This window comes from Streptomyces longisporus (genome assembly GCF_039532765.1).
GTDB lineage: Bacteria > Actinomycetota > Actinomycetes > Streptomycetales > Streptomycetaceae > Streptomyces > Streptomyces longisporus.
Genome location: NZ_BAAASG010000002.1, coordinates 913265 through 968536, shown reverse-complemented (window position 1 = coordinate 968536; position 55272 = coordinate 913265). Strand labels below are relative to the sequence as shown.

General features: G+C 70.2%; 57 protein-coding genes and 1 pseudogene (2 of these 58 only partly in view). 34 read left to right on the top strand and 24 right to left on the bottom strand.

The window, feature by feature from the left end:
• Positions 1-219: the 3' portion of a fatty acid desaturase family protein gene (locus tag ABD355_RS05885; RefSeq protein ID WP_344398975.1), read on the top strand. 837 nt of this gene lie to the left of the window's left edge; 219 of the gene's 1056 nt are visible here — the last part of the coding sequence; the start codon falls outside the window, past its left edge; it ends in the stop codon at positions 217-219.
• Positions 220-350: 131 nt separating this feature from the next.
• Positions 351-533 (top strand): hypothetical protein, encoded by a 183-nt coding sequence (locus ABD355_RS05880; RefSeq protein ID WP_030931554.1) that lies wholly within the window; start codon positions 351-353, stop codon positions 531-533.
• A 4-nt stretch (positions 534-537) separates the two neighbouring features.
• On the opposite strand, the gene ABD355_RS05875 is transcribed toward ABD355_RS05880, so the two are convergent.
• From ABD355_RS05875 to ABD355_RS05865, 3 genes are all read right to left on the bottom strand, one after another.
• Entirely contained in the window at positions 538-1929 is a 1392-nt protein-coding gene (locus ABD355_RS05875) for a tannase/feruloyl esterase family alpha/beta hydrolase (RefSeq protein WP_344398974.1), read from the bottom strand.
• 404 nt (positions 1930-2333) lie between these two features.
• On the bottom strand, positions 2334-3188 hold the full coding sequence (locus tag ABD355_RS05870) for a hypothetical protein (RefSeq protein WP_344398973.1): 855 nt from the start codon (positions 3186-3188) through the stop codon (positions 2334-2336).
• A 136-nt stretch (positions 3189-3324) separates the two neighbouring features.
• A complete protein-coding gene (locus ABD355_RS05865) occupies positions 3325-3621 on the bottom strand; it encodes a hypothetical protein (RefSeq protein ID WP_266952036.1) in 297 nt (98 codons plus the stop codon).
• Between the two features lie 99 nt (positions 3622-3720).
• On the opposite strand from ABD355_RS05865, the gene ABD355_RS05860 reads away from it, so the two are divergent.
• Positions 3721-4617: an oxygenase MpaB family protein gene (locus tag ABD355_RS05860; RefSeq protein ID WP_344399051.1), complete on the top strand. Its 897-nt coding sequence runs from the start codon at positions 3721-3723 to the stop codon at positions 4615-4617.
• Here ABD355_RS05860 and ABD355_RS05855 read toward each other — a convergent pair.
• Positions 4603-5127, bottom strand: a complete 525-nt coding sequence (locus ABD355_RS05855; protein WP_344399050.1) for a PadR family transcriptional regulator — start codon at positions 5125-5127, stop codon at positions 4603-4605. The genes ABD355_RS05860 and ABD355_RS05855 overlap by 15 nt on opposite strands.
• 123 nt (positions 5128-5250) lie before the next feature.
• Here ABD355_RS05855 and ABD355_RS05850 point away from each other — a divergent pair, with 123 nt between their 5' ends.
• A complete protein-coding gene (locus ABD355_RS05850; RefSeq protein WP_344398972.1) occupies positions 5251-6003 on the top strand; it encodes an alpha/beta fold hydrolase in 753 nt (250 codons plus the stop codon).
• A 3-nt stretch (positions 6004-6006) separates the two neighbouring features.
• On the opposite strand, the gene ABD355_RS05845 is transcribed toward ABD355_RS05850, so the two are convergent.
• Positions 6007-6606, bottom strand: coding sequence for a class I SAM-dependent methyltransferase (locus tag ABD355_RS05845; protein ID WP_344398971.1), 600 nt, complete (start codon positions 6604-6606; stop codon positions 6007-6009).
• A 153-nt stretch (positions 6607-6759) separates the two neighbouring features.
• Between ABD355_RS05845 and ABD355_RS05840 the strand changes: the two genes are divergently transcribed.
• From ABD355_RS05840 to ABD355_RS05820, 5 genes are all read left to right on the top strand, one after another.
• On the top strand, positions 6760-7536 hold the full coding sequence (locus ABD355_RS05840) for an MHYT domain-containing protein (protein WP_344398970.1): 777 nt from the start codon (positions 6760-6762) through the stop codon (positions 7534-7536).
• A 44-nt stretch (positions 7537-7580) separates the two neighbouring features.
• Positions 7581-10103 (top strand): sensor histidine kinase, encoded by a 2523-nt coding sequence (locus ABD355_RS05835; RefSeq protein ID WP_344398969.1) that lies wholly within the window; start codon positions 7581-7583, stop codon positions 10101-10103.
• A complete protein-coding gene (locus tag ABD355_RS05830) occupies positions 10100-10537 on the top strand; it encodes a roadblock/LC7 domain-containing protein (protein ID WP_344398968.1) in 438 nt (145 codons plus the stop codon). Before ABD355_RS05835 ends, ABD355_RS05830 begins: the two co-directional genes overlap by 4 nt.
• A 22-nt stretch (positions 10538-10559) precedes the next feature.
• Positions 10560-10973, top strand: coding sequence for a DUF742 domain-containing protein (locus ABD355_RS05825; RefSeq protein WP_344398967.1), 414 nt, complete (start codon positions 10560-10562; stop codon positions 10971-10973).
• A gap of 63 nt (positions 10974-11036) precedes the next feature.
• Entirely contained in the window at positions 11037-11642 is a 606-nt protein-coding gene (locus tag ABD355_RS05820; RefSeq protein WP_115914234.1) for an ATP/GTP-binding protein, read from the top strand.
• Positions 11643-11667: 25 nt separating this feature from the next.
• On the opposite strand, the gene ABD355_RS05815 is transcribed toward ABD355_RS05820, so the two are convergent.
• Complete coding sequence (locus tag ABD355_RS05815) at positions 11668-12096, bottom strand: PPOX class F420-dependent oxidoreductase (protein WP_123963453.1); 429 nt, start codon at positions 12094-12096, stop codon at positions 11668-11670.
• A 93-nt stretch (positions 12097-12189) separates the two neighbouring features.
• On the opposite strand from ABD355_RS05815, the gene ABD355_RS05810 reads away from it, so the two are divergent.
• Together ABD355_RS05810 and ABD355_RS05805 are read left to right on the top strand one after the other, a co-directional pair.
• The gene (locus tag ABD355_RS05810) at positions 12190-12603 is read left to right on the top strand and encodes a roadblock/LC7 domain-containing protein (RefSeq protein WP_344398966.1); all 414 of its coding nucleotides are present in this window, start codon (positions 12190-12192) and stop codon (positions 12601-12603) included.
• A 125-nt stretch (positions 12604-12728) separates the two neighbouring features.
• Positions 12729-13589, top strand: a pseudogene (locus tag ABD355_RS05805) (DUF6397 family protein); the annotation flags it as partial.
• Positions 13590-13848: 259 nt separating this feature from the next.
• Here the strand turns inward: ABD355_RS05805 and ABD355_RS05800 are convergent.
• A complete protein-coding gene (locus ABD355_RS05800; RefSeq protein WP_344398965.1) occupies positions 13849-14715 on the bottom strand; it encodes an acyl-CoA thioesterase in 867 nt (288 codons plus the stop codon).
• A 31-nt stretch (positions 14716-14746) separates the two neighbouring features.
• Positions 14747-17260, bottom strand: a complete 2514-nt coding sequence (locus ABD355_RS05795; RefSeq protein WP_344398964.1) for a DEAD/DEAH box helicase — start codon at positions 17258-17260, stop codon at positions 14747-14749.
• A 145-nt stretch (positions 17261-17405) separates the two neighbouring features.
• Between ABD355_RS05795 and ABD355_RS05790 the strand changes: the two genes are divergently transcribed.
• A complete protein-coding gene (locus ABD355_RS05790) occupies positions 17406-18200 on the top strand; it encodes a metal-dependent hydrolase (RefSeq protein WP_344398963.1) in 795 nt (264 codons plus the stop codon).
• A gap of 62 nt (positions 18201-18262) precedes the next feature.
• On the opposite strand, the gene ABD355_RS05785 is transcribed toward ABD355_RS05790, so the two are convergent.
• The 5 genes from ABD355_RS05785 to ABD355_RS05765 form a co-directional block, all read right to left on the bottom strand.
• The gene (locus tag ABD355_RS05785) at positions 18263-18742 is read right to left on the bottom strand and encodes a carboxymuconolactone decarboxylase family protein (protein ID WP_344398962.1); all 480 of its coding nucleotides are present in this window, start codon (positions 18740-18742) and stop codon (positions 18263-18265) included.
• A 97-nt stretch (positions 18743-18839) separates the two neighbouring features.
• Complete coding sequence (locus tag ABD355_RS05780) at positions 18840-19094, bottom strand: type B 50S ribosomal protein L31 (RefSeq protein WP_344398961.1); 255 nt, start codon at positions 19092-19094, stop codon at positions 18840-18842.
• Between the two features lie 29 nt (positions 19095-19123).
• Positions 19124-19594: a DUF5709 domain-containing protein gene (locus ABD355_RS05775; RefSeq protein ID WP_344398960.1), complete on the bottom strand. Its 471-nt coding sequence runs from the start codon at positions 19592-19594 to the stop codon at positions 19124-19126.
• A gap of 243 nt (positions 19595-19837) precedes the next feature.
• Positions 19838-20482: a hypothetical protein gene (locus ABD355_RS05770; protein ID WP_344398959.1), complete on the bottom strand. Its 645-nt coding sequence runs from the start codon at positions 20480-20482 to the stop codon at positions 19838-19840.
• Complete coding sequence (locus ABD355_RS05765) at positions 20469-21068, bottom strand: sigma-70 family RNA polymerase sigma factor (RefSeq protein WP_344398958.1); 600 nt, start codon at positions 21066-21068, stop codon at positions 20469-20471. The genes ABD355_RS05770 and ABD355_RS05765 overlap by 14 nt, the downstream gene beginning before the upstream one ends.
• A 104-nt stretch (positions 21069-21172) precedes the next feature.
• Here ABD355_RS05765 and ABD355_RS05760 point away from each other — a divergent pair, with 104 nt between their 5' ends.
• The gene (locus ABD355_RS05760; protein WP_344398957.1) at positions 21173-21682 is read left to right on the top strand and encodes a COG4315 family predicted lipoprotein; all 510 of its coding nucleotides are present in this window, start codon (positions 21173-21175) and stop codon (positions 21680-21682) included.
• Positions 21683-21730: 48 nt separating this feature from the next.
• Here the strand turns inward: ABD355_RS05760 and ABD355_RS05755 are convergent, their stop codons facing one another.
• Both ABD355_RS05755 and ABD355_RS05750 read right to left on the bottom strand, forming a co-directional pair.
• The gene (locus ABD355_RS05755; RefSeq protein WP_344398956.1) at positions 21731-23512 is read right to left on the bottom strand and encodes an ABC transporter ATP-binding protein; all 1782 of its coding nucleotides are present in this window, start codon (positions 23510-23512) and stop codon (positions 21731-21733) included.
• A complete protein-coding gene (locus ABD355_RS05750) occupies positions 23509-25314 on the bottom strand; it encodes an ABC transporter ATP-binding protein (RefSeq protein WP_344398955.1) in 1806 nt (601 codons plus the stop codon). Before ABD355_RS05750 ends, ABD355_RS05755 begins: the two co-directional genes overlap by 4 nt.
• Positions 25315-25448: 134 nt before the next feature.
• On the opposite strand from ABD355_RS05750, the gene ABD355_RS05745 reads away from it, so the two are divergent.
• The 3 genes from ABD355_RS05745 to ABD355_RS05735 all read left to right on the top strand — a co-directional run bounded on the left by ABD355_RS05745 (position 25449) and on the right by ABD355_RS05735 (position 29348).
• Positions 25449-26195: a L,D-transpeptidase family protein gene (locus ABD355_RS05745; RefSeq protein WP_344398954.1), complete on the top strand. Its 747-nt coding sequence runs from the start codon at positions 25449-25451 to the stop codon at positions 26193-26195.
• A gap of 48 nt (positions 26196-26243) precedes the next feature.
• Positions 26244-27839 (top strand): peptide-N4-asparagine amidase, encoded by a 1596-nt coding sequence (locus ABD355_RS05740; protein ID WP_344398953.1) that lies wholly within the window; start codon positions 26244-26246, stop codon positions 27837-27839.
• Between the two features lie 168 nt (positions 27840-28007).
• Positions 28008-29348, top strand: coding sequence for a cation:dicarboxylate symporter family transporter (locus ABD355_RS05735; RefSeq protein ID WP_344398952.1), 1341 nt, complete (start codon positions 28008-28010; stop codon positions 29346-29348).
• A 137-nt stretch (positions 29349-29485) separates the two neighbouring features.
• Here the strand turns inward: ABD355_RS05735 and ABD355_RS05730 are convergent, their stop codons facing one another.
• Positions 29486-29938 (bottom strand): MarR family winged helix-turn-helix transcriptional regulator, encoded by a 453-nt coding sequence (locus ABD355_RS05730; RefSeq protein WP_344398951.1) that lies wholly within the window; start codon positions 29936-29938, stop codon positions 29486-29488.
• Positions 29939-30031: 93 nt separating this feature from the next.
• Here ABD355_RS05730 and ABD355_RS05725 point away from each other — a divergent pair, with 93 nt between their 5' ends.
• Entirely contained in the window at positions 30032-31843 is a 1812-nt protein-coding gene (locus tag ABD355_RS05725) for an ABC transporter ATP-binding protein (protein ID WP_344398950.1), read from the top strand.
• 43 nt (positions 31844-31886) lie between these two features.
• Positions 31887-32849 (top strand): endolytic transglycosylase MltG, encoded by a 963-nt coding sequence (mltG, locus tag ABD355_RS05720; protein ID WP_344398949.1) that lies wholly within the window; start codon positions 31887-31889, stop codon positions 32847-32849.
• Positions 32850-32864: 15 nt separating this feature from the next.
• Here the strand turns inward: mltG and ABD355_RS05715 are convergent, their stop codons facing one another.
• The 5 genes from ABD355_RS05715 to ABD355_RS44580 form a co-directional block, all read right to left on the bottom strand.
• Positions 32865-33950 carry an NAD(P)-binding domain-containing protein gene (locus ABD355_RS05715; protein WP_344398948.1) on the bottom strand — a complete coding sequence of 362 codons (1086 nt, stop codon included), beginning with the start codon at positions 33948-33950 and terminating at the stop codon, positions 32865-32867.
• A 73-nt stretch (positions 33951-34023) separates the two neighbouring features.
• A complete protein-coding gene (locus tag ABD355_RS05710) occupies positions 34024-35046 on the bottom strand; it encodes an ABC transporter substrate-binding protein (RefSeq protein ID WP_344398947.1) in 1023 nt (340 codons plus the stop codon).
• A 41-nt stretch (positions 35047-35087) separates the two neighbouring features.
• Positions 35088-35828 (bottom strand): ABC transporter ATP-binding protein, encoded by a 741-nt coding sequence (locus ABD355_RS05705; RefSeq protein ID WP_344398946.1) that lies wholly within the window; start codon positions 35826-35828, stop codon positions 35088-35090.
• Complete coding sequence (locus tag ABD355_RS05700; RefSeq protein WP_344398945.1) at positions 35801-36703, bottom strand: ABC transporter permease; 903 nt, start codon at positions 36701-36703, stop codon at positions 35801-35803. Before ABD355_RS05700 ends, ABD355_RS05705 begins: the two co-directional genes overlap by 28 nt.
• Before the next feature lie 130 nt (positions 36704-36833).
• The gene (locus ABD355_RS44580) at positions 36834-36902 is read right to left on the bottom strand and encodes a putative leader peptide (protein ID WP_351286961.1); all 69 of its coding nucleotides are present in this window, start codon (positions 36900-36902) and stop codon (positions 36834-36836) included.
• 136 nt (positions 36903-37038) lie between these two features.
• Between ABD355_RS44580 and ABD355_RS05695 the strand changes: the two genes are divergently transcribed.
• The 3 genes from ABD355_RS05695 to ABD355_RS05685 all read left to right on the top strand — a co-directional run bounded on the left by ABD355_RS05695 (position 37039) and on the right by ABD355_RS05685 (position 39354).
• A complete protein-coding gene (locus tag ABD355_RS05695) occupies positions 37039-37461 on the top strand; it encodes a secondary thiamine-phosphate synthase enzyme YjbQ (protein ID WP_344398944.1) in 423 nt (140 codons plus the stop codon).
• Between the two features lie 479 nt (positions 37462-37940).
• A complete protein-coding gene (locus tag ABD355_RS05690; protein ID WP_344398943.1) occupies positions 37941-38417 on the top strand; it encodes a hypothetical protein in 477 nt (158 codons plus the stop codon).
• Positions 38418-38691: 274 nt separating this feature from the next.
• Complete coding sequence (locus ABD355_RS05685) at positions 38692-39354, top strand: hypothetical protein (protein WP_344398942.1); 663 nt, start codon at positions 38692-38694, stop codon at positions 39352-39354.
• 61 nt (positions 39355-39415) lie between these two features.
• Here the strand turns inward: ABD355_RS05685 and ABD355_RS05680 are convergent, their stop codons facing one another.
• The gene (locus tag ABD355_RS05680) at positions 39416-41449 is read right to left on the bottom strand and encodes a hypothetical protein (protein ID WP_344398941.1); all 2034 of its coding nucleotides are present in this window, start codon (positions 41447-41449) and stop codon (positions 39416-39418) included.
• A 371-nt stretch (positions 41450-41820) separates the two neighbouring features.
• On the opposite strand from ABD355_RS05680, the gene ABD355_RS44575 reads away from it, so the two are divergent.
• A complete protein-coding gene (locus ABD355_RS44575) occupies positions 41821-41967 on the top strand; it encodes a hypothetical protein (protein ID WP_425585705.1) in 147 nt (48 codons plus the stop codon).
• Positions 41968-42512: 545 nt separating this feature from the next.
• Here ABD355_RS44575 and ABD355_RS05670 read toward each other — a convergent pair.
• Positions 42513-43004 (bottom strand): MarR family winged helix-turn-helix transcriptional regulator, encoded by a 492-nt coding sequence (locus ABD355_RS05670; protein WP_344398940.1) that lies wholly within the window; start codon positions 43002-43004, stop codon positions 42513-42515.
• Positions 43005-43121: 117 nt separating this feature from the next.
• On the opposite strand from ABD355_RS05670, the gene ABD355_RS05665 reads away from it, so the two are divergent.
• Positions 43122-44498 (top strand): pyridoxal phosphate-dependent decarboxylase family protein, encoded by a 1377-nt coding sequence (locus ABD355_RS05665; protein WP_344398939.1) that lies wholly within the window; start codon positions 43122-43124, stop codon positions 44496-44498.
• Here ABD355_RS05665 and ABD355_RS05660 read toward each other — a convergent pair.
• The gene (locus ABD355_RS05660; protein WP_344398938.1) at positions 44495-45178 is read right to left on the bottom strand and encodes an NADPH-dependent F420 reductase; all 684 of its coding nucleotides are present in this window, start codon (positions 45176-45178) and stop codon (positions 44495-44497) included. The genes ABD355_RS05665 and ABD355_RS05660 overlap by 4 nt on opposite strands.
• A 74-nt stretch (positions 45179-45252) precedes the next feature.
• Here ABD355_RS05660 and ABD355_RS05655 point away from each other — a divergent pair, with 74 nt between their 5' ends.
• The 11 genes from ABD355_RS05655 to ABD355_RS05605 form a co-directional block, all read left to right on the top strand.
• Positions 45253-45642 (top strand): winged helix-turn-helix transcriptional regulator, encoded by a 390-nt coding sequence (locus ABD355_RS05655; protein ID WP_344398937.1) that lies wholly within the window; start codon positions 45253-45255, stop codon positions 45640-45642.
• A gap of 19 nt (positions 45643-45661) precedes the next feature.
• On the top strand, positions 45662-46324 hold the full coding sequence (locus ABD355_RS05650) for a maleylpyruvate isomerase N-terminal domain-containing protein (protein ID WP_344398936.1): 663 nt from the start codon (positions 45662-45664) through the stop codon (positions 46322-46324).
• 28 nt (positions 46325-46352) lie between these two features.
• Positions 46353-46886 (top strand): MFS transporter, encoded by a 534-nt coding sequence (locus ABD355_RS05645; protein ID WP_344398935.1) that lies wholly within the window; start codon positions 46353-46355, stop codon positions 46884-46886.
• Positions 46850-47755 (top strand): SDR family oxidoreductase, encoded by a 906-nt coding sequence (locus ABD355_RS05640; RefSeq protein WP_344398934.1) that lies wholly within the window; start codon positions 46850-46852, stop codon positions 47753-47755. The genes ABD355_RS05645 and ABD355_RS05640 overlap by 37 nt, the downstream gene beginning before the upstream one ends.
• A 76-nt stretch (positions 47756-47831) precedes the next feature.
• Positions 47832-48188: a hypothetical protein gene (locus ABD355_RS05635; protein WP_344398933.1), complete on the top strand. Its 357-nt coding sequence runs from the start codon at positions 47832-47834 to the stop codon at positions 48186-48188.
• A gap of 108 nt (positions 48189-48296) precedes the next feature.
• Complete coding sequence (locus ABD355_RS05630) at positions 48297-48737, top strand: DUF6098 family protein (protein WP_344398932.1); 441 nt, start codon at positions 48297-48299, stop codon at positions 48735-48737.
• A gap of 368 nt (positions 48738-49105) precedes the next feature.
• Positions 49106-50911, top strand: coding sequence for an endo alpha-1,4 polygalactosaminidase (locus ABD355_RS05625; protein WP_344398931.1), 1806 nt, complete (start codon positions 49106-49108; stop codon positions 50909-50911).
• Between the two features lie 128 nt (positions 50912-51039).
• On the top strand, positions 51040-52302 hold the full coding sequence (locus ABD355_RS05620; RefSeq protein WP_344398930.1) for an MFS transporter: 1263 nt from the start codon (positions 51040-51042) through the stop codon (positions 52300-52302).
• A gap of 283 nt (positions 52303-52585) precedes the next feature.
• Entirely contained in the window at positions 52586-54292 is a 1707-nt protein-coding gene (locus tag ABD355_RS05615; RefSeq protein ID WP_344398929.1) for an FAD-dependent oxidoreductase, read from the top strand.
• Positions 54293-54454: 162 nt separating this feature from the next.
• Complete coding sequence (locus ABD355_RS05610; protein WP_344398928.1) at positions 54455-54973, top strand: hypothetical protein; 519 nt, start codon at positions 54455-54457, stop codon at positions 54971-54973.
• A gap of 239 nt (positions 54974-55212) precedes the next feature.
• Positions 55213-55272 carry the start of a class F sortase gene (locus ABD355_RS05605; protein WP_344398927.1) on the top strand. 624 nt of this gene lie beyond the right edge of the window, so the window shows 60 of its 684 coding nt (coding positions 1-60); its start codon is at positions 55213-55215; its stop codon lies beyond the right edge, outside the window.

Sequence of the window (55272 nt, the reverse complement as noted above, 5' to 3'; positions counted from 1 at the left end):
GGCATCCTGACCGACTGGTTCCTCGGCGGCCTCAACTACCAGATCGAGCACCATCTCTTCCCCAGCATGCCCCGCCCTCATCTCCGGCTCACCCAGCCCCTGGTGCGCGCCCACTGCCGGGAGTTGGGTGTTCCCTATGCGGAGACCGGACTCGTCGACTCCTACCGGCAGGCCCTGAGTCACCTCCATGCAGTGGGGGAGCCTCTCAGGACGGAATGACGGACAGTGTTCTCAGGGACGAGTCGGGGTCGCCCTCGGGGACGTCTCAGGGTCGTGGTCCGGAACCGCGGGAGGCACGGGCCCGTTTTCAGGACAGAGAGCGGCATCAGGCCGCGAAGGAGGCGACGTACATGTCGAACAACGCGAAGATCGCCATAGGAGGTGTGGCGCTCGGGCTCTTCCTGTGGATCTGGCTGCCCTTCTGGGCGGTGGTCCTGATCGTCCTCGGAATCCCGACCGCCGCATACCTCACGCTGGACCCCTCGCAGCGGCGCCGGCTGCGCCGCATCACCCGCAAGGAGCTCGGCCGCTGAAGCATTACCGCACGGGATCGGCCCGGTCGGCCAGCGCGCAGGAGTCGACCACATCGCCGCCCGCGGGCCGTGCGACGGTGTGGTCCGCGGGCGGCTGTGCGCCCGTCTCCACCCAGGAGACCAGCGCGTCGAACGCCGAGCGGTAGCAGGGCAGGATCGGCCGCAGCCGGTCCGGATAGGTGTCGTACAACCCGTCGACGTGCGTGCCGCCCTGGATCGTGTAGTAGCGGTGCAGCGCGCCCCGTCCGCGTGCGGCCACCATGCGCGCGTACACGTCCGAGTCGGCGGCCTTGGGCAGCAGGGCGTCCAGGTCGCCGTGCAGCGTGATCAGAGGCCGGCCGATGCGCCCCGTGAGCGCCACGCGGGCCACGGCTCGATGGACGGACGCGGGCCGCGACGCATAGTCGTACACCGCGTCGGCGGGGCAGGGCGAAAGGATCTGCTCAGCGGTGCTGCCGGCGGACGGGCCGGGGCAGCCGGGGTCGTACGCCGGGTCGAACTCGGCGCGGTAGATCTTCTGCGTGACGCCCCAGTACGCCTTCTCGTGATACGGCCACAGAAACTCCGAGCCACGCGCGAAGCCCACCGCGTACAGGTCCTCGTCCCGCGCCGAGCCCAGCATCCGTGCCACCGCCGTCGGCAGCGAGGTGAGCAGGCTGGGGCCGTCCGCGGTCCACAGCGCGCCCTCCCAGTCCACGCCGCCGTCGTACAGCTCCGGGTGGTTCTCCAACTGCCAGCGGGTGAGATAGCCGCCGTTGGAGATGCCGGTCATGTACGTGCGGCGCGGTGCTTGCCCGTATCGCTGGGCCACCGCCCGCTTGGCGGCCCGGGTGAGCTGAGTGGTCCGTGCATTCCACTCGGCGACCGCGTCACCGGGCCGGGACCCGTCGCGGTAGAAGTCGGCACCGCTGTTGCCCTTGTCGGTCGCCGCGTACGCGTACCCCTGGGCGATCACCTGGTCCGAGATCGCCTTGTCCGTCGCGTACTGCCTGCGTGTACCGGGAGCGCCGGTGACCACCAGGCCGCCGTTCCAGCGGTCGGGCAAGCGGATCACGAACTGCGCGTCGTGCCGTCGGCCGTGGGTGGTGTTGAAGTGCGAGGAGTCCGGGAAATAGCCGTCGATCTGCACCCCGGGAACCCCGGACGGGGTACGAGTCGCCCTCGCCGTCAGCCCCGCCTGGTCAGCCATGTCGGTGTACGGCGTACCGGCGAGCCCGGTCGTGGTCAGGTCGGGCAGACAGGTGCTCTGCTGGAAGGCGGCGCCCGGCACATGCACCCGCTCCTGGTGGGCACAGTGATCCCCGCGCACGGCCGTGGCATGGGCGTGAGCCGGCCAGGTGAGGGCGGCTGCCGCCAGGGCGGCAGCCGCGAGCGGAACACCGCGGGACGGACGCATGACAGACCTCCGGGGCAGGACGGCAGGGAACGACGCCCGCAGGAGGCGGGCGCCGACGGCTGCCATCGTGCGGTCCGGCCTCCGCCGCATCCATGGGCTGGGACCACATGGAACCCGCCCGACACATGGCGGCTCAGAACAGGGGACGTGGGTGAAGTGCCGTGCGAGGGAAGGAGATCGATGCAATGCGGCCCGGCGCCCGCTTCACCGCGCGCGCCGACGATCGCGCCCGTGCCGTCGCGGAGTCTGCCCCGACTGCGTCTCGTCCGGCCGACGCTGCGGAACTCGTCCGCACGCCCCAAGGCCTTGGTTGCCCTGCCGTACGAGGCACACACGCCAACGCGCCCGGCAGGACCCGCGCGGCCCCAACTGGAACAGCGTGCGGGACGCCGGTCCGCGCTGACTCAGATGGGCCGCACGGCCATCTTGTCGAGCGCCTCCAGCAGGCCCGGCAGCTCCGGTCCGCGGCCGACCGGCAGCACCTCGCCGGGCTCCGCGTCGAGCAGCACGAACGCGATGTCGTCGGTTCGGGCGACGAGCGACCAGCCCGGACCGTCGGCACGCAGGGTCCGCGCGTCACCCGGGGCGAAGGAGGACCGGACGCGGCCGAGGGGCGGCGGAGTGTCCACGTAGGCGCGCGCCTCGGCGAGCACCCGCCGGACCCCGGTGTGCCCCGGCTGACCGTCCGCCTGCTCGCCCGCCGCGGCCGGAGCATCCTCCTTCTCCGCGTCCTCGGAGGCCCCGTCCGTAGTCGGGAAGGCGGAGTCGTCGATCTGCTCCCGCCACACCGCCCACTGCAGCGCGATCTCGTCGGCGCCCAGGCGCCGCTGAGCCGGCCCCCACCTGCTGGTGTCCGGCGGCGTCAACGGCGGGCCGTCCGCCACCTCGGGGTCGGGATCGTGCGGCTCGGGCACACCGGGAGCCGCCACCGCGACCGCCAGGGGCCAGCCCGGCAGCGCGGCGACGACCGAGCGCTCGTCCGGCGACAGGTCGTACTCCATCCCGCAGTCCCAGGACGCGATCGCGACGGCGACCAGCGACACGTCGTCGACCACGACCGTCCACCGGGCGCCGTCACCGTCCTGGCCGAGCACCAGGCCGTATCCGTCGGCGAGCGGCGCGAGGCCCAGCGCCGCGCAGGCTTCCGGATAGTCGTCGCCCAGCACGCTCGGGAACTTCGCCGGCGTCAGAAGTACCGCCGTGAGCACATAAAGCGCATCGTCCGCGGCGGCGACGGCGTCCTCGTCCGTCCCGGCCATCCCAGCCTCCCCATCGATTCATCCGATCGCGCGCACCCTAGTGCGAGCGGAAGCAGCTTGTCACGACTCACAAGCGCACCCGGAGCTGCAGTTTTCCGGCTGGACGGGGCGAATCGACCGCACCTGACCCGTTGCGTCAGGCCGCCGGGAGGCCCAGAAGCGCGCGGGCCACCGTCCCCGGCGACTCGTCGCGCTCCCGCGCGAGCGCAATGACGGCCCGGCACGCCAGCTCGTTGACCCCGAAGGACAGCGCCTCCGGGGACACCCAGCCCGCCGCCTCCTCGATCCGGTCCTGGTCGTCCTCCGCGCACGCCGAGACATAGGCGGCCGCGGCTTCGAAAAGATTGTGTGTACGTTTGTCCCGGCCGTTGTCGATGTCCGCGCGAACGGCGTTGAGGAATCTCGCACAGGACTTGCGCACCCTGCCCAACATGCTGACCACCTTCCCCCTGCGTGGTTGCCCTGGCCGATCGTTCGTCTCCTGTTGTTCAACGTAGAGTTGGACTTCCTGCGGCAGAAGGGGGACGCGACGGTGAAGCGCTTCCAGCGGCTCGAACAGATCCGGCGGATGGACCCCCACAAGGACGCCTCCGAGATCTACCGGCTCAGCGCGGCCTACGAGTTCCCCTGGGACTTCACCCGTTCCCTCGAACTGGCCCTGTACCGCACCTACGCCGTACCCAGCATCGGGCGGCTGCTCGCCGAGACGTCGGAACTCACCCGGCGGACCCAGAAGCGCTACGACGACACCACCCTCCTCCTCGACGCCGTCGTGGAGCACGGCTTCGGCAGCCCCCAGGCCGACACCGCGATCCGCCGGATCAACCAGATGCACCGCAGCTACGACATCGCCAACGACGACATGCGCTACGTACTGTGCACCTTCGTCGTGATGCCCAAGCGCTGGATCGACGCGTACGGATGGCGCCGGCTGTCGCGCCATGAGACCGTCGCCTCCGCTGTCCACTACCGCACCCTGGGCCGGTACATGGGCATCAGGGACATTCCCGAGTCCTACGAGGAGTTCGAGGCCTGCCTCGACGCCTACGAAGAGGCCCACTTCGACTGGAACGAGGACGCGCGCCGCGTCTCCGACGCCACCCTCGCGCTGATGGCCTCCTGGTACCCGCGCCCGCTCGCCCCCCTTCTGCGCACTTCGACCCTCGCCCTGCTCGACGACCACCTCCTGAGCGCCTTCCGCTACCCGCCCCCGAGCGCTGCCGCCCGCGCACTGGTGCGCCGCGCGGTACGGGCGCGCGGACGCGTCGTGCGTCTCCTTCCGCCCCGGCGCGCGCCGCACTACGCGCGGCAGAACTGGGAGGTCAAGAGCTATCCGGACGGCTACGAGCTGAACGAACTGGGCACCCGTCCGGTTCCCGGTCTACGAGGATGTCCCGTGCGGCGTGCGAACGGATCAGCCGTCGAGTGACCCGATCGTCTCGCGCAGCCAGGTGAGTTCGGCCCGGGACGTGGCCCGCGCGATGGTCAGCAGCCCGCGGCGGAAGGGATCGTCCAGTTCCTCCGCGCGCAGCGGCCGGTCACCCTCGTAGAAGAAGCTCGCCGGTTCCTCCAGGAAGGCGAGCCTGCGCCGGAGCACGGCCGCCTGCGCCACCGGGTCGTCGAGGTGGCGCAGGAAGGCGAGCACGGTGAACCACCGGTTCTCGTCGGTGATGTCGCGCCGGTCGGGTTCGGCGAGCCGCCGGCGCAACTCTCCTCTGCCGTCCTCGGTGAGGGTCAGGACGTGACGCGGGGCGGCCACGGCGCCGGGTTGCGTGGCGCGCGCCAGCAGACCCGCCTTCTCCATGCGCTTGATCGCCGGGTACAGCGTGCTCTCGGCGACGGGTTTCACATGGCCCGTCAGCGCGGCGATGCGTTTGCGCAGCTCGTAGCCGTGCAGCGGGGCGTCGTAGAGGAATCCCAGGATGGCCAGCTCCAGCATTCCCGCATTCTCGCCCATGCGCGCTGTACATCGCCAGTTTCATATATCGACTTCGCTATACCTCGGTAACGAGGTATCTTCCTGGCGAGTCGAGAGTGACCGTGGCGCATGAGGGAGGACGCGATGAAGCAGGCCGAGTTCGACGGCAAGGGAAGCTGCATCCGCTGGACGGAGACGCCCGGCGAGGAACCCGCGCGCGTGTATGTGCACGGACTGGGTTCGATGTCAGCCGTCTACCACGCGCACATCGCGGCCCGCCCCGAGCTCGCCGGCCGGCGCAGCCTGTTCGTCGATCTGCCCGGGCACGGCATCAGCGACCGCCCGGAACACTTCGGCTACACCCTCCAGGAGCACGCCGACGCCCTGGCGGCCGTCCTGGACGCGAGCGGCCTCACCGAAGCCGAACTGGTGGCGCACAGCATGGGCGGTGCCGTCGCCATCGTGCTCGCCCACCGGCGGCCCGACCTGGTCGCCCGGCTGGTCCTCACGGAGGCCAACCTCGACGCCTTTCCGCCACCCGCCGCGGCCAGCAGCGGCATCGCCGCCCACGAGGAGGACGCGTTCGTCTGCGGCGCCCACGCACGCGTGCTGGAAGAGGTCGGCCCCCTGTGGGCCGCGACCATGCGGCTGGCAGATCCGCGGGCCCTGCACCGCTCGGCCGTCGGCCTGCGGCGCGGCTCCGAACCCGTCATGCGCAGCATCCTCGAACAGCTGCCGATCGAGCGCGTCTATCTGCAGGGCGAGCTGAGCGGTGAACTCGCGGGCAGGCACTCCCTGGAGGCGGCGGGGGTGCGGGTGGTGACGGTGGCCGGTGCGGGCCACAACGTCATGTTCGACAACCCCGACGCCTTCGCAGCGGCCGTGGCGGGCCGCTGAGACTCAGTCTTCCCGCACGGACAGCGCCAGAAAGCGGGCGTCCTCGTCGACGTACGAGGTCATACGCCAGCCCGAACCGGCCAGCAGCGGACGGAGGTTCGGCTCCGCGCGCAGGTCGTCCGGAGTGATCCGGCGGCCTTGGCGTGCCGCCAGCGCCGCCCGGCCGATGGGGTGGAACAGCGCCAGAGTGCCGCCGGGGCGGACCACGCGGGCCAACTCCCGCAGATTCTCGGACGGTTGGGGCAGATGCGCGATCAGCCCGGCGGCGAACACGGCGTCCAGCGTCTCGGACCGCAGCGGCAGTGCGGCGACGTCGGCGAGCAGCAGCTGCCCGTCGTGGCCTCTTCCGGCCCGTACAGCGGCCTGGAGCATGGCGGGGGTCAGATCGGCCCCGACGACCACTCCGGAGGGCCCCACGGCGGCGCGCAGCGGCGTGAGGGCCCGCCCGGTGCCGCAGCCCGCGTCGAGCACCCGGTCACCCTCGCGCAGCCCCAGTTCGGCGACCGCGGCGGCGTAGGCGGGACCGTCGTCGGGGAACCGGCTGTCCCAGTCGGCGGCGCGGGCGCCGAAGAATTCCTGGACATGTGTGTGGTCGTCGCTCATGTTCCGCATGATTCCTCACCGAAACGGATGGGCGCTGCTGTGCACACGTTCGAGCGGGGCGCGATCGTTCAGATACCTCTCTGTGTCATATTCCAACAGCTTTCGAAATGCGCGCCCTTGGTGCGCCTCTGTCAGGACTAGCGTCCCGGGGCCATGGGACACCTGGACCACGCCACCTTCGGCTGGCTTACCCCCGTGCTGTCGTATGTGATGGCCTGTATAGGCGCCGCGCTGGGACTGCGCTGCACGGTCCGTGCGCTGGGCGCCACCGGGCGCTCGCGCCGCAACTGGCTGATCACCGCGGCCTCCGCCATCGGCACCGGCATCTGGACGATGCACTTCGTGGCCATGCTCGGCTTCGGCGTCAGCGGCACCGACATCCGCTACGACGTGCCGCTCACCATCGTGAGCCTGCTCGTCGCCATGATCGTGGTCTGGGCCGGCGTCTTCGCCGTCGGCTACAGCCGTGACCGCACCCGCGCACTCTTCCTCGGCGGACTCACCACCGGGGTCGGCGTCGCGAGCATGCACTATCTGGGCATGGCGGCGGTGCGGCTGCACGGCCACGTCAGCTATGACCCGGCGCTCGTCGCACTCTCCGTCCTGATCGCCGTCGTCGCGGCGACGGCGGCCCTGTGGGCGGGGCTCAACATCAAGTCGCCCATCGCCGTCACCGTCGCCTCCCTGATCATGGGCGCCGCGGTGACCAGCATGCACTACACCGCGATGTTCGCGGTACGCGTCCATGTCACCCCGTCCGGCCACACGCTGCCCGGGGCCACGGCGATGCAGTTCATCTTCCCCCTCGCCGTCGGCCTCGGCTCCTACCTGTTCCTGACCTCGGCCTTTGTCGCGCTGTCGCCGACGACCGGGGAGCGCGAGGCATCCGCCTCGGCCCAGCGGCCGGTCGAGAGCGCCGTCGCCCGCTAGCGACGGCCCGGCCCGCCCCCGTACCACTCCCGAGCGAGGAGGCCATGCGTACACCCCGTAGGACCCCCAGCCCCAGCCCACAGGCGCCGCCCCCGCCTCCCGTGCGCGGCCGTCGTGCCCACGCCGGCCCGCCCGCCGACGAGGTCCCGGACGAGCCCGCGGGCGCGGCGCCGACTGATGCACCCGCGCCTGGGAGCCGCTGGCGGATACGGCCGCGCACCGTCCGCGCCAAGATCGTGTGCCTGCTGATGGTTCCGGTCGTCTCGCTGCTGGCCCTGTGGGCGTACGCCACCGTCAGCACCGCCCAGGACGTCGCCCGGCTACGGCAGTTGCAGCGCGTCGACTCCCAGATCCGCACCCCGGTCGCCACGGCCGTCGCCGCACTGCAGGCCGAGCGCTCGGCAGCGGTGCGCTCTGCGACCGCACCCTCGGCCGGACGGGGCGACGACTACCAGAAGCTCGCGGACCGCACCGACCAGGCCGTGGCAGGGCTGCGGCTAGGGGGCCACAACACCGTCGCCGACAGCGAGGAACTGCCCTCCGGCGTGGCCCAGCGGCTCAGGTCCTTCGTCGCCGGCGCCGAACAGTTGCGGTCCTTGCGCACCGCGGTGCTCGACCGCCGCGCGAACTGGGCCGTGGCGTACGGGCAGTACACCAAGACCATCAACAGCGCCTTCGCGGTGGGCGGCGCGCTCACCGGCATCCAGGACGCCGATCTGGGCTCCGACGCGCGCGTGCTGCTCGAGTTCTCCCGGGCCGGCGAGGCGTTGGCCCAGGAGGACTCGGTGCTCTCGGGTGCCCGCCTGACCCGTGGACTCAGCGGCGAGCGGCTACGGCTGTTCACCGGCGCCGTCGACACCCGCCGCACGCTCACCGAGGCCGCCGTCGCCGACCTGAGCGGCCCCGAGCGCACCGCGTGGCGCACCCTGGCCGAGGGCAATGACTACGCCGCCCTGGGCCGCACGGAGGACCGGATCCTCACCGCCGCCCCGGGCGGGCGCGCGATCGCCGCCGCACCCGAGGCCGACTGGAACACGGCACACGCGCGCGTGCAGGACGGCATGCGGACCATCGAGCAGGACGCCGGGAGCAGTGTCGCGCACCGCGCCGACCCGTTCACCCGCGGCCTGCTCACCCCGGCCGGCGCCGCCGTGCTCCTCGGTCTCGCCGCGGTGGCCGCCTCGCTCGTCATCTCGGTCCGCATCGGACGCGGCCTCGTCGTCGAGCTGGTCAGCCTGCGCAACAGCGCCCTGGAGATCGCCCGCCGCAACCTCCCCGAGGCCATGCGGAAGCTGCGGGCCGGCGAGGAGATCGACATCCAGGCCGAGGCCCCACCGGGACCGCCCGCCGAGGACGAGACCGGACAGGTGGCCGAGGCCCTCGGCACGGTCCACCGCGCCGCCCTGCGCGCCGCCGTCGAGCGCGCCGAACTCGCCAGCGGCATCTCCGGCGTCTTCGTCAACCTCGCCCGCCGCAGCCAGGTCCTCGTCCATCGCCAACTGAGCCTCCTCGACAGCATGGAGCGCCGCTCCGACGACCCGAACGAGCTCAGCGATCTCTTCCGCCTCGACCACCTCACCACCCGCATGCGGCGCCACGCCGAGAGCCTGATCATCCTCTCCGGAGCGGCACCGGGCCGGGCCTGGCGCATGCCGGTCTCGCTGACCAACGTGGTGCGCGCGGCCGTGTCCGAGGTCGAGGACTACGCGCGCGTGGAGGTGCGACAGCTTCCCGAGGCGGCCGTCGTCGGCTCGGCCGTCGCCGACCTCACCCACCTCCTGGCCGAGGTCGTAGAGAACGCGGCCCAGTTCTCGCCGCCCCACACGCGCGTGCGCATCATCGGCGAACCTGTCGGCAACGGCTACGTCATCGAGGTCGAGGACCGCGGCCTGGGCATGGGCCCGGAGACCCTCACCGAGGCCAACCGCCGGATCGAACAGTCCGAGGCCCTCGACCTCTTCGACAGCGACCGGCTCGGCCTCTTCGTGGTCAGCAGGCTCGCGGCCCGCCACGGCATCAAGGTGCACCTGCGTACCTCCCCCTACGGCGGCACCACCGCGGTCGTCCTGCTGCCCACCGCCCTGCTGCACGGCGGCGCGGCGGAACGTTCCCCCGGCAAGGCCGCGGAGTCGCAGCGGCCGACGGAACGCGAGTACGCGCGCGTGCCCGGCGGCGCCCCGCACCAGGACTCCGTCCCGGCGACGACCGAGCGGCCCGCGCTGGTGGCGCACGCACCGGCCGCGGTGGACACGACGTCCGACACCCCACCTCCCGGAGTCACCACCTTGCGCCTGCACCGTCCCCCGGAGGACACCGAAGAGTCCGACGACCTGCCCCGCCGTGTACGCCAGGCCAGTCTCGCCCCCCAACTGCGTGAACAGCGCCCCGAGGAGCCGGCCCACCCGCAGGCCTCCGCCCGCGAGGACCGGCGCACCCCCGAGATCGTGCGGGACCGCATGGCTGCCTACCGCGACGGCTGGAAGCGCGGCGGCGGCAGGCAACCAGGCCGCGGCATGGGGCCCGACCCCACACCGCGCAGCGACAGCAGCGAAGGAGACCGCGCATGATCCAGGACCCGAGCACCGGGGCCGACCGGCGATCCGGGGAACTCGACTGGCTGCTGGACGACTTGGTGCTGCGTGTGAGCGAAGTACGGCACGCCGTGGTGCTCTCCAACGACGGACTCGCCGTGGGCGCCTCGTCCGACCTGCGCCGCGAGGACGCGGAACACCTCGCCGCCGTGGCCTCCGGCTTCCACAGCCTGGCCAAGGGCGCGGGTCGGCACTTCGGCGCCGGCGGGGTGCGCCAGACCATGGTGGAGATGGACGACGGCTTCCTGTTCGTGGCCGCCGCGGGCGACGGCTCCTGCCTCGCCGTACTCACCGCCGTCAGCGCCGACATCGGCCTGGTCGCCTACGAGATGGCACGACTGGTCAAACGCGTCGGCGAGCACCTGTACACGCCGACCCGTGTCGCTGCGCGGCCGCCGGCCGCCCGATGAGACGCGAGGGTGGCGCGCGCACATGAACGCGGACAGCACCGGCACCCCTCCCGAGCCGGGCAGCCAGTGGTACGACGGCGAGGCCGGGCCCCTCGTCCGCCCGTACGCCATGACGGGCGGACGCACCAGGCCCGGCCCCACCGGGGTCCGCTTCGACCTGATCGCCCTGGTCACCCTGGACTCGGGCGCACCCGGCGTCGAGGACGACACCGGGCTCGGACCGGAACACCGGGCCCTGATCGACCTGTGCCGCACCGAGACCCAGTCGGTCGCCGAACTCGCCGCGGGCGCCGACCTGCCCGTGGGCGTGGTCCGGGTCCTCCTGGGCGACCTGTTGGAACTCGGCTGCGTCACCGTCAGCCGTCCCGTACCGCCCGCGCAGCTTCCTGACGAACGGATTCTGCGCGAGGTGATCGCAGGGCTACGGGCCTTGTAGATGTCAGTTCACCACCACCCGGTCCCGTACGGGGCAACCCGGTACTCCCGAGAGAAGTGATCGATGGTCTCCGAGCACTCCGACGCGCAGGACGGCGAGACGGCCGCACTGGCGTTGAAGATCCTGGTCGCCGGCGGATTCGGCGTGGGCAAGACCACCCTGGTGGGCGCGGTCAGCGAGATCAGGCCGCTGCGCACCGAGGAACTGCTCAGCGAGGCAGGCCAGCTGGTGGACGACACCGACGGCGTGGACCAGAAGGTCACCACCACCGTCGCCATGGACTTCGGGCGCATCACCATCAGGTCCGGTCTGTCCCTGTACCTCTTCGGCACACCGGGCCAGGACCGCTTCTGGTTCCTGTGGGACGAACTGTCCCAAGGAGCCCTGGGTGCCGTGGTCCTCGCCGACACCCGGCGCCTGGAGGACTGCTTCCCGGCGGTGGACTACTTCGAGCACCGGCACATCCCGTTCGTGGTCGCCGTCAACTGCTTCACGGGCGCCCGCACCTACGGTGCCCAGGACGTCTCACGCGCCCTCGACCTCGACCGGGGAACACCGGTGGTGCTGTGCGACGCCCGTGACCGCGACTCCGGGAAGGAAGTGCTGATCCGGCTCGTCGAGTACGCCGGGCGGATGCACACCGCCCGGCTCCTCGACTCGGTCGGCTGACGGACACTCAGGGCAGGCGCCCCGCTCAGCTGGCGACGGCCTTCTCCGCCAGCACCTTGTCGATCGTGACCCGGACGAGGAGTTCCCCCGGCACCCCGTTGCGGGCCCCGAACTCCTCGGCTCGCTCCTCGCCCATGTAGCGCGCCCCGATGCGGGCGGCCCATTGCCTGAGCTCGTCGAGGTCCTCCGAAATCCGGGCACGGCCCTGCAGGACGACGAAGTCGAAGGGCGGCCGGTCGTCGTCCACGCACAGCGCGACCCGGCCGTCACGCACGACATTGCGCCCCTTCACGCTCGTGCTCGCGGTGTTGAACACCACGTCGTCGCCGTCGAGCACGAACCAGATCGGGGTCACATGCGGACTGCCGTCGGCCCGGACGGTCGCCAGCTTTCCGGTGCGGGTGCCGTGCGAGACGAAGTCCCGCCATTCCTTGTCGGTCATCTTCTGCGCCATGCCCCTATCCTCCTTGCCCGCGCCGGGGTCGTGGTGAAGGCTGGCGTGGAGATCCTCCGGCCAGGGGGAGTCATCACGCGGGGAGACCGGATCATGGTGCAGAACCAGGGACTTGGCTGGCTGTTGGACGACCTGACCGAGCGCGTCGAACATGTACGGCACGCACTGGTCCTGTCCAACGACGGCCTGGTGACGGGAGCGAGTACGGGATTGCGGCGCGAGGACGCCGAGCATCTTGCCGCCGTCTCGTCCGGACTCCACAGCCTGGCCAAGGGCTCGGGGCGCCACTTCGGCGCGGGCAGAGTGCGCCAGACGATGGTCGAGTTCGACGACGCGGTGCTGTTCGTGACCGCCGCGGGCGCCAGCAGCTGTCTGTGCGTGCTCAGCGGCGCGGAGGCCGACATCGGTCAGATCGCCTATGAGATGACCCTGCTGGTCAACCGAGTGGGCGAACACCTCGGCGTGGAGGCCAGGCAGCCCGAGCGGACTCCGACCACAGAGGCCTGACCTGCACGTCTTCCCTCACCCGTGGAGTTATCCACAGGCTCGCCACGAGATCCGCCGAAGCGGCTACGGTTTTTCCGAGGCCGCGCGAACGGCGCGGGCCACAGACTCCACGGGGGAGATGGGCCATGTCAGGCAACACCGTCGTACAACCGCACAGCACCTCCTGTACGCCGAGCCGCGCGGCACGCGAACTGGGGCTCAAGCGAGGCGAGTTCGAGCTCGCCGTGGACCTCGGATGCCTCCGCACCGTGCCCGACGAAGGGGGCGGAGGCCGACGGGTCACCCGCACAGAGATCGACCGGCTGCACGCCGAGGAGGGCTTCCCCGAGACCCTGAGGCAACGCGTCGAAACCGTGGGCACGAAGGAAGGAGCGGTCCTTCTGCAGGTGACGCCCGGGAAGTTCACGCGGCTGGCCCGGCTCGGCGTGGTCAAGCCCGTCAAGTTCTATCTCAACCGGTACCGGGCCGTGGTCTGGCTCTATCTGACCGAGGAGCTACGGCAGTTCGCGGCCGACGAGAACAACGCGCCGCTGTTGCAGGGCCGAACGCCCTCCGGCGCACGGGAGCAGCTCATCGAGGGGCTTGATCTGCGACCCCGCAACTGGCGCTCGCGACACCTCGGATTCCTGCTGCGGCGGGCCGACAACCATCCCTGGGCGTGCGCCGCGGCCGTGGCCTCCCTCCTCGACGCCGTCCAGATCGCGGAAATCGTCCAGGACCCCTACGAGCGGGTTCACTTGAACCGGTTCCGGCCCAGGCCGCAGGCGCACGGCGCACCGGGTTCGCCCGCCGCGCAGCTGGCCGAGAGCCTCACCATGGCGGAGGACCCGGACGAGATCGACTGGCTGCGGGCCGATCTCGCGCAGGCCGTCAGCCATGCGCGCGCACTCCAGCCCGCACCGCGCCCGACCGCCCGCCCGAGGCCGGCGGAAGCACGGGACCGGGAACGGCCCACACCGTCGACGGCTGCGGAAAACAACCCGCCGCTGTCCTCCACGGCCGGGGCACACGACTCGCCGGTGCCGTGGACGGCTGTGGCTCAGGTTCCACCCGCGCCGTGGACGGCTGCGGAACACAACCCGCCCGTGCCGTCTACGGCTGTGGCACCCCCGCCCGTGCCCTCGACGGCCGCGGCGCAGGACCGGCCCATGTCCTGCAAGGCCGTGGACAAAGTCCCGACCGTCCCCGAGGAATCGGGGCGCTCACACGGTCTGCTGGGCTGGCTGCGCCGCAGAACTGGGTGAGCTACAGCGCCCGGAACAGACCCTCTTGGACCACCGACACCAGCAGCCGGCCCTCGGTGTCGTAGATCCGCCCGCGTGCCAGGCCGCGGCCGCCCGTTGCGATGGGCGACTCCTGGTCGTAGAGGAACCACTCGTCCGCGCGAAACGGACGGTGGAACCACATGGCGTGATCCAGCGAGGCGATGTCGAAGCTCCGCGGGCCCCACAGGGGTTCGACCGGGATGCGGACGGCGTCCAGGAGTGTCATGTCGCTGGCGTAGGTCAGTGCGCAGGTGTGCACGACCGGGTCGTCGCCCAGCGGCCCGACCGCGCGCATCCACACCGCGCTGCGCGGCTCGGCGTCCTTGGCCTCCGCCACGGTCCAGCGCAGCCGGTCCACATAGCGGATGTCGAACGGCTGACGGCGCGCCATCCGCTCGTAGCGCTCGGGCAGCGCACCCAGATGCTCCCGGATCTCCTCGGTGACCGTCGGCAAGGACTCCGGGTCCGGGACCTTGCGGGCCGGCGGCAGCTGGTGCTCGAAGGACCCTTCCTCAGGTTTGTGAAAGGAGGCGGTGAGATTGAAGATCGTGCGGCCCTGCTGCACCGCGGTGACCCGGCGGGTGGTGAACGACCTGCCGTCCCGCACCCGTTCGACCTGGTACACGATCGGCACACCCGGCCGGCCCGGCCGCAGGAAGTACGCGTGCAGCGAGTGCACCGGACGCTCGCCGTCCGTGGTGCGGGCGGCGGCGACCAGAGCCTGTCCCGCCACCTGGCCGCCGAAGACGCGCTGCAGGGACTCCTGCGGGCTCAGGCCACGGAAGATGTTGACCTCGATCTGCTCCAGGTCGAGCAGGTCGACCAGTCTCTCGGCCGGGTTCGTCATGCGTGGGATTCTCCTTGGCTCACGACCTGGCTCACAGCTGGCCGACGTCGGTGACGCGGACGACCGCACGGCCCTCGGCGTCGGAGGCGGCGAGGTCGACCTCCGCGCTGATGCCCCAGTCGTGATCGCCGTTCGGGTCGGCGAAGATCTGGCGAACGCGCCACAGACCGTGCTCCGGCTCCTCCTCGATGAGCAGCAGCTTGGGGCCGCGGGCGTCCGGGCCGGTGCCCAGGTCCTCGTACTCGTCCCAGTACTTGTCCATCGCCTCGCCCCATGCCTCGGCGTCCCAGCCGGAGTCGGCATCCAGCTCGCCCAGCTCCTCGACCTGGTCGAGAGCGGCGAGCTCCACACGGCGGAACATGGCGTTGCGGACGAGGACCCGGAAGGCGCGGGCGTTGGAGGTGACCGGCTTGACCTCGTCGGCCTTCTCCTGGGCCTCCTCGGCCGTCATCTCCTCCGGGTTGGCGAGCTGTTCCCACTCGTCCAGCAGGCTGGAGTCGACCTGGCGGACCATCTCGCCGAGCCACTCGATGAGGTCCTGCAGGTCCTCGGACTTGAGATCGTCGGGGATGTTGTGGTCGAGGGCCTTGTAGGCGCTGGCCAGGTAGCGCAGCACGATGCCCTCGGTGCGGGCCAGCTCGTAGAAGGACACCAACTCCGTGAAGGACATGGCCCGTTCGTACATGTCCCGGATCACGGACTTCGGCGACAGCGGATGGTCGCCCACCCAGGGGTGGCTCTTGCGGTAGGTGTTGTAGGCGTGGAAGAGCAGCTCCTCCAGGGGCTTGGGATAGCTGATGTCCTGGAGGCGCTCCATGCGCTCCTCGTACTCGACGCCGTCCGCCTTCATCGCGGCCACGGCCTCGCCCTTGGCCTTGTTCTGCTGGGCGACGAGAATCTGCCGTGGATCGTCCAGCGTCGACTCGACGACGGACACCATGTCCAGGGCGTAGGACGGCGATTCTGGTTCGAGGAGTTCGAACGCGGCGAGCGCGAAGGTGGACAGCGGCTGGTTGAGCGCGAAGTCCTGCTGCAGGTCCACGGTGAGGCGGACGATGCGGCCGGTGGCGTCCGGCTGGTCGAGCTTCTCGACGATGCCGCCGTCCAGCAGCGAGCGGTAGATGGCGATCGCCCGCCGGATGTGCCGCAGCTGCTGCTTGCGCGGCTCGTGGTTGTCCTCCAGCAGATGCCGCATCGCCTCGAAGGCGTTTCCCGGACGGGCGATCACCGACAGCAGCATCGTGTGTGTGACCCGGAAGCGGGAGGTCAGCGGCTCCGGATCGGAGGCGATGAGCTTCTCGAAGGTGTTCTCCGTCCACCCGACGAAGCCCTCCGGAGCCTTCTTGCGGACGACTTTACGGCGCTTCTTCGGGTCGTCGCCCGCCTTGGCGAGCGCCTTCTCGTTCTCCACGACATGCTCGGGGGCCTGCGCGACGACAAAGCCCGCCGTGTCGAAGCCGGCCCGCCCGGCACGGCCGGCGATCTGGTGGAACTCACGGGCACGCAGCGTGCGCACACGGTTTCCGTCGTACTTGGTCAGCGCCGTGAACAGCACCGTGCGGATGGGCACGTTGACGCCCACGCCGAGCGTGTCCGTACCGCAGATCACCTTCAGCAGACCGGCCTGTGCGAGCTTCTCCACCAGGCGTCGGTACTTGGGCAGCATGCCGGCGTGGTGGACGCCGATGCCGTGCCGCACGTACCGGGAGAGGTTGCGGCCGAACTTGGTGGTGAAGCGGAAGTTGCCGATCAGCTCGGCGATCTGGTCCTTCTCCTCCCGCGTGCACATGTTGATGCTCATCAGGGCCTGCGCCCGCTCCACGGCCTGCGCCTGTGTGAAGTGCACGATGTAGACCGGGGCCTGCCGGGTCTCCAGCAGCTCGGTCAGCGTCTCCGTGAGCGGGGTGAGGCGGTATTCGTAGGACAGCGGGACCGGGCGGGTCGCCGAGCGGACCACGGAGGTGGGGCGGCCGGTTCGCCGGGTGAGGTCCTTCTCGAACATCGAGACGTCGCCGAGCGTGGCCGACATCAGGACGAACTGCGCCTGGGGCAGCTCCAGGATCGGGATCTGCCAGGCCCAGCCGCGGTCCCCCTCCGCATAGAAGTGGAACTCGTCCATGACGACCTGGCCGACGTCCGCGTCCTTGCCGTCGCGCAGTGCGATCGAGGCGAGGACCTCGGCGGTGCAGCAGATGACGGGCGCGTCCGAGTTGACGGAGGCGTCGCCGGTGAGCATGCCGACGTTCTCGGTGCCGAAGATCTTGCACAGTTCGAAGAACTTCTCCGAGACGAGCGCCTTGATCGGAGCGGTGTAGAACGTGACCTCGTCCCGGGCCAGGGCGGCGAAGTGCGCCCCCGCGGCGATCATGCTCTTGCCGGAGCCGGTGGGCGTCGAAACGATCACGTTCGCACCGGAGACCACCTCGATCAGCGCCTCCTCCTGATGGGGATAGAGGGTGAGACCTCGCTCCTGGGCCCACGACTCGAAGGCTTCGTAGAGGGCGTCGGGGTCGGCGGTCGGCGGCAGCTGATCGATGAGGGTCACGCACCCATCTTGCCTGGCGTCCTCCCGCAGAGGGGAATCGGTTGCCGGCAGGAAGATCACGACCAGTACGCTGTGTCACCGACGGAGCGTCAGCGCACCCGGTCAACTGGACAGCGACACAAGAGGAATGGGGCGGGCAACGGCCATGATGGGACCAGCACACTCACTGTCGGGCGCCGCCGCCTGGCTCGGCGTCGGTGCGGCGGCCGCGGCGGCCGGGCACCCGATGCCCTGGCCGGTCATCCTGGTCGGCGCTCTGATCTGCGCCGGAGCCGCTCTCGCCCCGGACCTGGACCACAAGGCGGCCACCATCTCCAGGGCGTTCGGCCCCATCTCTCACGGACTGTGCGAGATCGTCGACAAGCTGTCCTACGCCGTCTACAAGGCGACGAAGAAACACGGCGACCCTCGCCGCTCCGGCGGGCACCGCACACTCACCCACACCTGGTTGTGGGCGGTCCTGATCGGTGCGGGTACGTCGGTCGCCGCCATCACCGGTGGCCGCTGGGCGGTGCTGGCCATTCTCTTCGTCCACATCGTGCTGGCCATCGAGGGCCTGTTGTGGCGGGCGACCCGGGGCTCCAGCGCCGACGTGCTGGTGTGGCTGCTGGCCGCGACCAGCGCCTGGATCCTCGCCGGCATCCTGGACAAGCCGGGCAACGGCTCGGACTGGCTGTTCACCCAGCCAGGCCAGCAGTATCTGTGGCTGGGGCTGCCGATCGTGCTGGGCGCGCTCGTCCACGACATCGGGGACGCCCTGACGGTCTCCGGCTGCCCGATCCTGTGGCCCATACCGGTGGGACGCAAGCGCTGGTACCCGATCGGCCCGCCGAAGGTCATGCGTTTCCGGGCCGGCAGCTGGGTCGAGCTCAAGGTGCTGATGCCGGTGTTCATGCTGCTGGGCGGAGTGGGCTGCGCGGCGGCGCTGAACTTCATCTGAGGAAACCGGCCCGCAGGAGTGGGGCGCGCCTGCCGTCGCCCCACTTCTGCAGGCGCTGGGAGTCAGTCCCTCCACTGCTGCGCGGGGGAGACCCCCGGCAGGGGCCTGCCGATCACGGCCAGCGGGATGAAGAAGCAGACCTGGCCGATCGCGATCGTCAGCGTCGTGAGCGCCGTCTCGTCATAGTGCTTCGCCGCCTCGGCATACAGGTCGTCCGAGACGCGCTCACCGTGCGGATTCGGCGTGAGAACCGCCTCCACCAGTGCCAGCGCAACCCGCTCGGCGTCGCTGAAGTAGGGGGCGTCCGTCCAGGTCGCCACACCCGTGATCCGCTCCTCGGACTCGCCGGCCTTGCGCAGGTTGCCGCTGTGCATCACGGTCAGATACGTGTTGCCGACCAGCTGGCCGGCGCGAAGCTGCACCAGGCTGATGGTGCTCTGCGGTACCGAGCCGTTGCCGGTGGCCTTGAACAGCGCCCCGGCGACCGGACCGAACTCGGGGACGAGCTTGACGGGGTTGGACAGACGCGGCTGCGTGGTCATGACGTTTCCTTCCGGAATCTTCGAGATGCTTCCGTCGCACTGACGGATCCCGAAGGGCGGATGTGACCGCCCGGCGTCATGAATGTCCGCGTGGACCTCAGGCGTCCTGCCCGCCGCCGTAGCGCCGCTCGAACTGGGCGATGCGTCCCTCCGTGTCCACGGTCCGTGCCTTGCCGGTGTAGAACGGGTGGCTCTCGGAGGAGATCTCCACGTCCACCACCGGATAGGTCTCGCCGTCGTCCCACTCGATGGTCTGGTCGCTGGTCGCGGTGGACCGGGTCAGGAAGGCGTAGCCTGCGGCGCGGTCGCGGAAGACGACCTCGTGGTAGGCGGGGTGCTTGTCCTGCTGCATACGGTGCTCCTTGGCTGGTCGGCGGCTGGTCAGCCGGACAAGGCGTTCTCGTCGACGATGTGCATGGCCGCCTCCTCGGCGGAGGCCGCCGCGCCGTCGATGCCGACGTCCCGGGCGACCAGGGCGCTCTCCTCGTCCTCGTGCGCGCCCTCGTCCGGTGCCACGAGACGGCCGGAGCGGACGGCGCCGACCTCGTTGTCCAGGAGTTCGCCGTCGGTGCCCTCGCAGTCACCGATGCCGTCGGTGTCGGGCATCACGAGGTCCGGAAGTTCCTCGGCGAGCCGCTGGTCCAGGGTCTCCCCGTGCTGCCGCTCCGCCGCCGTGACATCGGGGCGCTCCACCGCCCATGGTCGCTCCGGAGGGGACCAGCCCCGGTCGAGGGGGTCATCGACACCGTCGTCGACCAGGGTGTCCTCCACGTCGAGCAGACCGGAGTCCTCCTGGATCTCGGATCCGTCGGGCTGGTAGACGTCGTCTCCCCATCCGTCGGCGCTGTTCACGGGTACCTCCAGGTGGTGGGGACGGGCCCGTTGCTCACCGCGTGGGGCGTCGGTGCGCCATGACGCGGAGCACAGGCTGCACCCGGGAGGAACCATCGGTCCCAGGGCGCTCCCCGAGCCGGTGCCATATCCAGCCTTCCACCCCTTTTCGGGACTGCGCAACGGCACGGCACCAGGAGGTACACGGCGCAGGCGGAAGCGGCCCGCGGGGCATGTCCGTGTGCCGCCGGGCCGGGGCCGACGTCAGCCGCGCAGTACCGCCGACGACCAGACGTGGCCGTCGTCCGTCACCAGATCGACACGGTCGATGGCGGGGGCCGACCCGTAGGCGATCCAGGTGGCCCGGCCGGAGGACGGCGTCCACCACTGGCCGGCGTTGCGGGTGGAACCGTCCTTGAGGTGGAGCCGGCAGGTGTAGTGGGTGCCGGGCGGGCCTGCCGTGATCTGCATGACCAGGACGTGCTCGCTCCCGGCCCGGCTCGGTTCGACGGTGCCCACCCGCGCCCCCGAGCCGGTGAGCAGCAGGCCTCCGTGGTCGCTCGCGGCGACCTGGGCCGGGGCCGAGTCGTGGTGCAGGAGCGCGGTGCCTGCCGTGCCCAGGCACAGTCCGGCCGCGGCGGCCGCGGCGAGCAGCAGCGGGGTGCGGCGGCGCCGGAGGGCGGGGGATGGGCGGCGCAGTGTCAGGCGATCGAGGACCCGGGCATCGAAGCCCGGCGGGGCCGCGACCGCAGGAGCCGCGGGCAGCACCGCATCGACGGCCGCCGACAGGTCGTCGTAGGCGGTGCGGCAGGTGGCGCAGACGGTGAGGTGGCGCAGCAGCTGCGCCGGTGTGCCGGGGAGGGTGCCGAGGGCCAGGGCGGTCAGTTCGTCCTCGTCAGGGTGCTCCATCGCGGCTTCCCTCCTTCAGCACGTCGCGCAGCCTGCGCAGGCCGGTGCGGATACGGGTCTTGGCGGTGCCCAGGGGGACGTGCTCGTGCCGGCCCACCTCGGCGGCGGTGCAGCCGCCGAGCACGGCGAGCGCGACCGCCCGGGCCTGCTCGAGGGGCAGGGTCCGCAGCCGGTCGAGGGCCCTTTCGCTCTCCAGGGCGATCAGGGCCAGCCGTTCCGTGTCGGCGAAGTCGTCCTCGGCGCGCAGGGTCACATCGAGGAGCCGTTCCAGGGTCTCGGCGAGGACGGGAGTGGAGCGCCGCGCCCGCACGGCGTCGATCGCGGCGTTGCGGGTGATCGTCAGCAGCCAGGTGAGCGCCGAAGCCCGCCGGGGGTCGTAGTTCCCCGCGGCCCGCCAGGCCCGTACGAACACCTCCTGGCTGACGTCCTCGGCGAGGACCGGATCACGGGTCACCGACAGCGCCAGCCCGTAGACCGCGTCCTGGAAGCGGCGCACGAAGGCGACCGCCGCCTGCTCGTCGCCCAGCGCGAGTCCGGCGACGAGCGAGGCGTCGTCGACCCGGTCGGCACGCGGGAACAGCTCCACGTTCAAATGTACGCACGGAAGCACCGAAAGGATTGACCGCAATCCGCCCCAATCCGTCCACATCGCTCGCCCGTACAACCTCTGTCAGAAGGGACGGAGAGACCATGAGGCGAAGCAGGATCACCGTGGCGGGGATTGCACTCGCGGGTTTGGCGCTCGCCGGCTGCGGCGGAGGGGGCGCCGGCGTCCACAGCGCCCATCCGGCAGCGGCCACCATGGACACCTCGGCCATCAAGGCGAGCCACTCACCGGTCGGTGACATCCTCGTCGACGGCCGCGGGCGCACCCTTTACCTGTTCACCGAGGACGGCAAGAACACCAACTCGATGAACTGTGACGCCACCTGCATGAAGCTGTGGCCGCACATGGAAGGCAAGCCGCACGCGGGCGCAGGCGTCGAACCGAACCTCATCGGCCACACGAAGGGGTCGGGAAAGGTCCAGGTCACGTACGCCGGACACCCGTTGTACTACTACGCCAAGGACAAGAAGCCCGGCGACCTGAAGGGCCAGGGCATCGGCAAGGTCTGGTACGTCCTGAACGCCAAGGGCGCGGCGATCAAGAAGGCGGTTCCGGCGTCGAACAGCAGCGGTGGTGGTGGATATGGGTACTGACCCGGTCGAAGGCCGCCGAAGGACAGCCTCCGACCGGGCCGGGAACGCTCACCCGTGCCAGGACCGCCACAGCGCCGCGTACGCCCCCTGCGCCGCGACCAGCTCGTCGTGGCTGCCGAGTTCGCTGATGCGGCCGTTCTCGACGACGGCGATCACATCGGCGTCGTGTGCGGTGTGCAGCCGGTGGGCGATGGCGACCACCGTGCGGCCGTCGAGGACGCGGGAGAGGGAGCGTTCGAGGTGGCGTGCCGCACGGGGGTCGAGGAGGGAGGTCGCCTCGTCCAGGACCAGCGTGTGCGGGTCCGCCAGCACCAGGCGGGCCAGTGCGATCTGCTGGGCCTGGGCCGGGGTGAGCGCCAGCCCGCCCGAGCCGACCTCCGTGTCCAGACCGCCGTCCAGCGCACGCGCCCACCCCTCGGCGTCCACCGCGCCCAGCGCCGCCCACAGCTCGGCGTCCGCGGCATCCGTCCGAGCCAGCAGCAGGTTGTCGCGCAGGGAACCCACGAAGACGTGGTGCTCCTGGTTGACGAGGGCCACATGGGAGCGGACGCGTTCGGCCGGCATCCGGGACAGTTCGGCGCCGCCTAGGGTGATGCGGCCGTCCCGCGGCGCGTAGATGCCGGCGAGCAGCCTGCCCAGCGTGGACTTGCCCGCGCCCGAGGGGCCGACCAGCGCCAGCCGGGTGCCGGGCGCGACCTGGAGGGACACCTTGCGCAGCACGTCCACGCCTTCGCGGTAGCCGAAGTGCACCTGGTCCGCGTGCACGTCGCGCCCGTCGGGGGCCAGCGAGTCCTCACCGGCGTCGGGCTCGATGTCCCGCACGCCGACCAGCCGGGCCAGCGAGACCTGGGCCACCTGCAGCTCGTCGTACCAGCGCAGGATCAGGTTCACGGGGTCGACGAGCATCTGCGCGATCAGCGCGCCCGTCGTCAGCTGGCCCACCCCGATCCAGCCCTGCAGTACGAAGACGCCGCCGATCATCAGCACCGAGGCGAGCACGGTCACATGGGTGAGGTTGATGACGGGGAAGAGCACGGACCGCAGCCAGAGCGTGTAGTTCTCCCAAGCGGTCCATTCCTTCACTCGGCGCTCGGACAGTTCGATCCGGCGCCCGCCGAGGCGGTGGGCCTCCACGGTGCGCCCGGCGTCGACCGTCTCCGCCAGAGCGGCGGCCACGGCGGCGTACCCGGCGGCCTCCGAGCGGTAGCCGGAGGGCGCCCGCTTGAAGTACCAGCGGCAGCCGGCCACCAGCAGCGGCACGGCGACCAGCACGGCGGGTGCCAGCGGCGGCACCGTCACGACGAGACCGCCGAGCAGCAGCACCGCCCACACCACGCCGATCGCCAGCTGCGGCACCGCCTCGCGCATGGCGTTGGCGAGCCGGTCGATGTCCGTGGTGATCCGGGACAGCAGATCGCCCGTACCGGCCCGCTCCAGAACGCCCGGCGGCAGCCCGACCGACCGTACGAGGAAGTCCTCGCGCAGATCGGCCAGCATCCGCTCGCCGAGCATCGCCCCGCGCAGCCGCACCTGCCGTACGAAGACGGCCTGGACGAGCAGCGCGAGCACGAACAGCGACACGGTGAGCGGCAGATGAAGTCCCCGTGCACCGTCCGACACCCGCTGGACCAGGTCGCCCAGCAGCCATGGGCCCGTCATCGAGGCGAGCACGGCCGCGGTGTTGACGGCGATCAGGACCAGGAAGGCGCCGCGGTGCCGGCGGAACAGCTCGGCCACATAGGCGCGTACGGTCGCGGACGCGCCGACGGGCAGGGTGTGCGCCGTCGTCGGGGCCGCCGGGTCGTACGCCGGTGGCGCCACGCCGATCATGCTGTCTCCTCGATCTCTTCCAGTTCTTTGAGAACGTCGTCGTCTTCGAGTACGCCGCTCAGGGCGGCCTCCTGCTCGGTCTCCCGGGTCACCACGGCCCGGTAGCGGGGCTCGGTGTGCAGCAGTTCCCGGTGCACGCCGACCGCGGCGACCTCGCCCTCGTGGACCAGCACGACGCGGTCCGCATGGTCCAGGAGCAGCGGCGAGGAGGTGAACACCACCGTCGTTCGCCCCTCCCGAAGCGCGCGCACCCCTTCCGCGATCCGTGCCTCGGTGTGCGAGTCGACGGCCGAGGTCGGCTCGTCCAGGACGAGCACCTCCGGGTCCGTGATCAGCGATCGGGCCAGCGCGAGCCGCTGTCGCTGGCCGCCGGAGAGCGAGCGCCCGCGTTCGGTGATCCGCGTGTCCATCGGGTCCGCGGCGTCCAACGACCCCTGCGCGAGCGCCTCCAGGACGTCCCCGCACTGGGCTGCCGCCAGCGCCTCGCGCGCGCCGACGTGCCCGGAAGCGGGTACGTCGAGCAGCTCGCGCAGCGAACCGGACAACAGCACCGGGTCCTTGTCCTGGACGAGCACCGCCTCACGCGCGGTGTCCAGCGGCAGCTCGTCGAGGGGAACACCGCCCAGCAGGACGGAGGTGCCCTGTTCGGCGGGGTGTCCGCCCAGCCGTTCGGCGAGCAGGCCCGCCGCGTCCGGGTCGCCGCACACCACCGCGGTCAGCCGGCCCGCGGGGGCGAGCAGTCCGGTCGCCGGGTCGTACAGGTCCCCGGCGGGGACGTCGGCCGTGCGTGAGCCCTCGGTGTCCGTGGCCCGTTCCAGCGACAGCACCCGCGCCGCCCGCTTGGCGGAGGGCCGCGAGAAGGAGTAGGCCATCGCGATTTCCTCGAAGTGGCGCAGTGGATACGTCAGGACCATCACCGAGCTGTAGACGGTGACCAGTTCGCCGACGGTGATGCGGCCCTGCCCGGCCAGGTGGACGCCGTACCAGACGACCACCACCATCAGCAGGCCCGGCAGCAGCACCTGGATCGCGGAGATCAGGGACCACATACGGGCGCTGCGCACGGCCGCGTGGCGGACCTCCTGGGAGGCACGGCGGTAGCGGTCGAGGAACAGCTCCTCGCCGCCGATGCCGCGCAGCACGCGCAGTCCGGCGACGGTGTCCGAGGCCAGTTCGGTGGCCCGTCCCGCCTTCTCGCGCTGGAGGTCGGCCCGTCGCGTCGCCCGTGGCAGCAGCGGCAGTACCGCGATCGCCAGCAGGGGCAGTCCCGCGGCGACGACCACGCCGAGCGCCGGCTGGTAGACGAGCAGGGCCACGCAGACCAGCACGACGGTGAGGGCCGCCGCGGTGAACCGGGAGACGGCCTCCACGAACCAGCCGATCTTCTCGACATCACCGGTGGAGACGGCCACCACCTCGCCGGCCGCGACGCGCCGCGTCAGCGCCGAGCCCAGCACCGCCGCCTTGCGGGCGAGCAACTGCTGGACGCGGGCGGCGGCCGTGATCCAGTTGGTGACCGCGGCCCGGTGCAGGAACGTGTCACCGAGTGCGGTGCCGAGGCCCGCCAGCGCCAACAGGGCGCCTGCGAGGGCCAGTCGGGTGCCCGAGCGTTCGACGACGGCCTGGATGGCCATGCCGACGCAGAACGGCAGCGCGGAGACCGACGCGAAGTGCAGCAGGCCCCAGGCCAGTGACTTGAACTGACCGCCCAGCTGGTTGCGGCCCAGCCACCACAGGAATCGAGGACCGGAGCGTGCGTCCGGCACACCCGGGTCGGGATACGGAAGGTCTTGAATCTGCATGACGACTGACGTCCCAGTGGCTCGTGTCAGGGGGTGGGGGGGAGCCGCGAACGGCGGCAGCAAACCGTGACAGGTTCGCGTCGCAGCGTGGTCGGAAGCAAACGGTTTTCCCTGGCGCCGTACAAAATGGGGCGATGCGAAAGATCGGTGCAGCGCGCGCGACGGCCGCGGTGGCGGCCCTGGGAGCCCTTTTGACGGCCTTGACCGCGTGCGGCGGCGCGCAGGACAGCAGTACCCCACGGACAGGGGCCGCGGGCAACCCGGCCGCCACGCGCGCGCGTGCCGCCCAAGGCACCCGTATCCCCGGCATCGGCGACCGCCTGAGTCAGCGGATTCCAGCGGACTCCCGTCAGGTCGTGGCGGTCTACGGGACGGGCAGGGACTCCGCGGACTCCACTGTCGTGCTGTACACGAAGCACGGCTCGGGCTGGCAGCGGACCCGTAGCTGGCCGGCGCACAACGGCAAGAAGGGCTGGACCGCCGACCATCACGAGGGCGACCGGCGCAGCCCCGTCGGCGTGTTCACCCTCACCGACGCGGGCGGCGTCCTGCCCGACCCCGGCGCCCGGCTTCCGTACACGCGCGACGCGTCCTTCGCGGCCCCGCGCGAGTGGGCCGCCTCGCACTGGCACGACTTCGACTACGTCATCGCCATCGACTACAACCGTGTCAAGGGCACCGCGCCCAACGACCCGACCCGCCCCGAGGGCGACGCGAAGGGCGGCGGCATCTGGCTGCACATGGACCACGGCAGCGGTACGTCGGCCTGCATCAGCCTGTCCAGGGCGGCGATGGAGTACCTGCTGCGCACGCTCGACCCGGACCGGCATCCTGTGGTGGTGATGGGGGACAGGGCGGACCTGAAGGCCTGGCACTTCTGACGGAGGCCTCATTGCCACGAGGTGCCAACTCCCCGTAGAACACGGGCCATGAAGAGACGGATCGTCATGTCCATGCTCGCCGGAGCGACCCTTCTGGCGAGCACCCTCCTCGGGGCGGGACCGGCCGGTGCCGCCGACGTGCCCGCCGAGTTCGGCACCGACTGGCACGACCCGGTGACGGCGGCTCCGCCCGTCGACAGACCGGCCGGCAAGTCCTGCCAAGTCACGCTCGCCGAGGCGCAGTTCAAGGACTTCACCCCCTACAGGGGAACGTACACGCCGCCCAAGGGCTGTGGCGACCGCTGGAGCAAGGTGGTGCTGCGCCTCGACGGCAAGGTCAAGGGGCGGCAGTTCGACCGGCTCGGCTATCTGCACGTCGGCGGGGTCGAGATCCTGCGCACCTCCACCCCCGAGCCCTCGCCCGACGGCATCGCGTGGTCCGTCGAGAAGGACGTGACGCGCTACAGCGACACCTTCCGCAGCAGCCAGGACGTCGAGATGCTCATCGGGAACGTCGTCGACGACACCTATACCGGCGTGCTCGACGTCAAGGTCACGCTCACCTTCTACCCGGGCAGACCGGCCGCAGCGCCCGCCGACAAGGTCCTCACCCTCGGCGAAGACAACACCCTCACCACCCCGCGCAACAGCGAACGCATCCTCGCCGAGGTGTACGCCACCGGATCGGGCGGCGGCTGCGAGGAGTTCTGGTACCTGGCGGTGCCCGGCAGGGCGCCGTACTCCTGCCAGGCCGACGGCGGTCCGTACCGCGAGGTGCAGATCAAGGTCGACGGCCAACTGGCCGGAATCGCCGCGCCGTTTCCGCACGTGTGGACCGGAGGCTGGTCCAACCCCTTCCTCTGGTACGTCGTTCCGGCACCGCGCGCCTTCGACGTCAAGCCGATCGAATACGACCTGACACCCTTCGCGGGGCTGCTCAACGACGGCCGCCCGCACAAGGTGGACCTCTCGGTGGTGGGCGTGCCCGAGGGGCAGAGCGGCTGGAGTGCACCGGTCGACGTGCTGGTGTGGCAGGACGCCGGGCGGACGCACGTGCCCGGGAAGCTCACCGTGGACCGGGCGGGTGACCTCGCGAACTCCTCGACGTACACGGCCGGTTCACCGGAGCGGGTGGACACCGGGGCCGGTCACCGGCTGACGGTCTCCGGATACCTCGACACCTCGCACGGGCGCGTGACCACCACGGTCAGCCGCACGCTCGCCAACACCTCCGTCCACCGGTGGACCGACGGCGAGAACATGGACGGCCTCGACGCGAAATGGACCGACGACGAGTCGGTGACCGTCGACGGGCGCGGACCGGCCCGCACGACGCTCACCCGCCGCACGTACACGATGAACGGTTCGACCACGATCGGCGACGACGCACGGCTGCGCACCGTGCTGACGCTCGGCGACCGTGCCGCCGTCGTCGAGACACGCGGCGGCCGGCGGACGGGCTGGTCGCGGCTGGACGACACGGTCAGCGGCGATGCCACCTATACGACGGGCGTCCCGCGCGATCAGCGGCATGCGGTCGGCACGACGAGCGAGCGCTATCGGCTGTACGGCGCGGCTGGTTGCTACGACCGCTCCCTGACGAGCGTTCAGGGGGTGCTCACGGAGGAACGGGACGGCTGCTGAGGTCAGTTGTGTGCGATGTGTCACATGGGGCGTGATTTACATGTCCGCAACACAGAGGTTGCGGACGGGATCATCCGGAGCGCGAAAGTGATCGTCACGGAAGCCGCTTTCCGTATCGCAGAAGTCTCCCCGGCTTCTGTGAGCTTGACGTCCCCACTAGGAGTGCCCGTGCCGCCGTCCGTCCCGTCCGCCCCGCGACGCGTCGCACGCATACTGCGTACCTCTCTGTTCGCGCAGGTCCTCTGCGCGCTCGTGCTCGGAATCGTCGTCGGGAAGCTTTGGCCCGGCTTCGCCTCGGATCTCCAGCCGCTCGGCGACGGTTTCACCCGGCTCATCAAGACGATCATCTCGCCGCTGGTGTTCTGCGTGGTCGTCGTCGGCATCGCCAAGGCCGGTGACCTCAAGGCCTTCGGCCGGATCGGGCTCAAGGCCCTGATCTGGTTCGAGGTCGCCAGCACCGCGGCGCTGATCATCGGCCTGGTCGCCGCCAACGTCGTCCAGCCCGGCTCGGGCATGCATGTCGACCCGTCGACGCTGAGCACCAAGGCGGTCGACGCGAAGACGGGCGGCAGTGCGCTGCCCTCGACGACCGAGTTCATCGTCAACGCGCTGCCCACCAGTTTCATCGGCGCCTTCGCCGAGAACTCCCTGCTCCAAGTGCTCATCCTGGCCTGTCTGGTGGGCGCCGCGCTGCTGCACCTCGGTCACACCAAGGTGCCCCAGGTGCTGCCCGCCGTCGAGCAGGCCCAGGAGATCATCTTCGCGATCGTCGGCTTCGTGATGCGGCTGGCCCCGATCGCGGTGTTCGGTGCGATGGCCGTCCTGATCGGCCAGTACGGACTCGGAGTGATCGAGACCTACGCCAAGCTGATCATCCTGTGCTATGTCGCCGCGGCCCTGTTCATCGCACTGCTCGCCGTCGCCCTGCGCATGGTCACCGGGCTGAGCCTGTGGAAGTTCCTGCGCTACATCCGCGAGGAGATGCTCCTCGCGCTCGGCACCGCGTCCACCGAGTCCGTCATGCCGCGTGTGATGCAGAAGCTGCGCAGGGCCGGCGCCCGTGACGACGCGGTGGGCCTGGTGCTGCCCACCGGGTACTCCTTCAACCTCGACGGCGCCTCGCTCTACCTCTCCATCGGCACGCTGTTCATCGCCCAGGCCGTCGGCGTCGACCTCAGCCTGAGCCAGCAGATCACCGTCGTCCTGGTCCTGATGCTGACCAGCAAGGGCATGGCGGGCATCCCCGGCTCCGCCTTCCTCGCCCTGTCCGCGACCGCCTCCTCGCTGGGGGCCATCCCGGCCGGAGCGGTGGCGCTGCTGCTGGGCGTGGACCGGATCATGGACTCGATGCGGGTGGTGACGAACCTGCTCGGCAACTGCGTCGCCGTGTTCGCCGTCTCCCGCTGGGAGGGTGCGCTGGACGTGGAGCGGGCGAAGCGGGTGCTGGGCGGCGAGGCCGCTGCCGAAGCGGAGGATGTGCCGGAGGCTGCGGTGCCGGTCGCCCAGTAGCTCGGGGCTTGTTGTTTCGCGGGCGGCTGCGGGTGGTTCGTGGCTGATCGCGCAGTTCCCCGCGCCCCTTCAGGGGCGCGGGGAACTGCGCGATCAACCCCCACTGACCTGCAGCCGCCCGTGTGCCGTAGCGCACCCTAACCGCAGCGCCCCTCAGGCCCTCCGTCCACCAACGTGTCCAACAAGGTGCCCAGCACCTCGCGCTGGTCGTCGCTCAGCGGCGCGAGAATCTCCGCGGCGGCGGACCTGCGCGCTCCCCGCAATTCGCTCAGCGCCTTACGCCCGTCGTCCGTGAGCTCGATCCGGATCACCCGACGGTTGCTCGGGTCGGGGACCCGGCGCACCTTGCCGCTCGCCTCCAGTCCGTCGACCAGGGTGGTCACCGCCCGGGGTACCACCTCGAGGCGCTCGGCCAGGTCGGCCATGCGCGGTGGTGAGCTCCAGTGCGCCAGGGTGCGCAGCAGCCGGGACTGGGCCGGGGTGACGCCCAGGCCGCACTGCTCGATGTGCCGCTTCTGGATGCGGTGCACACGGCGGGTGAACCGCAGCAGCTGCTCGGCGAGCAGGCTGTCGGAATCGGGGGTGGCCATGCGGGAACAATATCAGGACCTAATTCATTGTGAGCATAGGTAACAATGAGCTAGGCTCCGCCCGTCTTCGCCACCTCACTCCCTAGGAGTCCATTGCACCCCGATCGAGAACCCCGCTGGACACCGCCGGCCGATGCCAAGGAGCAGCCCCGGCAGGTGCGCCGCATCCTGAGGCTGTTCCGCCCCTATCGCGCCCGGCTCGCGGTGGTCGGCCTGCTGGTCGGCGCCGCCTCGCTGGTCTCCGTGGCCACGCCCTTCCTGCTGAAGGCGACCCTCGACGTCGCGATCCCCCAGGGCCGCACCGGCCTGCTCAGCCTGCTGGCGCTCGGCATGATCCTCAGCGCCGTCCTCACCAGCGTCTTCGGCGTGCTGCAGACGCTGATCTCCACGACGGTCGGCCAGCGCGTCATGCACGACCTGCGCACCGCCGTCTACGGTCGGCTCCAGCGCATGTCGCTCGCGTTCTTCACGCGCACCCGTACCGGCGAGGTCCAGTCCCGCATAGCCAACGACATCGGCGGCATGCAGGCCACCGTCACCTCCACGGCCACCTCCCTGGTCTCCAACCTGACCAGCGTGGTGGCCACGATCGTCGCGATGATCGCCCTCGACTGGCGTCTGACCGTCGTCTCGCTGCTGCTGCTCCCGGTCTTCGTGTGGATCAGCCGGCGCGTCGGCAGGGAACGCAAGAAGATCACCACCGAGCGCCAGAAGCAGATGGCCGCCATGGCCGCCACGGTCACCGAGTCGCTCTCCGTCAGCGGCATCCTGCTGGGCCGCACCATGGGCCGCTCCGACTCGCTGACGAAGTCCTTCGCCGAGGAGTCCGAGGAACTGGTCGACCTCGAGGTGAGGTCGAACATGTCCGGCCGCTGGCGGATGGCGGTCATCACGATCGTCATGGCCGCCATGCCGGCCGTCATCTACTGGACCGCGGGCATCGCCCTCCAGACGGGTGGCCCCGGCATCTCCATCGGCACCATCGTCGCCTTCGTCTCGCTCCAGCAGGGCCTGTTCCGCCCGGCGGTCAGCCTGCTGTCGACCGGCGTGCAGATCCAGAGCTCGCTCGCGCTCTTCCAGCGCATCTTCGAGTACCTCGACCTGCCGATCGACATCACCGAGCGCAAGGACCCGGTCCACCTCGACCGGATCAAGGGCGAGGTCCGCTTCGAGGACGTCTCGTTCCGATACGACAGCAACGACAACCAGAGGGGCCCCACCCTCGACGGCATCGACGTCACCGTCCCCGCCGGCAGCAGCCTCGCCGTCGTCGGCCCCACAGGTGCCGGCAAGTCGACACTCGGCTATCTCGTCCCGCGGCTCTACGACGTCACCGGCGGCCGCGTCACCCTCGACGGCGTCGACGTCCGCGACCTCGACTTCGACACCCTCGCGCGCGCGGTCGGAGTGGTGTCCCAGGAGACGTATCTCTTCCACGCCTCGGTCGCCGAGAACCTGCGCTTCGCCAAGCCGGACGCCACCGACGAGGAACTGCACGCGGCGGCCAGGGCGGCCCAGATCCACGACCACATCGCGTCGCTGCCCGACGGGTACGACACCGTGGTCGGCGAGCGCGGCCACCGCTTCTCCGGCGGCGAGAAGCAGCGCCTGGCGATAGCCCGCACCATCCTGCGCGACCCGCCGGTGCTGATCCTCGACGAGGCGACCAGCGCCCTGGACAACCGCACCGAGGCGGCCGTCCAGGAGGCCATCGACGCCCTGTCGGCCAACCGCACCACGCTCACCATCGCGCACCGCCTGTCCACCGTCCGCGGTGCCGACCAGATCGTGGTCCTCGACTCCGGTCGCGTCGCCGAACGGGGCACACACGAGGAGCTGCTGGATCAGGAGGGGCGGTACGCGGCCCTCGTACGCCGGGATGCCCAACTGGAACCGACAGGCTGAAGATCTGTCGGGTTTATGGTGATATGCGGGTTACCGTGCCCGCATGCAACAGAACATTCCGCCGCGGGGCACGATCCGACTGACGCGCCGGGGCCGACTCGTCCTCATCCTCCTCGCGACCGGAGCCGTAGTGGCCGGCGCCGCCGTGGTGGTGCCGCTGGTGACCGCGCGGCACGGCGTGCAGGAGGCCAAGCCCGCTTCCCTGGTGATCCCGGAGGGCTGGCGCGCGAGCCAGGTCTACGGCGCCGTGGACAAGGCCCTCGCCCTGCCCGCCGGCAGCACCGAGAAGGCACTCCCGAAGGCCCACCTGAAGCTGCCGACGGACGCGGCGGGAAACCCGGAGGGCTACCTCTTCCCCGCGACCTATCCCGTCACGAAGAAGACGACGCCCGAGTCGCTGCTGTCGTTCATGGTCAACACCGCCAACAAGAAGTTCAACGGCGCCCCGATCGCGGCCGGTGCGCAGCGCAACGCCATGAACGTCTACCAGGCGGTCACCGTCGCGAGCATCGTGCAGGCCGAGGCCGCCTCGAAGGCCGACATGGGCAAGGTGGCGCGGGTCGTCTTCAACCGGCTGGAGCGCGGGATGCCGCTGCAGATGGACTCCACCCTCAACTACGCCCTCAAGCGCGCCACGCTGAAGACCAGCGCCGACGACACGAAGCTCGCCAGTCCCTACAACTCCTACCTGCGCATGGGCCTGCCGCCCACCCCGATCGACAACCCGGGCGAGGAGGCGATGCGCGCCGCGGTCAATCCGCCCGCGGGCGACTGGCTGTACTTCGTCACGGTCAAGCCGGGCGACACCCGTTTCACCGCCGACTTCGCCGAGCACCAGCGCAATGTGGCGGAGTTCAACGCCCGCCAGAACGGCTCCGCTCCGCAGGCCACGCCGAGCAGCTCCGCTCCGCAGATCGCGCAGAGCAGTTCCGCTCCGCAGGCCACGCAGCGCAGTTCCGCCCCGCAGATCACGCAGAACAGCTCCGCCCCGCAGGCCACGAAGTAGCCCGCGGGGCGGCCGTCAGGCGGCGACAGGCTCGGTCGGGCGCCCGGCCAGCAGTCGCCGGATGTCCCGTACGGCCGCCCGGCCCGCCCGGTTGGCGCCGATGGTGCTGGCTGAGGGGCCGTAGCCGACGAGATGGACCCTTGGATCGGCGACCGCGCGCGTGCCCTCGAGGCGGATCCCGCCGCCCGGCTCACGCAGCCGCAGCGGCCGCAGATGGTCGATGGCCGCCCTGAACCCGGTGGCCCACAGGATGACGTCGGCCTCCACCCGCTGACCGTCCTCCCACTCCACCCCGTCCGGGGTGATCCGGTCGAACATGGGCCGGCGGTCGAGAACCCCGTCCGCGATGCCCTTCCGGACCGCGTCGTTCAGCGGCAGTCCGGTGACCGAGACGACACTCCTCGGCGGCAGCCCCTGCCGCACCCGCTCCTCGACGAGCGCGACGGCCGCCCGCCCCACGTCCTCGGTGAAGGGGCCCTCACGGAAGACCGGCGGCCGCCTGGTCACCCAGGTGGTGGCAGCCGCGTACGGGGCGATCTCCAGCAGATGCTGGGTACCCGAGGCACCCCCGCCCACCACGACCACCCGCTGCCCGTCGAACGCCTCGGGCCCGGGGTACTGCGCCGTGTGCAACTGCTGCCCCCGGAAACTTCCCTGACCGGGGTACCGCGGCCAGAACGGACGGTCCCAGGTGCCGGTCGCGTTGATCAGCGCCCGGGTCGACCAGTCGCCGTCCGAAGTCTCCACAAGCAACCGCCCGCCCGCACCTTCCCGCACGGCATGCACATCGACGGGCCGCCGGACCTGCAGATCGAAGGTGCGCTCGTACGTGGCGAAGTACTCGGCGATCACCTCGGACGAGGCCCGCGCCGGGTCGGCGCCGGTCAGCTCCATGCCCGGCAGCGCATGCATGCCGTGCACCTTGCCGTAGGTCAGCGACGGCCACCGGAACTGCCAGGCACCGCCAGGCCCGGGGGAGTGGTCGAGCACCACGAAGTCACGCCCCGGCTCGAAACCGGTGCGCCGCAGGTGGTAGGCGCTGGACAGACCCGCCTGTCCAGCGCCCACGACGACTACCTCGACCTCGCGCGTGTTGTTCACGTTTCTACTAACCGCGAGGACGCCGTGGATCTTCCCGCGGTGGAGCCGTGACGTGCCGAACAGCGTGAAGTGCTCAGCCCTCGGACGCCCGGCCGGGCGTGGTCGAGGCCGGCAGCTTGCCGTTGTAGCGGGTGTCCACGAAGGCGCCGAAGTCGACCTTCTTCGGGATGAGCTTCAAGTCGGTGAAGGCATCGGCGATCTGCTGCTCGGAGGCGATCAGCGGCTTGTCGACGGCGACCGAGATCCGGGTGGCGTTGGTGCGCCGCACCGAGGCCAGCGCCACCTCGTACGGCAGACCGGTGTCCTTCGCCCAGACCTTCGCCCACTCCTCCTGGTGGCCGTAGACCCATGCCGTGGCCCGCCGCAGCCGCTCCAGATAGTCCTTGATGGCGGCGGACTTCTTCTTGTCCCGCAGCGCACTCGGCGCCGCCACCTGGAAGGTCAGTCCGTTGGTGATGCCCTCGCCGGTGGTGAGGACACGGCCCTGCTTGCCCTGCAGGATCTGCGAGGTGTACGGGTCCCACACCGCCCACGCGTCCACCTTGCCGGAGGTGAACGCGGCCAGCGCGTCGGCCGGCTGCAGATACTTGACCTTGACGTCGCTCAGGCTCAGCCCGGCCGCCTTGAGGGAGGCGACCAGCTGGTAGTTGGCGGAGGAACCCTGCGCCACCGCGACCGACCTGCCCTTGAGGTCCTGGGGCTTCGACAGCTTCGAGTCGTTCGGTACGAGGATGGCGTCGCCCTTGGAGGTGCCGTGGAAGGCGGCCACGACCGTGATCTTCGAGCCGGCGCCGGCGGCGAACACCGGCGGGGTGTTGCCGACGCCGCCGATGTCGACCGCCTTGGCGTTGACGGCCTCCAGCAGCGGCGGGCCTGAGGTGAAGGTGGACCACTTGATCTTGTAGTCGAGGTTCTTGAGCTCCCCGGCGGCCCGCAGGATGGCTTCGGAACCGCCCTTCTGGTCACCGACGTTGAGGGTGAGCGAACCCTGCCCGTCGGTGCCGGTCCCCGTGCTCGCGGACGAGTTCCCCCCGCAGGCGGTGAGCAGGAGAGCGAAGGGGAGGAGCAGCGCGGCAGGGGCGAGACGTCGTCGCATGGGGCGATCCGTTCTGTGCAACTGAGGTGGGGAAGGGGAGTTCAGGCGGCTTCGGCGGCGGTGTCGACGCCGAGCCGTTCCAGCAGTCCGGCGCGCAGCTCGGCGAACCGGGGGTCGGTGATGTCGCGCGGCCGGTCGAGATCGATCTCCTGCTCGTGCGCGATGACACCGTCGTCCATCACCAGGACGCGGTCGGCGAGCAGGACGGCCTCCTCGACGTCGTGGGTGACCAGCAGCACCGCGCAGCCCCGGCGCTGCCACAACTCGCCCACCAGGCGCTGCGCCTTGATGCGGGTGAGCGCGTCGAGTGCGCCGAACGGCTCGTCGAGCAGCAGCAGATCGGGCTCGCGGACCAACGCCCGTGCGAGGGAGGCGCGCTGGGCCTCGCCGCCGGAGAGGGTCTTGGGCCAGGCGTCGGAGCGGTGGCCGAGGCCGACCTCGTCCAGGGCCTGTTCGGCGACGGTCCGTGCGGGCTTTCCGGGCAGGCCGAGCAGCACGTTGCGCCACACCTTCTTCCACGGCATCAGCCGTGGCGCCTGGAAGGCCACGGCCTTGCGGCGCGGCACCAGGACGGTGCCCTCGATGTCGCGGTCGAGGCCCGCCAGGATGCGGAGCAGGGTGGACTTGCCGCAGCCGCTGCGACCGAGCAGGGCGACGAACTCGCCGGGCCGCACGTCGAGTTGAAGATTGTCGATGACGGCACGGCCGTCGAAGGAGCGGGTCAGCCCCTCGACCCGTACCGCAGTCCGCGGGGTCACCGGCCGGTGAACGTCGGTCGCCATTGCAGCAGCAGCCTTTCGAGGGAGCGGACTATGAAGTCGGCCAGCAGGCCGAGGAAGGCGTAGACGATCAGGCAGACCACGATCACGTCGGTGCGCAGGAAGTCCCGGGCCTGCACCATCAGGAAGCCGATGCCGGAGTCGGCGTTGACCTGTTCCGCGAAGACCAGTGCCAGCCAGGCGATGCCGAGGGAGTAGCGCAGCCCGGTCAGCGCGCCGGGCAGGGCCCCCGGCAGCACGACATGCCGCACGAGCCCCCAACGGGAGAGGCCGAGCGACTCCCCGGCCTCGATCAACTGGGCGTCCACACCGCGGATTCCGGCGTACACATTCAGGTAGAGCGGGAAGGTCACACCGAGCGTGATGATGGCGACCTTCGGGGCCTCACCGATGCCGAACCAGATGATGAACAGCGGGATCAGCCCCACGAACGGCACGGTCCGCAGCATCTGCACCGGCGCGTCCACCAGATCCTCCCCGATCCTGAACAGTCCTGAGACCAGGGCGAGTCCGGTCCCGATGACGGTGCCGAGGAGCAGCCCGAACGCCACGCGCTGCAGCGAGGTGCCCAGGGCGGAGGCCAGCGAACCGTCACCGATCAGATCCCCGGCCACCTGGGCGATCCGGTCGGGCGAGGCGAGGACGTCCGACGTCAACACGCCGGTGACGCTGAGGAGTTGCCACAGGACGAGCAGCAGGAGCGGACCCGCGGTACGGCGCAGCCAGCGCGGGATGCGGGTGCGGCGGGAGGAGACGGGGACGATGGGGGTGAGCTCGAGGGATACCGAGTCGCGGGAGTCGACATCGGTCCCCTTCCGTGAGGATATAGGGGAAATATCAGGTTCCGAGGAGCCGGGCGGGGCATGGCTGATGCTCATGGGTGCTCCATGGGGAGGAGAGCGTCCGGTGAGGGAGTGGGGGTACGCGCCTCAGCGCCGCCACGTCACGCGCAGCGTGCGGGTACGGCGGAGTACAGGCAGGGAGGGAGTGGGAGAAAGGGGGAAGGCGTCAGCAGCCGCGGCGACACGCGGCGGAGGCCACCCGCAGCAGGTCGATGTGACCGCGCGTGGTGAGCATGGCTGAACGCAACATGCGGCGAAAGTAGCCAGGTCGTCCGTGCACGGTCAATGGCGTCTCGCGGACTGGACCACCCATATCAACCAGCGAACCGCCGGTGACCTGGGAAAGCCGGCGTATGGGTCAGGATGGGGTCATGTCAGATGCCTTCACCACCCGAGTCCTGAACGTCGCCACCGGTTCGACGGAGCAGGTCGTGGACCTGACCCGCGACTGCGAGGCCTTCCTGCAGGAGGCGGCCGCCGGCCGAGACGGCCTCCTCAACGTCTTCGTCCCCCATGCAACGGCCGGAATCGCAATTCTCGAAACGGGCTCCGGCAGCGACGACGACCTCCTCGCCACCCTCCACACCCTCCTCCCCGCCGACGACCGCTGGCAGCACCGCCACGGCAGCCCCGGCCACGGCCGCGACCACGTCCTCCCGGCACTCGTACCGCCGCATGCGACGCTGCCCGTGGTGGGCGGGCGGCTGGAGTTGGGGACTTGGCAGTCGGTGTGTCTGGTGGACACGAACACCGACAACACGGACCGTCTGGTCCGATTGAGCTTCCTTGGTTAGGCGCCCTGGCGGGACTGTAGGGGAAATTCCGGCCGCACCGAATGGGGCAGGGAGATGGGCGGGGGAACTGTTCCCTTGTGGGCTTGGCGCCCTGGGACGTAGGAGGCATGTCGGCAGCGCCTTGGCTGACTGGCATGCGGCGACCGGGAAACCTGGAAGGAGCGCGCTTCGGCGTCGAGCAGAGCGGCGGACTCGTACTCCGTCGGCCGTGGGTTCGAGTTCCGCCCGCCCCACCACTCGCTACGCGAGAAGAATCCTTCTGACCAGCAACTTTGCTGGGGCCGGTCAGGCGAGTTGGGGGATTTTGGCGTCCCTGGTTGATCATGGATTCATGATCCTGAGGCCGGATTGAGGCTGGAGGTCACGCGGTGGCCCGCATTCCCTCATCTGGGCCATCGTCATCGACGTCGGGGTCGCTCTCCGAGGTGTCGCGCTGGTCCTTCAGCTTGGAGGGCTCACCCTCTTTGGGATCTTGCGTCATGGATGAAGTCCCGCCGGCCGCGAGCACCTCGCTGCGCCACTGTGGCCCCGAAGCCCACACGACACCGCCTGACTTCGGTGATGACACCGAGCCCACGGCCGACACAGAATCTGGCCCCGTCGTCGACAACGACCCGGCGATCGAGCCTGACCCAACCCTGGCGGCGGACGGCGACCAGCAGGCCGACCCTCCCCCCGCACCTGACGAGGTCCAGGAGGAAGGCCCGTCATCCGTCGAGGAACCCGCCACCGAAGTCACGCAGCCCCCCAGCGCCGGGCCCGAAACGGACGCCGCCTCGGAGCCGAAGCCCTCAGGCGAGACCAGCGGCGAAGCGGATGCCCAACCGGCAGCCGCGACCAGCCCCAGCACGAAACGACGCTGGGCGTGGTCAGGAGTTCACGATCTCCAGGATGAGGTCGGCCGTCAGGCCGTCGAGGGCCGAGAAGACGTGATGGTCGCCGTAGACAGCGAGTGATTTTGCATTGGTTGGTGCCCCGGACTCACTCGACGAGCCGGTCGCAGAATGCGACAGCGAATTCGAAGGCCGCAGCCACTCAGAGTGGCAGCCGCTAGCCATCCATGGGTGACGACGGCGGGGTCGGCTCCGGCGGTGAGTGCGGCCCGGGTAGCGGACAGGGCCATGGCGGGCGGTCGGATCGGGTGCACCTGTACGGCTGCTGAACGACCCGCACGCATCGTCCCGAGGCTCGGTAGCGTGTCGGCGAAGACAGAGGAAAGGGGACGGCACGATGACGGATGGTCTGGGCTGGATCGGCGAGCACTGGTACAGCGGTGCGGTCGTCAAGGACGGGATGCTCGCGGACATCTCCCTTACGGCGGTGCGCGGCGTGGACCCGGTGGACTTCGTGGTCCGCCTCGGTGCCGACCGGCACAGGGCCGAACAGCCCCCGCTGTTCAAGGACTTCGAACGGCGAGAGGTGGCGTTGGGCGACAGTGTGGCGATGTTCGGCCGAAGCGGCGAGTGGACATACGTCCTGGAGACGGAGCGGTCCACCTGGCACCTGATTCTCCTTGACCGGCTCGGCCAGGACACCCTGATGGAGCAGGGAGAAGAATTCGTCTGTCTGGATCGCTTCCTGGACGAGACCCCGTGGATCTGCTACGGCGACGCAGACGGCGAAATGAGATCCATCGGGCCTGGCGACAGCGTGCTGGAGACCGCTTTCCCGCTCGAGGACCGCCTCGGCGCGTTCGCCGCGCTGGATGCGGCCATGCGCCAGGCCGGGGCGGTGCGGGCCACCTTCCCCGGATCTGAGGACGCCGAGGATGAGGACGAGGAGTTGGCGAGGCGGCTGTTCACGGCGGTGGGTGAGCACCTCGGACTGTCGCTGCCGCGCCGGCAGATCGAACAGGGGCTGCTGCCCGCGGTACACCTGCCCTCGCCGGTGTGAGCCGGTAGTCGCGGGGACACCGCGCCCTCTCGGCGCGGCGCCCCCTGTGAACGACGTAGTGCTACAGGTTCTTCGCGGTCATGGTGCACTTCACGGTCGTGCTGTCGCTGGAACACGCCGCGCTCATGTTCGTGTTCAGCCAGTACGGGTCCCGGTCCAGCAGGCGCTGGTTCGCGTTGAAGGCCCCGAAACCGGCCATCGAACCACTGTTGTCACTACCGGAGATCGCGGACCGTCCACAGACCTCCTTCCACGTCGGCGTATGGCCATCGATGTTGAACAGGTGGACGGTGCTGCCCTGCTTGCTCGCAAAGGTCTGCACACAGGCGTCTCCGCTGCTGACAGGGTTCAGGCCACCCGCGAGCGAGGGCATCCCGCCGCTGTTGTAGGTGGAGTTGAACGCGAACTCGTCGCAGTTGGGCTGGTCCGTCGTGCCGTTGAGGGCACTGGTGTCGCCGTTGGCCGCTGCCCATCCGGTCGGGCAGATCACCGTCCGGTTGCCACTGATGTCACTGTCGGCCAGGAAATACAGCGGCTTGCCGTCGGCCAGGCTGCCCGGGTGATTGGTCAGCTTGTGCTGGATCAGCCAAGCGTGTGCCGAGGCCTGCGGGTACTTTGCCGCGTTGAACGTGTAGGTCGGCACGTAGTTGTGAAACACGCAGCCGATCGTCGGCGCCTGACTGACGATCTTGGTGTTGTCGCACCGGATCTGGTCGGTGAATCCGCCTTTCTCCAGGTCGCCGCCCGCGACGTCCATGAAGACGGCGGGGGACGACTGCACCGTCTGGCCCGGGAGCTTCGGGTTGCCCTGCAGCGCGACCGCGACGCCGAGCTTCATCACCTGGGGGTTGCTGGAGGATGGCCCGGTGAGCGTCGGTCCCCAAACATAGGACGCGTCCGAGGTCACAGTGTGGTGGTCGCCGGGAATCCATGAGGCCGCGCCCTGCCAGCCGCTGACGCTCTGGACGCTGCAGTTGCCGGAGGGCTCGCAGTCGATGACGGGAGTGTCCAGTGTGAAGGCGGGAATGGTTGCCGGAACATCCACGTTGGTGACGCTGATCCGCTCAGTGATGTTCCCGGACTGCGGGTCGAGCTTGCGCTCATTGACCACCAGTGCCTTCACGGTGCCCACGGGGGCGTTGTTGATGCTCGCTTCCCACGACAGGGTGAACGACGAGCACTCCTCGAAGCGCGTGGTCCATACCCCCGCCGGCGGGTTGGCCGGGTCACAGTTGCTGACCAGGGAAGATGCCGCCGCGGCCTTCTTCTGCGCGTTGGTTTCACGGGGCAGGGTGAAGTCACGGCCGTCGTAGGGCTCGGCCTTGCCGCACACCTTCACTCCGTCCGAGGAGGTGGTGCAGCGGGTCGGGAACGATCCGGGGCCGGTGGAGCGGTCGCGATTCGGGGCGACCGTGGTCGTCCACGGGGAGGCCGGTGCCGGCGTCTTCGTGTACGGCTGGGCGGACTGGTCCGGGTTCACCGCCGAGGCCTTGGGGTTGGGCAGGGTCAGGTCGACGGGCATCGTGACGCGGAAGCGTGCCCACGGCGACCATGACGTCTCGTACAGACCGCTTTCCTTGGCGTAGGCGGAGGTGTGGAAGACGTAGTCGACGTTCGGCTTCAGGTATCCGGCCCCCACGGTCACGGAGGCGGTCGATCCGGACTTCACGTAGCCGGATACCAAGACGCCGAACTGGTCGCTGCTGATCGGTACCTGGGTCTTGGCGTTCCCCGAGGAGTCGGCGGTCCAGACCTCGAAAGTGAGATCCATCGTGCCACCGTCGGCGTTGGTCACGGTGTTGCTGAGTTTGACCCTCGGAGTGGTGACCTGCCAGACGCCGGAGGCGTCCTTCGTGCCCGGCCCAGCAGTGGGGGTCTTGCCGGACACGGGGCGGGATGCTGTGGCGGTCAGGGGTGTCATCGCGGGCCCGGCGGCCGGCCGCGTCGACGGTGCGGCATTCGGATTCGGGTTGGGACTGAAGTGGCCACCACCGGCCGCAGTTGCGGTCGCCGCTCCAGATCCCAGGAACAGCAGCGCCGCGGCGCCGATGGCTAACCGCCGAAGGATGGGCTTACTTCTGGACGTACCAGGCAAGACGTTCCCCTTGTGACCCTGTTCCGAGCATCTCCCGGTGCAGAGTTGGGCCCTTCTTGAGCTTTTCCAGGACACGGGTGTTGGTCCTCTCACGCCAGTGGCATCCACCAGCAATGACTCTTGGGTGGCTGCGACATGCGTTCGATGTCGCAGCCCCCTTCCTATTCGACCTGCACATGACATGCCACTGGATAAAGGGGTGAGGAAGCGGGGAACAGGGACCATGTCGGGCGTGATCATCTTCATGGTTTGACCACGGTTGTGCTGCAATCCGTGAAGGTTCCGTGGGGGGCCACTGGCAGGCATCGCGGCGGGCCTTGACCTGAGAAGTCCGCACCGCCGGCCGTCCGGTCGCGCACGTTGCGAAGGACCTGGGCATCCACAAGGAGGCCCTGCGCGGCTGGGTCCGCCAAGCCGAGGCGGACACCGGGGAACGCGACGACCGGCTGACGACCGCCGAGCGGGAAGGAACTGAGGCAACTTCGCCGGAAAAGCTCGGCGTTGAGGCGGGCGAATGAGATCCTGAAGGCCGCGAGCGCGTTTTTGCAGCGGAACTCGACTGTCCCCGGACGACGCCGGCCAGGTGATCGAGCACGTCAGGGACAAGGGCCTCGGGGCTGGGTTCGCCTGCCGGGTGCTGGGGCTGCGGGGCGTCGCGGCCGGTCGCGCTGATGACGCCGAGGGTGCGGTCGACGACCGTGGGGTCGGTGCGCCGCATCGGCCTGCCGCCCTCGGCGTTCAGCAGCATCACGCTCACGCCGTGTGCAAGGACGTCGTGGATCTCGCGGGCGATGCGCGCCCGCTCCTCGGCGACGGCGACGGCGACCCGGGCCGGGGCGAGACGCTCCGACTCGGCCAGTGCGGCCCGTCGCTCGAACTCGGCGACATAGGCGCGCCGGGCTCGGACTCGCAACCCGATTAAGCTGGGGTTGTCCTGACGGAGTTTGGTGGACACGAACAGGGACAGCACGCTGCGGAAGGTGCGTCTATCCTTCCTTGCGGGCTCCTGATCCACCCCGTTCCAGGGCGGGCGGGCCGACCGGAGCCTGCCTGAAGGGGCGTCTCAACGGGTGTCGTCGCGAAGTGCCTTGTCGATCTCGCCCAGGGCTCCGGTCAACTGCGTGTAGTCGTCAGCCGTCAGCGGCTTGACGAAGTACTTCTCCACCACCTGCGCGTGGACGGCCGCCGCCTGCAGGAACGCCGCACGTCCGTCGGCGGTCGGTTCCACCAGGGCCACCCTCCGGTCCTCGGCGGACGGTACGCGGCGGACCAGGCCGGCCTCCTCCATGCGGTCGATCAGACGGGTGGTGCCGCTGCTGGTGAGAGTGAGGTTGTCGGCCAGCTGGCGCTGGGAGACCTCCTCGCCGGGGCGGCGACAGAGCCGTATCAGTACCTCCAGCATGGTGTGGCTGATCCCGCACTCCCGCCGCAGCGCGCTGTCGATGCGCTGTTCCAGGCGGGTGGCAGATTTGATCAGCAGGCCGAAGTCCCGCACGAGCCGGCTGTTGGCGGCGCGGGCGGCGACGTCGTCGCTGGATTGCGGCGTCGGATTCATCACCGTCGATTTTACTGTCTCCTCACCTACTGCGGTCTCAATCGCTGACTAGTCAATTGCTGACTGCTCAGCTAAATTCTCACCTGGGCTGACACCGCGAGCGAGAGGGAGATCGTCATGGACCTGCAGTACTGGCTGGGCCGAGCCACTCACGCGATCCAGGACTGGGCCGACACCTTCGGCCCCCACCGGCCGCACCCGTCCCTCCAGGTGGACGACGACCGCTTCGCGTCCGCCTTCGCGGGGTTCACCGAGAGGCTGAAGGACAACTACCCCTTCTTCCACCCGCATTATGCGGGCCAGATGCTGAAGCCCCCGCACCCCGCGGCGGTGGTCGGCTACCTCACCGCCATGCTGATCAACCCCAACAACCACGCCCTGGACGGCGGACCCGCCACCGCCGCGATGGAACGGGAGGTCGTCGCGCAGCTCGCCGCGATGTTCGGTTACGGCGCCCACCTCGGCCACCTCACCACCAGTGGCACGATCGCCAATCTCGAAGCCCTCTTCGTCGCCCGCGAACTGCACCCCGGCCGCGGCATCGCCCACAGTGCCGACGCCCACTACACCCATGGCCGCATGTGTCATGTCCTGGGCATGGCGAGCCATCCGGTCCGTACCGACAGCCAGGGACGGATGGACCTCGAAGCGCTGCAGGACGTACTGCGCACCGGGCAGGTGGGCACCGTCGTCCTCACCACCGGCAGCACCGGACTGGGCGCCGTCGACCCCGTCCACGAGATCCTGCCCCTCGCCGAGCAGTACGGCGTCCGCGTCCACGTCGACGCCGCGTACGGCGGCTTCTTCACGCTCCTGGCCGGATCAGGAGGCATCGAGGGGCTGCCGCCCGACCCGTGGCGGGCCATCGCCCAGGCCGACTCGGTCGTGGTCGACCCCCACAAGCACGGCTTGCAGCCCTACGGCTGCGGAGCCGTCCTCTTCCGCGACCCCGAGGTGGGCCGCTTCTACCTCCACGACTCGCCGTACACCTACTTCACCTCCGCCGAGCTGCACCTCGGCGAGATCAGCCTGGAGTGCTCCCGCGCCGGCGCCTCCGCGGCCGCCCTCTGGCTCACCTTCCAGCTCCTGCCGCCCACCCCCGAAGGCCTCGGCCGGGTCCTGGCGGCCGGCCGCCGAGCAGCCCTGAAGTGGGCGGACCTGATCGAGACCTCAGACCTCCTGGAGCTCTACCAGCGGCCCCAGTTGGACATCGTCACCTACTTCCCCGCCGTCGATCCCGCGACCCTCAGCGGCATCGACGCGGCCTCCGCACGCATCCTGGCGGACGGCATGACCGCCCCCGATCCCGTGTACGTCAGCACCCTCAAAGCCGGCCACGAGGCGTTCACCGCCCGCCACCCCAAGATCACAGCAGACGCCGACGGCGCCCGGATCCTGCGCAGCGTCCTGATGAAGCCGGAGTCCGAACACCACGTCGAGCACCTGCACCACCGGCTCGAGCAGCTGACCAGGTCAGAACCCTTGAACTCCTAACGGAAAGCCTCCGCGCCGCCTTCCGTCTCCTGGCGGCTCGGTCCGGTCGCGTATGCCAACGGGGGCGCGATCGCCTGCGCATCCGCACCCTCGCCGACCCAGAGGGAAATGAACAGCGCGGCGGTCGCTTCCAGGAGACCCGCCCGTTCGAGGCCCCCGCCGGCCACGGGTTCACAGCCCACGTCCTGCACCAGCTCGCGTACACGCGCGAGGCCACTCTCGTCGTCCCCGCAGACCGGCACGGCCAGTGGCCGCCCGTCGAAGACGGGCGGCCGCATGCGCCACACGTCCTCATGACAGAGGTTGAAAGCCTTGATCACATGGGCTCCCGGTGCGGCCGCGGCCAGATGCTGCGCGGCTGACGGGCCTCCTTCCGTCAGCAGCCCGAAGCCCGGCCCGACCGGGTTGGAGCAGTCGAGCAGCACCTTGCCCTCCAGGGCCGTGCGCAGTTCCCGTACCACGGCTGTTGCCGCCCCGAAGGGCAGCGCGGCCAGCACCACCTGACCGGACTCGGCGGCCGAACGCAGACTGCCGGGCTTCACGCTGCCTCCGATGCGCGCCACGAGCCTCTCCGCCTTGTGTGCGTCCCGTCCCCCGATGGTCAGCTCGTGCCCGGCTCGCGCCCAGTGGGTGGCGAGTGCGTCGGCCATGTTGCCCGTTCCCAGCACGCCGATTCTCATCACACGTTTCCTCTCCATGTCTGCTTCGACCGTTCACACCGACGCTAGAAGGCCGTTCGGGCACCATTTGGTACGTGACGACCGACGCCTTCCTTGCCGACTGCCGCGCCCGCCTCGCCTTCGACCTGCTCTCCAACACCTGGAACGCCGTGGTGCTCTGGGCGCTGCGCGACGGCCCCAGGCGTCCGGTCGAACTACGGGAGCGGATCGGGGGCATCAGCTCCAAGGTCCTCACCGAGACTCTGCGGCGACTGCAGTTCAACGGACTGGTCGAACGGTGGTCAGATCCTGATGCACCATCACGGGTCGAGTACCGGCTGACAGCTCTGGGCCGGACCCTGCTGGCGCCCATCGACGCCGTCGGCGCATGGGCCTTCGAGTACGGCGATGAGGTCATGGCGGCCCAGGAAGCGGCGTCCACTCCCGCCTCGCAGCTCGAAAACGGGTTCTCTGACACCGGATGATCATTGATACGGTCCCGCCATGGTTGCAGCAGAGGGATCACCGAGCGGCCCGGTCACCGCGGCCGATGTCGAACGTGCTGTCCGCTCGGCGCTCGCCACTCTGCGCGGGGCCGACGCTCCGGACTGGAGCGTCAAGGCCGGTTCCCTTGAGTGGGACTGCTGGGAGACCGTCGAGCACCTCGCCGACGACCTGTTCTCCTACGCCGTCCAACTGAGCCCGGCGATCCCACCGCTGGACACCCACGTCCCCTTCGCGTGGAGTCGGAAGAGGCCGGGCGGCCCGGCGAATGCGATCTTCGCGGACCGTGAGGCCGGCCCTGCCGGTCTGCTGCAAGTCCTGGATGCCAGCGGCGCCTTGCTGACCGCAATCGTCCGCACCACGCCGCCCACGGTACGGGCACACCACATCTTCGGCGCAGCCGACCCCGAGGGCTTCGCCGCGATGGGCATCGTCGAGACCCTGGTGCACACCCACGACGTCGCTGACGGCCTGGGCATCCAGTGGACGCCGCCTGCCGACCTGTGCGACCGCGTGCTGGCCCGGCTCTTCCCCGACGCTCCGACCGATACCGAACGGTGGCCCACCCTCCTCTGGGCCACCGGCCGCACCGAGCTCCCCGGTCGGCCGCGTCTTACCAAGTGGCGCTGGTACGGCACACCGCGCTCCGAGCGCATGCCGTAGAACAGACGGGCGGGGCACCGCATTCGTCGTGGCCGGTCTGCTGATCACGGTGTTCGCCGCCCGCGTGATCATCGGGCCTCCGGTGATGCCGATCGCGACACTGAGGCCGCCGCGTCGCTCCACCCTGGTGCCGGCACCTGTCGTGTTCGCCGTCGGTCATGTGGTCGCCGCGCTGAGTTCGGACTTCGCCGTCGTACTCGCCTCCCGTGTGGTGACCGACCTGGCCACGGTCGTGGAGGCGCACGCGGCGGGACCGGCCGCGACCTCGCGCGCCCTGGGCCTGCTGATGGGCGGCCTGACGGTGGCCAACGTCATCGGCGTGCCCCCGGGCTCGTGGCTCGGCCAGGTGTCCGACTGGCGCGGGCCGTTGTGGGTCCTGGCCGTACTGGTGGTCCGTCCCGTCGGCGGTGCGATCACATCCGGGTTGGTTGGCTGCCGTCTGGCTGGGAACGCGATGCCCGCAAGGACGGCGGTCCGAGCAGGCATGGTCCGCCGTGAACCACTCCGGCGAAGGGAACGAAAGCCTTGCAGCCCGAGCAGGAACCGTCCGCACCGCAGGTGATCTCCGAGCCCGTCCCTCCCTACGACTCCGACAAGCAGCAGCGGCCAGGCCTGGAAGCCGACATGCGCACCGCGCCGCGCTACGGGGCGAGCCGATACCGCCCGGCCGGAAAGCTGAAGAACAAGGTCGCACTGATCACCGGCGGTGATTCCGGCATCGGACGCGCGGTGGCAGTGCTGTACGCGAGGGAGGGCGCCGACGTCGCCGTCGTCCACCTTCCTGACGAACAGGGGGACGCAGAGGAGGTGCGGCGCGAGGTGCAGGAGCAGGGTCGGCGCTGTCTGCTGCTGCCCGGCGACCTCGCCGACCCGGAATTCTGCCGCGCGGCCGTCGAACGGACCAGGACCGAACTCGGCGGACTGAACATCCTGGTGAGCAACGCCGCCTACCTGAACAGCAAGCTGGAGCTGGAGCAGCTGACCGCGGAGGACTTCGACCGCACCTTCAAGGTCAATCTCTACGCCTACTTCCACCTGCTCATGGCGGCGCTGCCCCACCTTCAGGCCGGGGACGCGGTCATCGCCACGGCGACCGAGGAAGCGCTCAAGGGCAGCGAGACGATGATCGACTACGCGGCCTCCAAGGCGGCGTTGATCACCTTGACCAAGTCCGTCGCCATACATCTGGCCCGGCGGGGCGTGCGTGCGAACGTCGTGGCACCCGGTCCGACCTGGACGCCGCTCAATGAGGCGGACCCGCACATGCCCCCGGACGGCCTGGCCCACATCGGGAGCGACGCACCCCTGGGCCGCGCGGCCCAGCCGGAGGAGATCGCCCCGACCTACGTCTACCTCGCCTCCGACGCCGACTCCAGCTACACCGTCGGCGAGGTGATCGCGGTGACGGGCGGCATGGTCGACACGCGGTGAAAGACCCGCATTGAACACCGAATACCGGGTAGTCCGAGTATGGACTACTCCGGTATGGAAAGGACGAACCGTGATGATGTCTCACGCACTCGAGCGACGGGTGCTCGTCATCACGATGCACGACGACCCCGGCATCGATACGAGGGCTGCGCTGTTCGCTGAGATCAGCGATCTCGTCCACGCATACAAGCCGGCTTCGGTCGTGATCGTCCTCGATCAGCCGGCGCCTACCCAGTCGGCGCTCAGCGTGGTCCGGCGCGTCCACCGGCTGTGCAGCAGTCTGGACCTGGTGGTGTCCGTGGCCACGCGGAGCGCCCCCGTGCGACGCCTCCTGGCGGCCGGGGCCGACACGGAGGACGACATCCGGCTGGTCATCCATGCCCGAGCCGACACCGCGATCGCGACGGCCACCGCGCTGACCGCGGCAGCGTAACCCGTGTGACCTGGTGTTTCAGAGTGGCCGGACAATACGGGTGAATCAGCCGGGACTGGGCACTTGGTCAGCATGGCACATCCCTCGCCAGTAACCGGCTCCTCCGGAATGTCCACGTTCTCGTCCCTGCACGAGCTGGCTGCTCTGGTCGCTGTCCGGCAGGGCCTGTACGTCCGCTGGTCAGTGGGGCCCGAGGAGGACCTGGCCGCCTCGTCCAGCACGGACGACCTCACCGGGGTGCCGCTGCCCGGGCTGTCCGCGAACCCGCTCGACATCGAGGACTGGTGGGGCGATCGGCCCACGCACATCTGGGTCGCCCGGCGCCTGTACGACTACTCCCACCTGCCGCGGGTCAAGGGCGACCGTATCCGCCCCTGGGTGCTGGCGGCCAAGGAGGCCGGCCGTGGGCCCGACAACGAGCCGCTGGTCACGGATGTGCAACCGCTGGGATGGATCAGCCCGCAAGTGATCACCGAGGCCGACAGGGTCGTCACACGGCAGCAGGGCTCCTGGGGCCCGTTGAACCGGGACAGCGCCGTCGAGGGCTGACGGGTTCGATCCGGCACAACCTCCATGGCGTCGCTCAGGGTGCCGGCTCGCCGGTGCCGGCCAGTGCGGCGGCCTGCACGGCGAGCGGTTCCGGGTGGTGGAGGTACGGCCCGGCTGTCCCGGCGGGCGCACGCCCAGTCATCGACGAGGCCACGGGTCAGGGCCCGGAATGGTGCCGGCCGTCATGCGAGTTCGCGCTCCCGCCACGGCCCGAAACGAGCCCAGACGTCTGGTGCGCGGATCGAGACGTCGCTGCTTCCCCATGCATCGAGGTTGCGCACCGGCCTCACATGTCTCAGTACTAGTCTGATCTTCACAGGCAAGTGAACAGCTTTTCGAAGCACGGCACATGGGAAAGGTGACCCGCGATGTCGCTGAGCCTCGGCGATCCGGAGTCCATCGGCGGTTATGCGCTGGTCGACCGGCTCGGTAGCGGCGGCATGGGGATCGTCTATCTGGGGCGCTCGGACTCGGGACGGCAGGTCGCGGTCAAGGTGGTGCATGCGCCGTACGCCCAGGACGAGGAGTTCCGGACGCGCTTTCGGCAGGAGGTCGCGGCGGCCCGCCGGGTGAGCGGTGCGTTCACCGCGCCGGTGGTGGACGCCGATCCGGACGCCGAACAGCCGTGGATGGCGACGCTCTACGTCCCCGGCCGCACGCTGTCGGACACCGTGGCCAAGGACGGCCCGCTGCGCGGACGCGAGTTGCGCGTGCTCGCGCTGGGTCTGGTCGAGGCGTTGCGGGACATCCACCGGGTGGGCATGGTGCACCGCGATCTGAAGCCGAGCAACGTCCTGATGGCCGAGGACGGGCCCCGCGTCATCGACTTCGGCATCTCGTACGCCGTCGACAACGAGGCCCTCACCATGACCGGTCGGCTGATCGGCACCCCGCCCTTCATGTCTCCGGAGCAGTTCGCCGCGCCGCGCGAGGTCACCGGGGCCTCGGACGTCTTCTCGCTGGGCTCGGTGCTGGTCTACGCGGCCACCGGAAACCGTCCGTTCGACGGCAGCAGCCCGTATTTGACGGGGTATCAGGTGATGTACGAGGCCCCGGACCTGAGCGGCGTCGCCGAACCGCTCCGGAGCATCGCCGAGCGGTGCCTGGACAAGACCCCGGCCGCCCGGCCCGGCCTCGAAGAACTCCGCCGTATGGTCCGGGAGTTGCCGGACTCCGACGTGCCGGCAGGTGTCTCCGTCGTGCCGGTCTCACCGGGACCGGCCGACTCCCCGGAAGCCCACCGCCGGGCCTCCCGCACCCACCCCTTCACGCCGGGCCCGGCCGCGGACGAGGGCGGGACGGAAGCAGTCGGAACCCGGACCGGCCACGGACCCCGGCGGCGGCGCGTCATCATCGGCATCGCCGCTGCCCTGGCGGTCACCGCAGTGAGCGTCGCTGCGGTGAGACTCGGGTCGCACCACGATGATGCCTCCCCGTCCCCGGGTCCAAAGGAGTCTGCCGCCACGGTGACCCTGCCGCCGAAGCATGTGCAGTGGGACTACCAGATCGGCGGTGCGTACCCCCTGGCGGCCGGTGCCCGGGTCGTGAGCCGCGACCACGACAGCGAGCCCGCGCCGGGCGTCTACAACATCTGCAACATCAACGCCTTCCAGGCGCAGAAGGGCGAGGAGCACGACTGGGACTCCGACCTGCTGCTGCGCGACGCCAAGGCCGATGTCCTGTACGACAAGGACTGGGGCGAGGCGATCCTGGACATCCGCACGGCCGCCAAACGGCAACGGATCGCCGCCAAGCTGAACAGCTGGATCGACGAGTGCGCGGCCAAGGGGTACAAGGCCGTGGAGCCCGACAACTACGACGTCTTCACGCGCTTCCCGAAGTACCTCAAGGCCGGCCAGGCCGAGGCCTTGATGAGGCTGCTGTCCGCCCACGCCCACGACAAGGGCCTGGCCATCGCCCAGAAGAACGCCGCCGAGCTCCTGTCCGACCGCGCGTCCGTAGGCCTGGACTTCGCCGTGGCCGAGGAGTGCGCCGAGTGGAACGAATGCGGAGAGTTCGCAGAGGCATACGGCGACAACGTACTCGTGGTCGAGTACACGGCGAAGGGCATGGCGAAAGCGTGCACCGACTGGGGCGGCACCCTGAGCATCGTCCGCCGTGACGCCTCGGTCGTGCCCAAGGGCGCTGGCGGCTATGTGCACCAGACCTGCTGACGCCCGGCGGTCCCATGTGAACTGCCTGGCGTTTTTGGGTAATTGTGGTTTGCACTTTGCCTGTGCTTGCGTTGCCCGCTGCGCTGCCCGGACCTAGCCTCACCTGCGAAGCCGTGGGAAGGGCAGGCATGCTGAAGACCGTCCGCGAGCAGGCATCGGGTCTCACCAAGGATCAGCGCAATGCTTTTGTCGCCGCCTACCTGGGCTGGGCGATGGACGCCTTCGACTACTTCCTGGTGGTCCTCGTCTACAGCGAGATCGCCGACGACTTCCATGTCTCCCTCACCGACATGGCCTTCCTCACCACCGCCACCCTGGTGATGCGCCCGGTGGGTGCCCTGCTCTTCGGGATGTGGGCGGACCGCAAGGGCCGACGGCTCCCGCTGATGGTCGACGTCTGCTTCTACTCGGTCGTCGGGTTCGCCTGCGCGTTCGCGCCCAACTACGCCGTGCTGCTGGTGCTGCGCCTGTTGTACGGCATCGGTATGGGCGGCGAGTGGGGCCTGGGCGCGGCGCTGGCCATGGAGAAGATCCCGGCCGAGCGGCGCGGTTTCTGGTCCGGGCTGCTGCAGAGCGGTTACTCGCTCGGATATCTGCTCGCCGCCGTGGCGTTCTTCGGTATCGAACCCGCCTTCGGCTGGCGGGGGTTGTTCGCCTTCAGCCTGGTGCCCGCCCTCGTCGCTCTGTGGGTGCGTACCCGGGTGGCGGAGAGCGAGGTGTGGGAGAAGAGCGTGGCGCTCAACCGCACCCCCGCCCACCAGGTGTTCAAGAACCCGGCGGTGCTCAAGCGCTTCGTCTATCTGGTCGCGCTGATGACCGCCTTCAACTGGATGTCGCACGGCACCCAGGACGTCTACCCGACCTTCGTCAAGAAGGGCCTGGGCCTGTCCCCGGACACCGCGATCGCCATCGCCGTGGTCTACAACATCGGCGCCATCATCGGAGGCATGGTGCTCGGTGCTTACTCCGAGAGGCTGGGCCGCCGTCGCACGATCATGGTCGCGGCTGCCGCGGGCCTGGCCGTGGTGCCCTTCTTCGTGCTGTCCACCGCCGTGGGCTGGCTGATGCTCTCCTCCTTCCTGATGCAGGTGTGCGTACAGGGCGCCTGGGGTGTCATCCCCGCGCATCTGACCGAGATGAGCCCGGATGCCATCCGGGGCTTCTACCCGGGTGTCACCTACCAACTGGGGAACCTGATCGCCGCCCTCAACCTCCCGATCCAGGAGGCCATCGCCGAGCGGCACGGCTATCCGGCGGCGATGTCGTGGACCGTGGTGCCCGCCCTGGCGGTGGTGATCGTCCTGAGCGCCGTCGGCAAGGAGGCCAAGGGCATCCGGTTCGGCAGCACCGGTACGCACGTCCCGACCACCGCAACGGCCGACACCGCCTAGCGGAACAGCGATCGTCGCGACGCACACCCGGGCGGACCGCAGTGCCATGGCGATGGTCTGCGGCCGTACGCAGGCGACGGACCCGACGGCACCGCCTGGAGCCCGGTAGTGGCCACGACGGCAGTTCGCCCGTTCGAGCCGGCCTTCATCCGCCCGATCCGGCGTGTCGTCCTTGCCCGATCGCCGCTCGTCGTACTCACTCCCCGCCTTCCGCGCCCGTTGGCCTGCCCACCGGGTGACAGGCGGGTGAAGCCTGAGGTGCCGTCCGTTTCCCGGGGCATGCATGAGGATCCCCGGCCGGACGGCGGGGCTCCATACGCGGGAGGCGAGAGTGACGAACGAACGAGCCGATCAGGCCGGCCGGCACACCCACAGGGTCCCGGTGCTCATCGTCGGGGGCTCTCTGGTCGGCCTGTCCACCTCGTTGTTCCTCGGGCGGCTGGGCGTGCGCCATCTGCTGGTGGAGCGTCACACCGGCACCTCCATCCACCCGCGCGGCCGCGGCAACAACATCCGCACCATGGAACTGTTCCGGGTTGCGGGAATCGAGCCGGCGATCCATGAGGCCGCCGCCACCCTGGCCGACAACCACGGCATCCTGCAGACGCCCACCCTGGTCGGCGACGCGGGGGAGTGGCTGTTCCGGGAGATCGACCCCGGCGGCGGACTGGCCCGCTTCAGCCCCGGCGCCTGGTGTCTGTGCAGCCAGAACGACCTGGAGCCGGTCCTGCTCGAACAGGCGGCGGCGCTCGGCGGCGACCTGCGCTTCGCCACCGAGCTGATGTCGTTCGAGAGCGACCCCACCGGTGTCACCGCGGTGCTCAAGAGCCGGGAGACGGGCGAGCACAGCACCGTCCGCGCGGACTACCTCGTCGCCGCGGACGGCCCCCGCAGCCCCGTCCGCGAGCAGCTCGGCATCGGCCACAGCGGGCCCGGCGACCTGTTCCACAACGTCAGCATCACCTTCCGCTCCCGCCACCTCGCGGACGTCGTCGGCGACCGCCGCTTCATCGTCTGCTACCTCACCGACCCGGAAGCCGACGGCGCCCTGCTCCCGGTGGACAACCGCGAGCACTGGGTCTTCCACGCCCCCTGGCACCCCGAACACGGCGAAACGCTGGAGGAGTTCACCGACCAGCGGTGCATCGAGCACATCCGCCGCGCGGTCGGCGTACCGGACCTCGACGTGGAGATCACCGGCCGGGCACCCTGGCACGCCGCCCAGCGCGTCGCCCGCAGCTACCGCTCCGGACGGGTCTTCCTCGCCGGAGACTCGGCCCACGAGATGTCACCCACCGGGGCCTTCGGCTCCAACACCGGAATCCAGGACGCCCACAACCTCGCCTGGAAGCTGGCCGCGGTGCTCGGCGGCTGGGCCGGGGAGGGCCTGCTGGACTCCTACGACGCCGAGCGCCGCCCTGTGGCGGAGGCGACCAGCGCCCGGGCCGCCGACCGGTCGGCCGAGCACAGCCACCCCGGGTTCACCCCGCCGTCCGACGCGGGCGGCGGCCCCCGGCGCGGCATCCTCAACGTCGCCCTCGGCTACCGCTACCGGCAGGGCGCCATCGTCGGCACCGACCCGGCGGCCGCCGTCGTTCCGGAGAACCTGGAGCTGACCGGCGAGCCCGGCAGCAGGGCCCCTCACCTGTGGGTGCGGCACGGAGCCGAACGGATCTCCACCCTCGACCTCTACGAACGGTCGCTGGTCCTGCTCAGCGACGCCGGCGACCCGAGCGGATGGCACCGGGCCGCAGGCCGCCTCGCCGAGGAGCTGTCGGTGCCCATCCGGGCGTACCGCGTGGGCGGCGGGCCCGGGGCCGAACTGGTACCGGAAGGGGATGTCCAGTGGACGCAGCGGCATGGCATCACGGCCGGGGGAGCCGTGCTCGTGCGGCCCGACGGGTTCGTCGCATGGCGGTCGCCCGGCCCGGAGCAGGACGCCGAATCGGTACTGCGGCAGGTCCTGAGAACCGTGCTGTCCCTGACCTGATCACCCGCGGTGGAACCCCTGTCTCAACCCTTGGTCCTGTCACCCAGGTGATCGCCCCGACTGGTGGTGAGGAGACGACTGACTGACGGTGGTTCACGTCGGGGTCCGGTCAAGTCAGCTGATGAAGTACCAGCTGCCGGGCCTTGGCGGAAGGACGTTCTTATGCGTTCTGCTCGCATTTTTCTGGCCACAGCGGCGGCTTCCGCCGTCCTCGCCATCGGTGCGCCCGGCGCGTTCGCAAGTGGTGGCGACGGGAATCACGACGGTTCTTCGCACAGCAAGGAGCACGGGAAGGAACACGGCAAGGAGCACGGCAAGGAGCACGGCAAGCAGTCCAGGCACGAGGAGCCGCGCGGCGGCGTGCACGCCGGCGGTGGTGCGCTGACCGCGGTGAACGACGACGGAGACTGGGGCGGCTCGCGGAACTCGAAGACGGACCCGGACACCTACCGGGACGGCTCGTGGGGCAGCGACCACGGGGGCCGTGACGAGGACGGTGGCGGCCGCGGCAGTGACTCCTGGGGCGGCGGCGACCACGCGAAGCCCCACGGCGGCATGCACACCGGCGGCGGGGCGCTCGCGGCGCCGACCGCGACCGCGGGCGGGCTGGCCGTGCTGGGTGTCGTCGCCACCGGGCTGTATGCGGTGCGCCGCAAGAAGCCGGCCGTGGGCACGGCCTGACCCGTGCCCGATGCAATAGCGCAGCCGCGGCCGTCACCCGAGCCCCGTGCGGCGGCCGCGGCACAGCGCTCCGCCGGGGCCGCGCTGGAAGGGCCGGGCGGGCCGTCGACTGTCCGCGGCGCCGTCGTGGCCGGTCGTTCCCCATTCTCGACTTCGCCCGAGCGGGGGACCCCCATCGCGGCGGAGCCGTACGTTGACACAGCCCCGCGCCCCTTCAGGGCCGAATGAGGTGCTCTCCCATGGCAGTTCCTCCTCCCTCTCCCCCCTCCGACGACCAACCGGCGCCCACCGAACCGGGA

Bases quoted from the DNA above. Each gene is read 5' to 3' on its own strand.
- ABD355_RS05880 (WP_030931554.1), top strand. From the start codon at position 351: ATGTCGAACAACGCGAAGATCGCCATAGGAGGTGTGGCGCTCGGGCTC.
- ABD355_RS05875 (WP_344398974.1), bottom strand. From the start codon at position 1,929: ATGCGTCCGTCCCGCGGTGTTCCGCTCGCGGCTGCCGCCCTGGCGGCA.
- ABD355_RS05870 (WP_344398973.1), bottom strand. From the start codon at position 3,188: ATGGCCGGGACGGACGAGGACGCCGTCGCCGCCGCGGACGATGCGCTT.
- ABD355_RS05865 (WP_266952036.1), bottom strand. From the start codon at position 3,621: ATGTTGGGCAGGGTGCGCAAGTCCTGTGCGAGATTCCTCAACGCCGTT.
- ABD355_RS05855 (WP_344399050.1), bottom strand. From the start codon at position 5,127: ATGCTGGAGCTGGCCATCCTGGGATTCCTCTACGACGCCCCGCTGCAC.
- ABD355_RS05850 (WP_344398972.1), top strand. From the start codon at position 5,251: ATGAAGCAGGCCGAGTTCGACGGCAAGGGAAGCTGCATCCGCTGGACG.
- ABD355_RS05845 (WP_344398971.1), bottom strand. From the start codon at position 6,606: ATGAGCGACGACCACACACATGTCCAGGAATTCTTCGGCGCCCGCGCC.
- ABD355_RS05840 (WP_344398970.1), top strand. From the start codon at position 6,760: ATGGGACACCTGGACCACGCCACCTTCGGCTGGCTTACCCCCGTGCTG.
- ABD355_RS05835 (WP_344398969.1), top strand. From the start codon at position 7,581: ATGCGTACACCCCGTAGGACCCCCAGCCCCAGCCCACAGGCGCCGCCC.
- ABD355_RS05830 (WP_344398968.1), top strand. From the start codon at position 10,100: ATGATCCAGGACCCGAGCACCGGGGCCGACCGGCGATCCGGGGAACTC.
- ABD355_RS05825 (WP_344398967.1), top strand. From the start codon at position 10,560: ATGAACGCGGACAGCACCGGCACCCCTCCCGAGCCGGGCAGCCAGTGG.
- ABD355_RS05820 (WP_115914234.1), top strand. From the start codon at position 11,037: ATGGTCTCCGAGCACTCCGACGCGCAGGACGGCGAGACGGCCGCACTG.
- ABD355_RS05815 (WP_123963453.1), bottom strand. From the start codon at position 12,096: ATGGCGCAGAAGATGACCGACAAGGAATGGCGGGACTTCGTCTCGCAC.
- ABD355_RS05810 (WP_344398966.1), top strand. From the start codon at position 12,190: ATGGTGCAGAACCAGGGACTTGGCTGGCTGTTGGACGACCTGACCGAG.
- ABD355_RS05800 (WP_344398965.1), bottom strand. From the start codon at position 14,715: ATGACGAACCCGGCCGAGAGACTGGTCGACCTGCTCGACCTGGAGCAG.
- ABD355_RS05790 (WP_344398963.1), top strand. From the start codon at position 17,406: ATGATGGGACCAGCACACTCACTGTCGGGCGCCGCCGCCTGGCTCGGC.
- ABD355_RS05785 (WP_344398962.1), bottom strand. From the start codon at position 18,742: ATGACCACGCAGCCGCGTCTGTCCAACCCCGTCAAGCTCGTCCCCGAG.
- ABD355_RS05780 (WP_344398961.1), bottom strand. From the start codon at position 19,094: ATGCAGCAGGACAAGCACCCCGCCTACCACGAGGTCGTCTTCCGCGAC.
- ABD355_RS05770 (WP_344398959.1), bottom strand. From the start codon at position 20,482: ATGGAGCACCCTGACGAGGACGAACTGACCGCCCTGGCCCTCGGCACC.
- ABD355_RS05760 (WP_344398957.1), top strand. From the start codon at position 21,173: ATGAGGCGAAGCAGGATCACCGTGGCGGGGATTGCACTCGCGGGTTTG.
- ABD355_RS05755 (WP_344398956.1), bottom strand. From the start codon at position 23,512: ATGATCGGCGTGGCGCCACCGGCGTACGACCCGGCGGCCCCGACGACG.
- ABD355_RS05750 (WP_344398955.1), bottom strand. From the start codon at position 25,314: ATGCAGATTCAAGACCTTCCGTATCCCGACCCGGGTGTGCCGGACGCA.
- ABD355_RS05745 (WP_344398954.1), top strand. From the start codon at position 25,449: ATGCGAAAGATCGGTGCAGCGCGCGCGACGGCCGCGGTGGCGGCCCTG.
- ABD355_RS05740 (WP_344398953.1), top strand. From the start codon at position 26,244: ATGAAGAGACGGATCGTCATGTCCATGCTCGCCGGAGCGACCCTTCTG.
- ABD355_RS05730 (WP_344398951.1), bottom strand. From the start codon at position 29,938: ATGGCCACCCCCGATTCCGACAGCCTGCTCGCCGAGCAGCTGCTGCGG.
- mltG (WP_344398949.1), top strand. From the start codon at position 31,887: ATGCAACAGAACATTCCGCCGCGGGGCACGATCCGACTGACGCGCCGG.
- ABD355_RS05710 (WP_344398947.1), bottom strand. From the start codon at position 35,046: ATGCGACGACGTCTCGCCCCTGCCGCGCTGCTCCTCCCCTTCGCTCTC.
- ABD355_RS05705 (WP_344398946.1), bottom strand. From the start codon at position 35,828: ATGGCGACCGACGTTCACCGGCCGGTGACCCCGCGGACTGCGGTACGG.
- ABD355_RS05700 (WP_344398945.1), bottom strand. From the start codon at position 36,703: ATGAGCATCAGCCATGCCCCGCCCGGCTCCTCGGAACCTGATATTTCC.
- ABD355_RS05695 (WP_344398944.1), top strand. From the start codon at position 37,039: ATGTCAGATGCCTTCACCACCCGAGTCCTGAACGTCGCCACCGGTTCG.
- ABD355_RS05690 (WP_344398943.1), top strand. From the start codon at position 37,941: ATGGATGAAGTCCCGCCGGCCGCGAGCACCTCGCTGCGCCACTGTGGC.
- ABD355_RS05685 (WP_344398942.1), top strand. From the start codon at position 38,692: ATGACGGATGGTCTGGGCTGGATCGGCGAGCACTGGTACAGCGGTGCG.
- ABD355_RS05670 (WP_344398940.1), bottom strand. From the start codon at position 43,004: ATGAATCCGACGCCGCAATCCAGCGACGACGTCGCCGCCCGCGCCGCC.
- ABD355_RS05665 (WP_344398939.1), top strand. From the start codon at position 43,122: ATGGACCTGCAGTACTGGCTGGGCCGAGCCACTCACGCGATCCAGGAC.
- ABD355_RS05660 (WP_344398938.1), bottom strand. From the start codon at position 45,178: ATGAGAATCGGCGTGCTGGGAACGGGCAACATGGCCGACGCACTCGCC.
- ABD355_RS05650 (WP_344398936.1), top strand. From the start codon at position 45,662: ATGGTTGCAGCAGAGGGATCACCGAGCGGCCCGGTCACCGCGGCCGAT.
- ABD355_RS05635 (WP_344398933.1), top strand. From the start codon at position 47,832: ATGTCTCACGCACTCGAGCGACGGGTGCTCGTCATCACGATGCACGAC.
- ABD355_RS05630 (WP_344398932.1), top strand. From the start codon at position 48,297: ATGTCCACGTTCTCGTCCCTGCACGAGCTGGCTGCTCTGGTCGCTGTC.
- ABD355_RS05625 (WP_344398931.1), top strand. From the start codon at position 49,106: ATGTCGCTGAGCCTCGGCGATCCGGAGTCCATCGGCGGTTATGCGCTG.
- ABD355_RS05620 (WP_344398930.1), top strand. From the start codon at position 51,040: ATGCTGAAGACCGTCCGCGAGCAGGCATCGGGTCTCACCAAGGATCAG.
- ABD355_RS05615 (WP_344398929.1), top strand. From the start codon at position 52,586: ATGAGGATCCCCGGCCGGACGGCGGGGCTCCATACGCGGGAGGCGAGA.
- ABD355_RS05610 (WP_344398928.1), top strand. From the start codon at position 54,455: ATGCGTTCTGCTCGCATTTTTCTGGCCACAGCGGCGGCTTCCGCCGTC.